Genomic DNA, 57,671 nt, shown 5'->3' with positions numbered 1-57,671 from the left:
GCCGGTAGCGCAGGCGCAGCCGCCGGTCGGAGAAGACCGCGTCCTGCAGTACGTCGAGATCGACGGTGACCGCATCCGATCCGCGGGGCCCCGGCATCCAGCGCGCCGAGTCGACGAGGATGCGGCGGCTCGTCAGTTCGGCGGCGGGGCGGTGCGGCGCGGGCAGCGCCGCCATGACCTTGCGCAGTGCGGAGCCGAGCGCCGCGTCGAGCCCGAGCGCGGCGTGCGCGCCTCGCGCGGCCAGGATGAACAGCGCCCGCGACTCGTCCGCCGTGAGCCCCGTGACGTCCGTACGGAAACCGGGCAGGAGCGCGATGCCCCCGTGCCGCCCGCGCTCGGCGTACACCGGGACGCCTGAGGCGGAGAGCGCGTCGATGTCGCGGTAGATGGTGCGCACCGAGACTTCGAGGCGGTCGGCCAGTTCATGGGCGGGGACCTGCCCACGGGTCTGGAGCAGCAGCAGGATCGAGAGCAGCCGGTCGGATTTCACGCGGTCAAGGATGGCCTGTTCCCCACAGCCAGGGACGGCCTGTCGGCCCTCTCCGGATCATGTTTATGATTCAGGCGTGTTCGATTCCCGGCACATCAGGTCATTCCATGAAGTGGTCCGGACCGGCTCGTACTCCGCCGCCGCCCGCTCCCTCGGCTATACGCAGCCCGCGATCACCCAGCAGATGAAGGCGCTCGAACGGTCCGTCGGCACGGTCCTGTTCACCCGCGTCGGCCGCAGGATGCGCCTCACCGAGGCGGGCGAGGCACTGTCCCGGCACGCGGGGATCATCCTCGGCAACATCGACGCCGCCCAGCAGCAGATGAACGCCATCACGGGCCTGCGCACCGGACGCGTCCGCATCTGCGCCTTCCCCAGCGCCAACGCCACCCTCATCCCCGAGGCACTGTCCCGGCTGGCGGCGAGCCACCCCGGCGTACGCGTCGAACTCCAGGAGAACGAACCGCCCGAGTCGCTCCAGCGCCTGGTGGACGGCGACTGCGACGTCACGCTGGCCTTCCACTACCCAGGCCTGCACGAGGACGTTCCGGACGAAGTCGTCGAAATCCCCCTGATGGAGGACCAGTTGACGGTCCTCATGCCGTCCCGGCATCCGCTGGCCCGGCGCCGTTCCGTCAGGCTCGCCGACCTCTCGGAAGAGCGCTGGATCGCGGGCTGTCTGCGCTGTCGCGCCAACTTCCTGCACGAATGCGCCGAGCAGGGCTTCACGCCCGACATCGCCTTCACCACGGACGACAACCTCGTCATCCAGAGCCTGGTCGCCGAGGGTCTCGGCATCGCGATGATGCCCGGGCTCGTCCTCAACTTCCTGCGCCACCGCGAGGTGACGGGACGGGCACTCGATCCGGCGTCACGGCGGCAGGTCTCGGCGTACGCACTGCGGGAGCATCTGCGGATTCCCGCGACGGCGCTGGTACTTGAGGAACTGAAGTCGGTCGCCGCGAACCGGATGGGCTGCTGAGGCGCGCGGCCTCCGCCCGGCTGCCCCACCACGCCTCCATCCATAAGCGGGATTTGGAGAACGGCTTAGAAACTGTCGTTGGACGTGATGGAACGGCGGCGAGACGCTGCCTCTATGAGTGCCTCCACCACCGCGTACCGCGCGTCCCGCACCACCGAGCGCCTCGACGCCCTCGTCTCCGGGGTCCGCGAGGCCGTCGGCCGGGGCCTTCCGCCGGATCTGACGGCGTACCTGGTCGGCGAACGGCTCGCGCCGCATCTGGGCGCGGCCGACCTCCTCACCGACGAGCAGCGCGAGGGGGATCCCGAGCGCTACCGGCAGCATCTGCTGCACGCCGAGCACGACGGCAGCTTCTCGGTGGTCGGCATCGTCTGGCTGCCGGGCCAGCGGACGCCGGTCCACGACCACGTGTCCTGGTGCGTCGCGGGCGTCCACGAGGGCGCGGAGCACGAGCGGCGCTACCGGCTGATACCCGCGTCCTCCGGCGCCCCGGCCCGGCTCGTCGCCACCGAGGACCTGGTCAGCCGGCAGGGCACGGTGTGCGGTTTCGCGCCGCCCGGCGATATCCACCGGGTCTGGAACGGCGGTACGGAGCGGGCGATCTCGCTCCACGTGTACGGCGCGGACATCTCCCGCCTCGGCACCAGCGTGCGCCGGGTGTACGAGCTGCCGGCCGACCGCTGATGGCGCTCCTGGGGCAGCGTCAGCAGATCTCTCCGGTGTCGCCTCCCGGCCGCCCCCGCCCGCTGCCGGGGCTCGCACTCGCGGCCCTCGGTGTCGCGGTGGCCTGGGCGACACACGCCCTGATCCCGGCCGTGCCGATGCTGACGGCGGCGGTCGTGCTCGGGCTCGCGGCGGCGCATGTGCCGGGGATACGCGCTGTCGTACGAGGCCGGGGCAAGGCAGGGCTCTCCCTCGCCGGGAAGCGGCTGATGCGGCTCGGCATCGTCCTGCTCGGCCTGAAGCTGAGCCTGGACGACGTCCTCGGCCTGGGCTGGGCGACGGTGGTGATGGTGCTCGGGGTGGTCGCGGCGACGTTCTTCGGGACGTGGTGGCTCGGCCGCCGCATGGGACTGCCCGGCGACCAGCCGCTCCTGATCGCCACCGGCTACTCGATCTGCGGGGCGTCCGCGATCGGCGCGGTCAGTGAGGTGACCGAGAGCGAGGAGCGTGACGCGGCGGTATCGGTGGCGCTCGTGACGCTGTGCGGGACGCTCGCCATTGCCGTACTTCCGCTGTTGCAGGGGCCGTTGGGGCTGAGCGACGCGGAGTTCGGGCGGTGGGCCGGGGCCAGTGTCCACGACGTGGGGCAGGTGGTGGCCACCGCGCAGGCCGCGGGGGCGGGGGCGCTGGGGGATGCGGTTCTGGTGAAGCTGATGCGGGTGGCGGTGCTTGCGCCGCTGGTGGCGGCGGTGGGTCTTTCGCTGCGGGCCCGCGGGGCCGCTGCGCGCGGGGCGGGGGCGAAGCGGAGGCCGCCGGTGGTTCCGCTGTTCGTGGCGGGGTTCATCGGGATGGTGGCGGTGCGGAGTACTGGGTGGGTGCCGGGTGCTGCGCTGGACGTGGCGGGTCATGTCCAGGAACTGCTGCTGGCGGCGGCGTTGTTCGGCCTCGGCTCGGCGGTGGACTTGCCCTCCCTCACCCGAACGGGTGGGCGGGTGGCGGCGCTTGGGCTGTGTGCGTGGGTGGTGGTGGCGGGGGTTTCGTATGGGGGCGTGCTGTTGGTGGGGTAGGGGATTTTCCCCAACCCCGCCCCTTCCCGAAAACCCGCTGGCGCGGGGGCCTTGGTTGCCGTCATCACCGGCTCCGCCGAGTTCGTCCTCAAACGCCGGACGGGCTAAAGGAATTCAGCCGCGGGGTAATCGGGTGGGTGGGCGGGAAAGATCCGCCGCGAAGCGGCGGTTCAGGGGTCAGCCCAGACGGACCCGCGCCAGTTGTCGCGACTGGGCCACCAGGCGGTCCTCGCTGTCCCAGACCTCCGCGTCCTCCTCCAGGAAACCCCCCGCCAGGTTCCGCGTGGTGATCGAGACGCGGAGAGGGCCCGGCGCGGGACGCGCCCGGACGTGGACCGTCAGTTCCACCGTCGGCACCCAGCCGGAAAGCCCCAGCTCGAACGCCGTCGGCGGCAACGCGTCCACCGCAAGGAGCAGCGACAGCGGATCCGCGTCACGCCCGTCCGCGAGGCCGAACCAGGCCCGCATCTCCCCCTTGCCGGAGGGCTCGCCGAGGGCCCACCCCAGGGTGGCCGGGTCCAGCTTCAGGAAGAGGCGGTCACTGATCGCCGAACTGCCGGGCACAGGACGGTGGTCCGGAGCGTCCTGCGGCCCGAAGCACTGCTCGATCGGCGGCAGCCCCGGCGGCTTGGCCGTCGTACGGACGTCGTCGGGAAGCCCCGCCAGATCCCCGTACGAGGCGAGCACACGGATCCGCTCGACCTCGCGCCCCTCCTCGTCGTACTGGAAGAGCGAGGCCTGCCCGGTCGACAGGGTCCGCCCGGCGCGTGCCGTGGCCGTGCGGATCACGGCGGGCCCGGGGTGGGACGCCGTCAGGTAGTGCGCGGAGACCGTGAAGGGGTCCGCGTGCGGCAGGGCGTCGGCGAGCGCGCGGCCGAGGACCGCGAGGAGATAGCCGCCGTTGACGGCGTTGATGATCGTCCACCCCGCGGAGAGGTCGATGTCATAGACACCGGGCTCCCGCCGGGTGACCGCGGTGTCGCGGTCGAACTCGCTGTCGCCGATGCTCGCGGGCACCGCTGCCGGTATGGATGCTGCCTCTGCCATGCCAGCAACGTACAACATGAAATTACTGAGCGGTAGCTTTTTCTGCCGGGCCGGGTCCGCACGAGCCTCGCCTACGCCGCGACGTCCTCCACCTCCACCGCCGTCGACCGCCGGTGCCAGGCCCGCGGCGCGCGCCAGTGGTAGCGCAGCGCGAGCAGCCGCAGGACGAAGGTCGTGATCACGGCGAGGGTGCTGGTGAAGGCGTTCACCATGTCGTAGTTGATGCAGAGCGCGACCATCGCGGAGCCGACGATCGCGGGCACGGCGTACAGGTCGCGGTCCCAGCGCACCAGCGAGGGCACTTCGTTGGCGATGATGTCGCGCAGCACGCCGCCGCCCACCGCGGTCGCGAGCCCCAGGGCCGCCGACGCGGTGAGGCCGAGGCCGTAGTCGTACGCCTTGGTCGTGCCGGTGACACAGAAGAGGCCGAGGCCCGCGGCGTCGAAGACGTTCACCGCGAGCTGCGTGCGCTCCACCTCCGGGTGCAGGAAGAACACCAGGGCGGCGGCGAACAGCGGCGTGATGAAGTAGCCGAGGTCGACGAAGGCGGCGGGCGGCACCGCCCCGATGACCACGTCACGGAAGATCCCCCCGCCCAGCGCGGTGACCTCGGCGAGCACGACGATCCCGAAGACGTCGAAGTTCTTGCGTACGGCGAGCAGGGCGCCGGAGATCGCGAAGACGAAGATCCCGACGATGTCGAGCGCGTGCTGGACGGAGGGACTGAACAGATCCTGGATCACGCGACATTCTTACCTGCCCGCCGCCGCGGGCCTCACCGGGGCAGCGCTGCCGTGGCCTCACCAGGGCGGCAGTGCGGGACGGCTACAGGGCGGGCTTGCCCTTCGTGAACAGCCACGTCTCGAACAGCGCGTCGAGCTGCTTGCCCGAGATCTTCTCGGCGAGCCGGATGAAGTCGGCGGTCTCGGCGTTCCCGTACCGCTGCTGCTTGGCCCAGGCCGGGAGCAGCTTGAAGAACGCCTTGTCACCGATGCGCTCGCGCAGGACCTGGAGCGTCATCGCGCCGCGCTGGTAGACGGCGGAGGCGAACATGGTGTCGCGCTGCGGATCGCCGACGACCGTCTGCCAGAAGGGCGCGTCGGCGGGGCGTGAGTTGTAGGCCGCGAGGAAGGCGGCGCGGGCGGTCTGGGTGCCCTTGTGCTCGCTCCACAGCCACTGGGAGTAGGTCGCGAAGCCTTCGTTGAGCCAGATGTCGTTCCACTTCTCGGGTGTGACGGAGTCGCCGAACCACTGGTGGGCGACCTCGTGGGCGATGGTCGACTCGCTGCGGATCGCGGAGTAGACCGGCTTGGTCTGGGTCTCCAGGGAGAAGCCCGCCTGCGGCATGTCGTCGACGATCGCGCCGGTCTCCTCGAAGGGGTACGGGCCGAAGACCTTGGACCAGTAGTCGGTGACCTCGGCCGTGACGCCGTACACGTCGACGTTGTTGCTGTTCTCCAGGACCGGGTCGATGGCGACGTAGATCGGCGTGCCCCCGGGGGTCGTGCCGGTCTTCACGTCGAACTTCCCGATGGTCGCGGTCGCGAGATAGGTCGCCATGGGCTTGGACTCGCGCCAGTGGGCGACGGTCTGCCCGCCCTTGTCGTACGTGTCCACGAGCCGGCCGTTGGAGACCCCGGTCAGGCCCTTGGAGGCCTTGATGCGGATGTCGAAGGCGGCCTTGTCGGAGGGGTGGTCGCTGGAGGGGAACCAGGTCGACGCGGCGTTGGGCTCGCAGGCGACGAAGACGCCGTCGGTGGTCTTCATCCAGCCGTAGTCGGAGCCGAAGACGATGGGGCCGCTCAGCGGCTCGGGCACGCCGCCGTAGGTGACCGTCACGGTGAACGTCTTGTGCTTGCGCAGGTGGTCGCGCGGGCTGATCCGGATCTCGTCGCCGTCGCGGGTGAACTTCGCCCGTCTGCCGTTCACCTCGATGCTCGTCACCTGAAGCTTCTGGAGGTCGAGGTCGAAGGAGGAGAGGTTCTGGGTGGCGCGCGCGGTGATCGTGGTCCGGCCGTCGAGGCGGTCGGTGTCGGGGTTGTACGCCACGTCGAGGCCGTAGTGGCGTACGTCGAATCCGCCGTTGCCGAGCAGCGGGAAGTACGGGTCGCCGACGCCGGGCGAGCCGGGGTGCGGTGCGGGTGCGGCGGCGATCAAGCAGAAGGAGGCGGCGGCTGTGGCCAGCGCCCCCAGACGTGCCGAACGGGAGAGTGCCATGAGTCATCCCTTCGCGCGTGTTCCGATGAAACGGACACGCAGACTCTGCACTCTCCCGTATGGGCGTGTACATGACCTGGTGACTGATTTTTACCAAGTCATCAGGAGCTACTTGTCAGTTGACGCCTGACCCTTGGCCTCCGCTTCAGGAGCGCCCTTCGCGGCCTCGTCCTTCGCGGCCTCGCCCTTCGCGACCGTCTTCTTCGGAGCCGCGGCCTCCTCGGCCGTCTCCTCCGCCTTGCTCACCACCGACACCACGTCGATCGCCTCCCTGGCGACCTGTAGCAGCTTGGTGTCGCCCGGCTGCTGGTCCTCGGCGTTCTCCGGGTGGTGGCACGCCACCTGGTGGCCGGAGGCGAGCGGGATCAGCGGCGGCTCGGTCTTCGCGCAGACCTCCGTCGCCTTCCAGCAGCGCGTGTGGAAACGGCAGCCGGTGGGCGGGTCGATCGGCGAGGGGACGTCACCGCGCAGCAGGATGCGCTCGCTCTTGACGCCGCGCCGCTTGGGGTCGGGCACGGGCACGGCGGAGAGCAGCGCCTTGGTGTACGGGTGCATCGGCGTGGAGTAGAGGTCCTTGCGGTCCGCGAGCTCCACGATCTTGCCGAGGTACATCACCGCGATGCGGTCCGAGACGTGCCGGATGACCGAGAGGTCGTGCGCGATGATCACGTACGTGAGACCGAGCTCGTCCTGAAGGTCGTCCAGGAGATTGACCACCTGTGCCTGGATGGAGACGTCCAGGGCGGAGACGGGCTCGTCGGCCACGACCAGCTTGGGCCGCAGGGCGAGGGCGCGCGCGATGCCGATGCGCTGGCGCTGACCGCCGGAGAACTCGTGCGGGTAGCGGTTGTAGTGCTCGGGGCTGAGCCCCACCCGCTCCAGCATCTCCTGCACGTGCTTCTTCAGGCCGCCCTCGGGCTTGACGCCCTGCAGCTTGAACGGCGCACCGACGATCGTGCCGATGGTGTGCCGCGGGTTCAGCGACGAGTACGGATCCTGGAAGATCATCTGCACGTCACGGCGCAGCGGCCGCATCTTGCCGGTGTTCAGGTGCGTGATGTCCACGCCCTCGAACTCCACGCGCCCCGCGGTCGGTTCGAGCAGGCGGGTGATCAGACGGCCCATCGTCGACTTGCCGCAGCCCGACTCGCCGACGACGCCGAGCGTCTCACCGGGACGTACGTCGAAGGTGAGACCGTCGACCGCCTGCACGGCCGCCACCTGGCGCTGCAACAGCCCCTTCTTGATGGGGAAGTGCTTCACCAGGCCGTCGACCTTGAGCAGCGGCTCGCCGGACGCGGGAGGAGCGCCCTTCGTCTGCGCCGGGATCGTCATCTCCTGGCCCTTCGCCTGGTCTTTCTTGTCGTCTTTCACAGCTTCGGCGCAATCTCTTCGGTCCAGATCCGGGTGCGCTCGTCCTGCGACATGTGGCAGGCGGAGAAGTGGCCCGAGGCGACCTGGCGCAGCTCGGGACGCTCGCGGCGGGTGATCTGGTCCTTGGGGATGTCGGCGTAGGGGCAGCGCGGGTTGAAGGCGCAGCCCTCGGGCAGGTTGATCAGGCTGGGCGGGGAGCCCTTGACCGGTACGAGACGGTCGGTCTCCTCGCGGTCGATGCGCGGCATCGAGCCCAACAGGCCCCAGGTGTAGGGGTGCTGGGGCTCGTAGAAGACCTTCTCCGCGGTGCCGCGCTCGACGCAGCGCCCGCCGTACATCACGAGCAGCTCGTCCGCCATCTCGGCGACCACGCCCAGGTCGTGCGTGATCATGATGACGGCGGAGCCGAACTCCTTCTGGAGATCCCGGATGAGGTCGAGGATCTGCGCCTGGACGGTGACGTCCAGGGCGGTCGTCGGCTCGTCCGCGATCAGCAGTTCGGGGTTGTTCACCAGGGCCATCGCGATCATCGCGCGCTGGCGCATGCCGCCGGAGAACTCGTGCGGGTAGCTGTCGACCCGCTTGTCCGGCTGGGGGATGCCCACCCGGTCGAGCATCTCGATGGCGCGCTTGCGGGCGGCCTTCTTGTCCACGTCGTGGTGGACCCGGTACGCCTCCATGATCTGCTTGCCGATGGAGTAGTACGGGTGCAGCGCGGACAGCGGGTCCTGGAAGATCATCGCCATGTCGCGGCCGCGCAGCTTGCGCACCTGGTTCGGGTCCGCGGTGAGCAGCTCCGTGCCGTTCAGCCAGATCTCGCCGGAGAGGCGCGGCTTGCGGCTGCCGTACTGCCCTGCGGTGTGCAGGCCGAGGATGCCGAGCGAGGTGACCGACTTGCCGGATCCTGACTCGCCGACGATACCGAGGGTCTTGCCCTTCTCCAGCTGGAAGCTGAGCCCGTCGACGGACTTGACCAGGCCGTCGTCGGTCGGGAAGTGCACCTTGAGATCGCGTACTTCGAGGAATGCGGTGGGAGCGACCGAATCGGCGACGGGTTCTCCGACCGCCGCTCCGGTCTTGTGCAGTTCGGTCATCCCAGCCTCACTCGCGGGTCGATGACGGCGTACAGAAGGTCGACGACGAGGTTGGCCAGGGCGATCGCGAGCGACGCGCACAAGGTGACGCCGAGGATCACCGGCAGGTCCTTGTTGCTGATGGCCTTGACCGCCTCCAGGCCGAGTCCCGGCAGGTTGAAGGTGGATTCGGTGAGGACGGCGCCGCCCATGAGCACGCCGAGGTCCAGACCGAAGACGGTGAGGATCGGCGTCATGGCGGAGCGCAGCGCGTGCCGCCTGATGACGACGGCCTCGCCGAGTCCCTTGGCGCGCGCGGTGCGGATGTAGTCCTCACCGAGCACTTCCAGCATGGTGGCGCGGGTGAGACGCGCGTACATGGCGGCGTTGAGGAACGCGAGCACGATCCAGGGAAGGATCAGGGTCTCAAACCAGATGTTGATCGGATCGTCCGTGGTGAGGGTGTCCTCGATCTTCACCCAGCCGAGCGTGTGGACGAAGAGCCCCATCGCGATCATGCCGGTGAAGAAGACCGGCAGGGAGACACCGCCGAGGGCGGTGATCATCGCGGAACGGTCCCAGATGGTGCCGCGCTTGAGCGCGGAGAGCACGCCGGTGGCGACACCGGCGACCAGCCACAGCACACAGGCACCGGCGGCGAGCGCCGCGGTGACGGGCAGGGCGTCCTTGAGGGTCTCCCAGACGGGCGCCTCGGTACGGAAGGAGTACCCGAAGCAGGGGGCCGGGCAGTGGGTCACGTCGGCCCCGTTGGCGTAGTCACGCCCCATCGGGATGCCCTTGACGAAGTCCCAGAACTGGACGAGCAGAGGGTCGTCCAGACCCAGTTTGACCCGGATGCCCGCGAGCTGCTCGGCACCGGAGGACTTGCCGGCGAAGAGGACGGCGATGTCCTGTCCCGCCCACTTGGGCAACATGAAGAAGACGGTGAAGGTCGCGAGCAGTACGACCAGCACCATGACGACAACGGCGATCAGGCGCCGGATGAGATAAGCAAGCACTGTGCGCGGCCCGGCGGTGGCCGGGAGCCCCTTGTGAGGGATCCCGGCCACCGCCCGGGGCCATCACCTGCCCTTCGGACTGGCGGGATTCGGCGGTGGGACTGCCTTACTAGGACTGCTACTTACTACTTCGCGTCGTTGACACCGAGCGAGACGTAGTCGTAACGACCGCTGTAAGCGGCGGACGAGTAGACGTTGGTCACCCGCGAGGAACGCCAGCTGACGTTCTTCTCGTAGATGAACGGCATCCAGTACGCCTTGTCGATGATCTCGTGGGCCATGTCGGTGTAGATCTCACCGGCCTTGTTGGGGTCGACCGTGCCGATCGCGTCGTCGAAGTACTTGTCGATCTTCGGGTCGTCGATCTGCGACTCGTTGTAGTTGCCGTTCTCGTTGATGAAACGGCTGTCGAACAGCGGCTGGGCGTAGCCCTGGCCGGTCGGGAAGTCAGGGCCCCAGCCCGCCATCGTCATGCCGATGCCGCGCTTCTTCACGACCGAGGGAGAGCCCGTGATGCTGGAGGAGTCGGCGCCGTCGATCTGGTCGACCTGGGCGTCGATGTTGACCTTCTTCAGCTGCTCCTGGAGCGCCGTGGCGGCGTCCACCTCGCCCGGCTGGTTGGTGCGGGCCGAGATCTTGGTCGAGAAGCCACCGGGCTTCCCGCACTTCTTGAGCTCTGCCTTCGCCTTGGTCAACGACTCGGCGTCAGCCTTCTTCTTGGCGTCTCCCTTGAGAGCACTGCGCTTCAGGACGCCGTACGGGTCGTAGTCGTCGTGTCCCTTGATGGACTTCGGGAAGACGCTGTTGGCCACGTCGCCGGCAGCGACCGGCCCACCACGGGTCTTCTGCAGGCCGGCGAAGTCGGTCGCGTAGAAGACGGCCTTGCGGCAGGCCTCGTTGTCGAACGGCTTCGTCTTGGTCACCAGGGCGACGTAACGGACGAAGTCCGTCTGCATGTTGTCGACGTTGCCCTTGTGGTCCTGAATGGCGGTGGTACGACCCGACTGGGTCATGCCCGTGCCATTCATGTCGATGTCGTAGTCGCCCTCCATCAGGCGCTTGTCGTTCTCTTCGAGGTTCGCCGAGATGGTGACCGTGATCTTGTCCGGCAGCGCGGGACGGACCGGGTCGGACGACTTCTTCCAGTTCTTGTTGCGGACCAGCGTGATGCTCTTGCCGGAGCTGTAGTTCTGGAACTTGTACGGCCCGGAGGAGAAGGGGCGCTGGGTGTACTTGGCGCCGGTGTCCTCGGACTGCTTGACCGGGGTGCCCGACGGCATCGCGAGCATCTGCTCGAAGTCGCCGTTCTTCTTGGGCAGCTTGAAGATGATCGTCTGGTCGTCCGGCGTCTCGATCGCCTTCAGGCCCAGCTTGTCCTTCGACTTGTCCTCGTAGGGGCCCTTGTACTCGCCCTTGGGGTCAAGCGTCGACTTCAGGTAGCCGGGACCACCGGTGATGACCTTGGTCGCCCAGATGCGCTCGATGCCGTACTTGATGTCCTTGGAGGTCAGCTTCGAGCCGTCCTCCCAGGTGAGGCCGTCACGCAGCTTGTACGTGTAGGTCTTGCCGTCGTCGCTGATCTTCGCCGTGGACTCGGCGAGGTCGGGGACGAGCTTGTTGGACGCGGCACCCGGCTTGGTGTCGTACGTGATCAGCGTGCGGGTGTAGTACCGCATGAAGTCCCACGCAAAGCCGTAGTAGGCGCGCTGCGGGTCGGCCGAGTCGAGGTCCTGCTTGGCGACGAACTTGAGGGTTCCGCCCTTCTTCGCCGACTGGTTCGCGACCTTGCCGATGGCCGCGTTGTAGCCGGCGCCCTTGCTGTCTTCGTCGTCGCTGCCGCCGCCGCACGCCGTGGTGGTCACCAGCGCCGCTACGACGAGGGCCGCGCCTGCGGTCAACCGTCGTTTAGAGGAACCTGTGGGCATTTCTCGCATCCTCCGAGATTCGCGGTCCTTGGCATTGACTGCCTTGAGAACCATGGGAAGAGCCACCTGACGCTGCGGCAGGGGCAAGCCAGTTGGAGCTGTTTAACGAGTTCCCTTGGGGTCCAGGGCGTCGCGCAGCCCGTCACCGAAGAGGTTGAAGGCAAGCACGGTCACGAAGATCGCCAGGCCGGGGAAGACCATGAACATCGGATCGTGCTCGTACGTCGCCAGCGCGTCCCGGAGCATGCCGCCCCAGGAGGCGGTCGGCGGCCGTACACCCGCGCCGAGGAAGCTGAGCGCCGCTTCGGTGAGGATGTTGGTGGGGATCATGAGCGTCGCGTACACGGTGATCGGTGCGACCAGGTTCGGCAGCAACTCACGGAAGAGGATGTGCCGTTGACCGCCGCCGAGGCTGCGGGCCGCTTCCACGTACTCGCGTTCGCGCAGGCTGAGGGTCTGGCCTCGGACGATGCGCCCGACGTAGGGCCAGCCGAAGAAGCCGATCACCAGGATCAGTACGGCGATGCGGACGCCGCTGCCGGTGAGCCCGAGCAGGTCGTCGGGGAGTACCGAGACCAGGGAGATCACGAAGAGCAGCTGCGGGAAGGCGAGCAGCACGTCCATGACCCGGCTGATCGTCGCGTCGATCCAGCCGCCGAAGTAACCGGCGATGATGCCGAAGAAGGTGCCGAGCACCACGGCCACCACCGCGGCGAGGAACGCCACGAGCAGTGAGATCCGGGCGCCGTAGACGATCCGGCTGAAGACGTCGCGGCCCTTGTTCGGCTCCACTCCGAAGAGGAAGTCCGAACTCATGCCGCCGAACGCGCCCTTGGGCAGGTTCGTCAGGTCTTCCAGCTCGTCCTGATGGAACTCGTTGGGCGGGTGGCCCAGCAGGGAGACGATCAGGGGCGCGAAGACGGCGACAAGGACCAGGACGAGCACGGTGATGCCGCCGGCCAGGGCGACCTTGTCCCGCTTCAGGCGGTTCCAGGCGATCTGCTTGAGGGACCGCCCCTCGACCTTCTTCACCCCTGCACCATCTGCGGGAGCGACGTCCGCTGTCGGGTCCGCGTCCGCAGGTGTGTCATGCAATGGTGCCGTCATCGTGGCAGGGACCCCTCTCAACCGGTGGTGACCGGCCCGCACTTGCCGCTGTAGCGACGTGATCAGTCCGTCGTACACAGGGGCGAAGCGCCCCTGGTGCGGGAGTCTTCATCGGGGTCGCGATCTGTTACCAGCCTTGTCGGGGAATGGATGCGCAACCGTGATGCTGATCGAGGTGTTCCGTTATCCGGACGGAGGTGAACGAGGGGCGAACACGGGGCAGTTGGGTCGCAAGGTGCCACGGGAGCCCATAGGGCCCCTCTGCCATCAGAACGGGCATCATGGCGGTCAGGGCAGGTTGAGCGCTGTTCAGTACTGCTTCAGTACTGCGCGGGGTAGCCGTATCCGCCCGCGGGGGCCGGGGCCGGCTGGGCCTCGCGGTCGTAGAACGGGCGCGCGTTGGCGTGCAGCCACATGGCTACCGGGTCGTATCCGTCGGACATCGCGACGGTCGACACGGGCAGGCCGTCGGGGACGGCGGCGATCGACTGCTGCATCATCGTGCGCACCCCGTCGACCGAGGCAGGCGCGGTGTCGTACACATCGAGGCCGATGGCCAGATACGGGGCGCCGAGCGCCGGCTGCACCCAGGCGCGGCGCAGCGAGCGGACCGCGGGGGTGCGGTGGGCGTTCTGCGTGAGCAGGGCGTAGAACTGGGGGATCTCGATGGCGGGTTCGGTGAGCCTGAGCGGTCCCGCGGGCAGCAGGTCCAGGCCCGACGCGATGCGCCGCAGGTCGAGCCAGGGGATGCCGACGCCGCCGCCGGGGGCGTGGGGGTTGAGCCAGAGGCCGTAGTGGTCGGGGTAGAGGGTGCGGGAGATGTCGACTCCGCTGACCACTTCGTACGAGCGGTTCCAGCCACTGGCCGAGAGCTCCTGGGCGGAGGTCACGCATGGCGCGTAACCGAGGCCCTCGACCTCCATGTTCCCGTACTGGGCGTCGGGGGATCCGGCCTGGCCGTGCCAGAGCAGCATCCACACCTGGTCGGCGGCGAGCGCCCGCAGGAGCGCCTCGTAGGCGTCATAGCGCCCTGGTGTCACCTGGCGCAGCATGTGCTCGACCTGCCCGGCCGCAGCCGTGCCCGACGCACTCACCCTTAACCGCCCCTTCGCGATGACCCGATGACCCGCTGACCCGGTGGACCCGGGTCATGAAACCAGCTTAAGCGGCGATCCTGACACCGACTTGACGTACGGCACCCTCACACACGTACCTGCACATGTCCTTACACATGTCCGTGCTCGTGCCCCGGGCCCTGGCCGAGGCCCGGGCTCCGGCCGAAGAAGGGCCGCACCCGCTCGCGCATCCAGTCACCGACCGGGTCCTGGGCGACGTCGAGCAGCACCAGGTTCACCGGCCAGGCCACCGGGGCGTGGCCGAGGGCACGGCCCACGGCCTCCATCGGCAGCTCGCGCGCGTTGCCCTCCCAGGAGGTCAGTTCGACGCCGACGAACAGGGACGGCGACTCGCCCTCGACGCTCGCCAGGCAGCGGCGGGCGCTCAGGACGACGCCGATGGCCTCGAACTCGCGGGCGGCGGCGGACAGGAAGTCCACCGGGTCCTCCTGCCAGTCGGGTTCGAAGAGGCGTACGCGGCCGCCGCTCGCGGGGCCGTCCAGCGGGGTGCGTCCCGACCGGCAGAGCTCGGCGACGGCGGGCGGCGGTAGCGGCACACCGACCGTGCCGTCCGGGTTGACCGCGATGCCCAGCTGCGGGGGGAGGCCGCGCGCGAACTCCACGGCGGGCGCCACGGTGCAGCCCATCCGGCCGCCGGTGACGTGCTGGAACTGCTGCTGCGAGCTGAAGACGGGGACGTATGCCTGGCCGTCGATCTCCAGCGTGGGCAGGTCCAGGGTGCCGCTGTCCGGTGCCCCGCCGTTCGGCAGCGGGACCCAGACGTGGCTACGGCCGAGCACCTCGACGATGCGGGCCCCCGCGGATGTGTGGGGTGCGCCGGGCGTGGCGAGGGATGCCGCGAGCACCTCTTCGAGTTCGTTGCCCGGCCATCCTCCGTAGGGATGGGCGTGTGCCTGCGCCGGAATGTCCATCTTCTTCTAACCCCTGCTCGGTCCCGCTCTGCCTGCGGCACGACCCTAACGTGGCGGCCCATGGCAGGCGGCCCACGGCGGGCGTCTCAGTCCCCGAAGCCGATCCCCCGCAGCACCCCGGCCGCCGTCCTGTCGAGGAGCACGGCCGAGCCGCAGCCGCGCGGCAGGTCGCCCCGCTCGGCGGCCCCGACGAGCCGGCCGACCGTCCTGCGATGCCGGGCGAAGGCGTACCGCGACACGCCGCGACCGCGCGAGAGCTGGCCCTCTATGGCGGTGTCCGGCGGTACGTCGAGCAGCAGCAGGTGCAGCGTCGTGCCGCGCCGCGCGGCCTCGCGGGCCAGCCAGCGGCGCACCCAGGCCTGGGTTCCGCAGTCGTGCACCACGACGCCCTCGCCGGAGCGCAGGGCTCTGCGCAGGCCCGCGTAGTGCGCGAGGCGGACCAAGGGGCGGTACACCGCGTACGGCAGCAGGCTCGGCATGCGCCGGGCCCAGCGGTCGCGGGTGTCCTGCGAGTCGATGCGCGGGCCCGCGACGGCTCTGCGCATCAGCGTGGACTTGCCGCTGCCCGGCAGCCCGGAGACGACGATCAGGTCGCCCTCGCCGAACGTGAGGCGGTGCGGGCTGTGACCGGTCCGCTGCCGCAGGTCGCGGACGACGGCCGCCGGCAGAAGGCCACAGCTCTCCCTGGTGGGGGCGGCGGCCTGTTTGGGCAGGGCCACCCCTGTGTTGGTCGCGTAGACACTCGTCCTGCGCACCGTGATCGGCCTCCCCATAGCGGTCACGTACCTGCTTACCGCAGCTTCCCCGGCAAGTGTAAAGAGAAGGTAATGCGGCACAAGCGCATTACGGGACTGGCACCGCACTGGCACTGCCCTGTGACGGAGGCGCGTGCAATGATGTGCGCGCAAACTCCATACAGGCCGTTTGAATCCGCGCGGGAGAGTTCCCGGACGCCGTCGTACGACGCGCTGGGGCGCCGAAGGAGCAAGTCCCTCCCTTGAATCTCTCAGGCCCCGTACCGCGCGGGCGAGGCACATCTGAAAAGCGGGCCGCCTGCGCGGCTCCACCCAAGGTGCAAGTCATGACCCCATATACGGACGGGTCGTGGTGAACCTCTCAGGTTCCGATGACAGATGGGGAGGATCGACCTCGCCCGTCATGCCCTGGGAGTTCCACGAATGAGTACCGCTTCCCGTCTGACCGCACTCGATGCCGTGCATCGCGCCCTCGGCGCGACCATGACCGACTTCGCGGGCTGGGACATGCCGCTCCGCTACGGCAGCGAGCGCGACGAGCACGTCGCCGTCCGCACCAAGGCCGGTCTCTTCGACCTCTCCCACATGGGCGAGATCACCGTCACAGGCCCCGAGGCCGTGGACCTGCTGAACTTCGCGCTGGTCGGCAACATCGGCTCCGTAGGTGTCGGCCGCGCCCGCTACACGATGATCTGCGCCGAGGACGGCGGCATCCTGGACGACCTGATCGTCTACCGCCTCGGCGAGACCGAGTACATGGTCGTCGCCAACGCGTCGAACGCGCAGGTCGTGCTCGACGCGCTCACCGCGCGGGCCGACGGCTTCGACGCCGAGGTCCGCGACGACCGCGACGCGTACGCCCTGCTCGCCGTCCAGGGCCCCGAGTCCCCCGGCATCCTGAAGTCACTCACGGACGCGGACCTGGACTGTCTGAAGTACTACGCGGGCCTGCCCGGCACGGTCGCGGGTGTGCCCGCGCTGATCGCCCGCACGGGCTACACCGGCGAGGACGGCTTCGAGCTCTTCGTCGCGCCCGGCGACGCCGAGAAGCTGTGGAACGCGCTGATGGAGGCCGGTAAGCCGGTCGGCATGGTGCCCGCGGGCCTCTCCTGCCGCGACACGCTCCGCCTGGAGGCGGGCATGCCGCTGTACGGGCACGAGCTGACCGCGGAGCTGACGCCCTTCGACGCGGGCCTCGGCCGGGTCGTGAAGTTCGAGAAGACCTCGCAGTCCGACACCTTCGTGGGGCGCGCGGCGCTCGCGGCCGCCGCCGAGCGCGCCGAGACCGCTCCCCCGCGCAAGCTGGTCGGCCTGATCGCGGCGGGCCGCCGCATCCCGCGCGCGGGCTTCTCCGTGGTCGCCGAAGGCAAGATCATCGGCGAGGTCACCTCCGGCGCCCCGTCCCCGACGCTCGGCAAGCCGATCGCCATCGCGTACGTCGACGCGGCGCACGCGGCCCCCGGCACCGAGGGCGTGGGCGTGGACATCCGCGGCACGCACGAGCCGTACGAGGTCGTGGCTCTGCCGTTCTACAAGCGCCAGAAGTGACACTGCCGCTTCCGTGGTAACCCGGAAGTGACCCCACGCACATCTTCCCCGTTCCGCAGCACCCACCCGCGTACAGGAGAATTCAGGTCATGAGCAACCCCCAGCAGCTGCGTTACAGCAAGGAGCACGAGTGGCTCTCGGCCGCCGAGGACGGTGTGGCGACGGTCGGGATCACGGAGCACGCGGCCAACGCGCTCGGTGACGTCGTCTACGCCGACCTTCCCGAGGCCGGCGCCGCGGTGACCGCGGGTGAGACCTGCGGCGAGCTCGAGTCGACGAAGTCGGTCAGCGACCTGTACTCCCCGGTGACCGGTGAGGTCGTCGAGTCGAACCAGGACGTCGTGGACGACCCGTCGAAGGTCAACTCCGCCCCGTTCGAGGGTGGTTGGCTCTTCAAGGTACGGATCACGGAGGAGCCGAAGGACCTGCTCTCCGCGGACGAGTACACCGAGTTCTCCGGCAGCTGAAGCCCCCCGAAGACCCCTAGGGACCACCTGATGTCGCTTCTCAACACCCCTCTCCACGAGCTGGACCCGGACGTCGCCGCCGCCGTCGACGCCGAGCTCCACCGCCAGCAGTCCACCCTGGAAATGATCGCCTCGGAGAACTTCGCTCCGGTCGCCGTCATGGAGGCCCAGGGCACGGTCCTCACCAACAAGTACGCCGAGGGCTACCCCGGCCGCCGCTACTACGGCGGCTGCGAGCACGTCGACGTCACCGAGCAGATCGCGATCGACCGGATCAAGGATCTGTTCGACGCCGAGTACGCCAACGTCCAGCCGCACTCCGGCGCCTCCGCCAACCAGGCCGCCCTGTTCGCGATCGCCAAGCCCGGCGACACGATCCTCGGCCTTGACCTGGCGCACGGCGGCCACCTCACCCACGGCATGCGCCTGAACTTCTCCGGCAAGCAGTTCAACGTGGTCGCGTACCACGTCGACGAGGCCGGTCTGGTGGACATGGCCGAGGTCGAGCGCCTGGCCAAGGAGAACAACCCGAAGGTGATCATCGCGGGCTGGTCCGCCTACCCGCGCCAGCTGGACTTCGCGGAGTTCCGCCGGATCGCCGACGAGGTCGGCGCGTACCTGTGGGTCGACATGGCGCACTTCGCCGGGCTCGTCGCCGCAGGGCTGCACCCGAACCCGGTGCCGTACGCGGACGTGGTGACCTCCACCACGCACAAGACGCTCGGCGGCCCGCGCGGCGGCGTCATCCTGGCCCGCAGCAAGGAATTCGCGAAGAAGCTGAACTCCGCGGTCTTCCCCGGCTTCCAGGGCGGCCCCCTGGAGCACGTGATCGCGGCCAAGGCGGTGTCCTTCAAGGTCGCGGCCTCGGAGGAGTTCAAGGAGCGCCAGCAGCGCACCCTGGACGGCGCCCGCATCCTGGCCGAGCGCCTCGTCCAGGACGACTCGAAGGCCGTCGGCGTCGACGTCCTGTCGGGCGGCACGGACGTGCACCTGGTCCTGGTCGACCTGCGTAACAGTGAGCTGGACGGCCAGCAGGCCGAGGACCGTCTCCACGAGGTCGGCATCACGGTCAACCGCAACGCGGTCCCGAACGACCCGCGCCCCCCGATGGTCACATCGGGCCTGCGGATCGGTACGCCCGCGCTCGCGACCCGTGGCTTCCAGGAGGACGACTTCCGTGAGGTCGCCGACGTCATCGCCGAGGCGCTGAAGCCGGGCTTCGACGCGGAGTCGCTCAAGGCCCGCGTGTCGGCCTTGGCAGCCAAGCACCCGCTGTACCCCAACCTGTAGCGGTTTCGTACGCTTTCCTTCGTACGATTCTTCGGGGCACCGCGCACACTGGACAGTGAAGACAGTGAGTGCGGTGCCCCGGCTCATGCCCCGCTCTCGTAAATATTTCCCGCAGGTCTTTTCGTAGTTCTCTGCACCACCCCGGCAGACAACGGCGTCTACCAACCACCATTGGAGTTTCTCGTGGCCCTCTCGGTCTTCGACCTGTTCTCGATCGGCATCGGCCCGTCCAGCTCCCACACGGTCGGCCCCATGCGCGCGGCCCGCATCTTCGCGAGCCGCCTCAAGAACGAGGGCCTGATGGCCCACACCACCGCGATACGGGCCGAGCTCTACGGCTCCCTCGGCGCGACCGGCCACGGCCACGGCACCCCGAAGGCGGTCCTGCTCGGCCTGGAGGGCGAGTCCCCGCGCTCGGTCGACGTCGAGTTCGCCGACGACCGCGTCGAGCAGATCAAGAGCACCGGCCGTATCAACCTCCTCGGCATGCACGAGATCGGCTTCGACTTCGACGAGGACCTGGTCCTGCACCGCCGCAAGGCCCTGCCGTACCACGCCAACGGCATGACGATCTTCGCGTACGACCACGAGGGCGGCCTCGTCCTGGAGAAGACGTACTACTCCGTGGGCGGCGGCTTCGTGGTCGACGACGACGCCGTGGCCGGCGAGAACCCGATCGTGCCGGACGACACGGTCCTCAAGCACCCCTTCCGCACCGGCGACGAGCTCCTGCGCCTGGCACAGGAGACGGGCCTGTCCATCTCCGCGCTGATGCTGGAGAACGAGAAGGCCTGGCGCACCGAGGAGGAGATCCGCTCGGGTCTGCTCGACATCTGGGGCGTCATGCAGTCCTGCGTCTCGCGCGGCATGTCCCGCGAGGGCATCCTGCCGGGCGGCCTCAAGGTCCGCCGCCGGGCCGCGAACTCCGCACGGCAGCTGCGCGCCGAGGGCGATCCGCTGGCCCGCTCCATGGAGTGGATCACCCTCTACGCGATGGCGGTGAACGAGGAGAACGCCGCGGGCGGCCGCGTCGTGACCGCCCCGACGAACGGCGCCGCGGGCATCATCCCGGCGGTCCTGCACTACTACATGAACTTCATCCCCGGCGCCGACGAGGAGGGCGTGGTCCGCTTCCTGCTCTCCGCGGGCGCGATCGGCATGCTCTTCAAGGAGAACGCCTCGATCTCCGGCGCCGAGGTCGGCTGCCAGGGCGAGGTCGGCTCCGCCTGCTCGATGGCGGCGGGCGCACTCGCCGAGGTCCTCGGCGGCTCCCCCGAGCAGGTCGAGAACGCGGCCGAGATCGGCATGGAGCACAACCTCGGCCTGACCTGCGACCCGGTCGGCGGCCTCGTCCAGATCCCGTGCATCGAGCGCAACGGCATGGCGGCCGTGAAGGCCGTGACGGCGGCGAAGATGGCGATGCGCGGCGACGGCAGCCACAAGGTGTCCCTCGACAAGGTCATCAAGACCATGAAGGAGACCGGGGCGGACATGAGCGTGAAGTACAAGGAGACGGCGCGGGGCGGGCTCGCGGTGAACATCATCGAGTGCTGAACCGCGGCCTCCGGCCTCCGGCCACCGGCAGCCCTCACCGCGCCACGAACAACGCCTCCGCGCCCACGGGCCGGTACCCCGCGGCCTGAAACGCCCGCACGCTGCGGGCGTTGCCCGGGGACTGCTGCGCCCACACGTGGGACGCCCCGGGCACAAGGTGCCGGGCGGCGAGGGCGAGCGCCCGGCCGAGGCCCCGATGGCGTACGTCCTCGTCGACCTCTATGGCCGCCTCCCAGCGCCCGGCGAGCCCGCGCCCGAGCACCAGCACCCCACCGCTCTCGGACGCCCACACCCGCACGTCGTCGCGGCGCTTGCGGGCACGGGCCACCCGGGGGTGGTCAGGGTCGTCGAGCTCACGGAGGCCGAGGGCGGGGTCGGGGGCGCCCGGACGGGCGTCGGCCACGGTCAGGAGGTCGGTAGTGTCCGTCGCGCGTCCCGTCCGCTCCAGGAAGGCGGCGAGGAACAGGGGGTTCATCGTGGCGGCCAGCGGATCGCAGTCGAGCGCGGCGAGGGTGGCGTACACCCACTCCGGGTCCTCGTCCGTGAAGACCACCGAGTGCGCGGTGAAGGCGATGACGCCCGCGTCGCGGTGGCAGGGCTGCGGCACGACGGTGGTGGCGCCGTCGGGCGGCGGGAACTGCCCGTGGGCCGCCGCGTCGAGGATCGCACCGAGCGTGGCAGGGGTCCTGGCCATGGGCGTACTCCTTGTGATCGCGTCCCCGGACGGCCGATACCCTAACCCCCGTCAGTAGTGCACCAAGAAGGGGTGGATCCGGTGGCGGACATCGAGGAAGCGCGCAAGACGTTCGAGCAGTTCGACGCGGACGGCGACGGCTTCATCACGGCGGCCGAGTGGAAGTCGGCCATGGCGAAGATGGGGGACTTCTACGTCACCGAGACGGTGGCCGAAGCCGTGATAGGCACGAAGGACGCCGACAAGGACAAGCGCCTCTCCTTCGACGAGTTCTGGGCGAGCCTGAACAAGTAGCGGGAACGCGACGCGGAAGGGGCCCGGCACGCGAGTGCGCCGGGCCCCTTCCGCGTACCCCCGGGCTAGGCTCCGGCCCGGCCCCCCGCTCCCGCGCCGGGCCCCTCGCGCCTCCCGCCGTCGCCCCCGTACAACCGCGCCGACGCGTCCACATGTGCAAGGCGTCGCATCGCGTTGAACACCGCCTCCCCCAGCACCGTGCCGATCACCACGCTCTCCACCAGGTCCTCGACGGACGCCCGCCGGTCCACGTAGCCGAGGTCGGCGCGGGCGACCAGTTCGGCGGCGTCGGCGTACTCGTCGAGCAGTTCCGTGAACGCGCCGTGGCCGACACGGCCCATGGCGGCAAGGGCCCGTGACAGGTCGGTGGCCGCGGGGTTCGACTCGTGGGTGTGCCAGCCGCGGCGCGCGATCAGTTCCTCGACCGCCGTCCGCGCGGTCGCCGCCTCGGCGTCGTCGTCCGCGTCCCCCGCCGAACCGAGCCGGTCCGCCGCGGCACCGAGCACCTTGTGCAGCGGGCGCTCGGGGTCGTCGACCGCGCCGAGCACCTCCGCGATCGCCGCCACCTTCAGGCCGCCCACGTCCAGCAGCGCGCGGATGAGACGCAGCCTGCGCTCGTGCGCATCGCCGTACTGCGCCTGGTTCGGGCTGCTCAACTCGCCCGGCGGCAGCAGCCCTTCACGGACGTAGTACTTGATCGTCGGCACCGGCACACCGGTCCTGCGGCTCAACTCGCCAATACGCACGGCCTACCCACTCCCCTGCCCACTGTTCTCCTGCCCACTGACCTGTTCGCGCTCCCGCTCGCCACTCTGCCACCAGCTGCGCTCTTGCCATCCCTCACCCCATCATAGATAGTGGCGCTATCGGATAGCAGACAGCACCACTATCCATTACTGGGGGATTTCATGTCTTTATGGCGTTCGTGGCACCGGCCACTCGTTGCCTTCTCCGCGTCCATGGCCGTCCTTGCCCTCATCTCCGGCATCGGCCTCGTCGTCGACGACCGCGTACTGACGGGGGCCCGGATCTGGTTCAAGCCGTTCAAGTTCTCGGTCTCGTTCGTCGCGTACGGGCTCTCGCTCGCCTGGATGCTGTCGCTCCTCGACCGCGGCCGGAGAGCGGGCTGGTGGGCGGGCACGGTCGTCGCCGCGTCGAGCCTCGTCGAGATGGTGATCATCACCGGGCAGGTGGTGCGCGGGAAGCGCAGCCACTTCAACCACCAAACCCCCTTCGACGAGGCCCTGTTCAACGCGATGGCCATCACCGTCGTCATCCTCTGGCTCGGCACCCTGCTCATCGCCGTCCTGTTGCTGCGCGCCCGGATCGCCGACCGCGCGTCGGCCTGGGCGATGCGCTGCGGGATCACGCTCGCGCTCGCCGGAGCGGCCATCGGGTTCCTGATGACCCAGCCGGCGCCCGGTCAGGAGCGGGGCTCCTCCCCGATCGTCGGCGCCCACAGCGTCGGCGTACCGGACGGCGGTCCCTCCATGCCGCTCACCGGCTGGTCGACCACCGGCGGCGACCTGCGCATCCCGCACTTCGTCGGCATGCACGCACTGCAGCTGCTTCCCCTGCTCCTCATGGCCCTGACAGCCATCGCAACGCGCCCCCGCTTCGGCCTGCTGGCCGACGGACGAGTGCGCCTGCGGCTCGTGCTCGTCGCATCGGGCGCGTACGCCGCCGCCTTCGCCCTCGTCACCTGGCAGGCCCTGCGCGGCCAGCCGCTCATCCACCCGGACGGCGCGACGCTCACGGCGGCGGGACTGATCCTCGCGGCCACGGCCGTCAGCACGTACGGAGCCCTCCGAGCCCCAACAGCCCGCCCCGCAAGCGCAGTTGACGGGACCGGAAGCAAGGCAACCGACGACGACAAGGAGCTCGTGGCATGACCGGATTCCTCTTCGAACTCTCCTTCTGGCTGGCCGCCCCGGTCTGGCTGCTCATGATCTTCGCGCCGGGGTGGCGGACGACCGCCCGCGTCGCCGCCTCGCCCCTCACCGTCGTACCGATACTCGCCGTCTACGTGGCGATGGCGCTGCCCGTCCTGCCGGAACTCTGGGCCGCCGTCAGCAGCCCGGACATCGACGGATTTCGCGAACTGCTCGTCCTCGCCAACGGAGCGGGCGCCATCTGGGCCCAAGTCATCGCCTGGGACCTGCTGATCGGACAGTGGATGTACCGCGAGGCACGGCGCATCGGCATCCACCCCCTCCTGATGGGACCGCTCCTGGTCCTGACGATCCTCCTCTCACCCTTCGGGCTGCTGCTCTTCCTGCTGCTGCGGGCGATGCGGACAGGGCAGGCGGTGCGGGCGGATCGCGCTCAGCCGCGGCCGGTGGTGGACTCCGGTTCCATGCCGCGCTGATCGACGACGGCGCGCTCCAGGACGGCGCTGCTGCCGTAGAGGACCTCGGGGTTGCCCGCCTTGCCCGGCTTGCCGCCCGGCTTGTGGTTCTTGGTCATGTAGCCGCGCGAACCGAGGTACGTGAAGGTCTTCTTGTCGAAGATCCATTCGCCGCGGGTCGCGAACGCCGACTCCTCGATGGTGATGCCGATCCCGTGACGGCCCGCCGCGTCCACCGCGTCGGGCACCACGACCACTCCGGGGAGCTTGGCGGCCGCCTTGTAGAAGGCGGCGGCGTTCTCCGGCGGCATCACCGACCCGCCGACCAGATCGCCGATCCGGTCGAAGACGGCCTGCGCCTTCGTCTCCACCCCCTCGATCACCCGCGTCTCGGCGTACAGCTTCTTCAGCAGGGCGTCGGGGTCGGTGGGCAGCGAGGCCAGCCAGTCGTACGTCGGCCGGTCGGGCCCCTCCGGTATGGCACCGGAGTCATCGGAACCGTCCACCGCGGACGCCTCGATGGGCAGGTCCTGCCCGGCCATCGGCGCACCCTTGCCGCTCGCGCGGCTCATGCCGATGTCCGTGACGGGGGCGGGGTTCTGGTTCAGCCAGACCTCCTCCGTGTACGGGGTGCCGAGCTTCACCGGGCCGTCGAGTTTGCCCTCGTTGCCCTGGACGAGGCTGCGCGTGTAGACGAACTGGCTGTCCTTCACCGGCTTCGTGCCGGACTTCAGGGACGCGTTCGCGATCCGGTCGAGGGTGACGGCCGCGCCAGGGGTGGCAACCCGGCCGGCACCCATGTCGCGTACGCCGTCGCCGTCGCCGTCACCGTCACCGGAGGGAAGCGTGGCGGCCAGGATGCCCGCCACCGCGAGCGCGGCCGCGGCCGGCATCAGCACCGCGGGGCGCAGGAGCGCGCGGCGGGGCGGTGCGGGGGCGGGGGCCGGGGCCTGCTGTGCGTCGGCGGTGTCTCGGTCGATCTGCTGCATCAGGACGTCCTTGTGGTGAAGGTGACGCCCCGGCGGAAGTGCCCATTCGTCTTCGCCCGACTCCGGCAGCAGGCGGGCCAGTTCAGCAGCCTCGACCTCTCCCCGGGACGGGGTGGCGGCGTTCATCGGAATTCCTCCCGCAGGGGCAGGGCCGCGAACGCGGCCTCACTCTCTACCTCTCCGCGGCCACGGAGAGGTTCCGTCACGTTCTTCACTTCCGCCATACCAGCCCCGTCCTCGCTCAGTCGCCGAAGCCGCGCACGAGCCCGCGACAGCCGTGACCGCACCGTGCCGACCGGAACGCCGAGCGCCTCGGCGGCCTGCGCGTAGTCGAGCCCGGACCACACGCACAGCACGAGCACCTCACGCTCCGGCCGGCGCAGCCGCCGCAACGCGCCGTGCACCGCCGCGAGCCGCCGCGCGTCGTCCATCCGCCCCGCCGACTCCTCCGCGAAGTCCGCCACTTGGGGCGGCGAAGGCTGACGGGACAGAAAGGCGAGCCGTCTGCGCAGGCCGCGGTTGGCGTTCTGCGCCTTGTGCGTCGCGATGCCGAGCAGCCACGGCTTGAGCGAACCGCCGTCCGGTTCGAGCCGGTCGCGGGTGCGCCAGGCCGCGAGGAAGGTCTCGGACATGACCTCCTCGGCGGTCGACCAGTCGCCGGTCAGCCGGAGGGCGTGGTTGTAGACCGTCCGCGCGTACGCCTCGTACAACTCACCGAACGCCTCCCGCTCGCCTGCCCGGATACGTGCATGGATGCCATCTCCCAGTTCACTAGGCCTCACACCACGTATCTCTCCGCACTCCCCGACGAGTTCCTGTGCCCCTCGTCACACCCGCGCCTTCCTCACCACGCCCCTCCGGTACTGCCCTGGCGCCACCCCGAACTCCCGCTTGAACGCCTTGGAGAAGGCGAACTCCGAGGTGTAGCCCGCCCGTTCGGCGACCTGCCGCAGCGGCAGGTCCTCCTCGCACAGCAGCCGCCCGGCCGTCGTCATCCGCCACCACGTCAGATACGCGAGCGGGGGCGACCCCACGGTCGCCGCGAACCGGCGGGCGAAGGGGGCGCGCGACAGGCCCGCGAGCGCGCCGAGTTCCTCCACCGTCCAGGGATACGCCGGGTCACCATGGACGGCCCGCAGCGCGGCCGCCACCGCCGGGTCGGCGAGCGCGGCGGACCAGCCGATCGGGTGCCCGGAGCCGTGGCACTCCCCGAGCCACCACGCCCGCAGGATGTAGAGCAGCATCGTGTCGAGCAGCGCGGAGACGATGATGTCGGCGCCGGGCTGCGGCTCCTCCAGCTCGGCACCGAGCAGTTCGACGGCAGCCCGCAGCGAGGGGTGCGCGCCGACCCTGGCGGGCAGATGGACCACCTCGGGCAGCTCCGAGAGAAGCGGGTGCGTGCGGGCCCGGTCGAGCCGGTAGGCCCCGCAGAGCAGCACGGTGGCGGGGCCTTCGCCCGTGACGGAACCCCGCTCCGGCGGCGCGGGCCAGGAGCCGTCGGGCTCCAGCTCGAACCGCTCCAGCGGCGCACCCGGATCGCTGGCCAACGCGTGGCCGTATCCGTGCGCGAGGAAGACCACGTCGCCAGGGCCGAGCCGGACGGGTTCGGCGCCGTCCCGGTCCGGGAGCAGCCAGGCCGAGCCCTGCAGCACCACATGGAACCCGGCACCTCCGTGCGAACCGAAGTGGACGCCCCAAGGGGCGTAGTTGTCCCGGAGGCTGGAGTGCGGGCGCCCCGTCCGCATCGCCGCTATCGCGTCGCTGAGTACGTCCATGCCCGCACAGTAGCGCCACGCTTGAGCAGCGAGACGTACGGACAGAAAACCGAGATCAGCAAGCATGGATCGTCTCGCACGGCCAACATAGCGTTCTCGGCATGACAAAGCCCCGCGCATCAACCACCGTTCGCACCGTCCTCTTCCACGAGATCGGCGGCCCCGAGGTCCTGAAGATCCACGAGGTGGAACTCGCCACCACCCCCGGCCCCGGTGAACTCCTCGTCCGCGTCGAAGCGTTGGGCCTCAACCGCGCCGAAGCCCTCTTCCGCTCCGGCGGTTACTACTACCAGCCCACCCTCCCCGGCTCCCGACTCGGCTACGAAGCCGCCGGCACCGTCGAGCAGGTCGGCGAGGGAGTCACCGAATTCACCGTGGGCGACACGGTGTTCACCGGCCCCGGCATCGAGATGAGCGCGCAGGGCGTGTACGCCGAGCGCGTCGTCCTGCCCGAGTCGGCCCTGGTACCGCGCCCCGCCGAGGTGGACGCGGTCACCGGCGCCGCGGCCTGGCTCACCTACACCACGGCGTACGGCGGCATGATCGAGACCGGTGGACTGCGCCCCGGCGACCACGTCCTGATTACCGGCGCGTCCAGCGGGGTGGGGACGGCAGCCATCCAAGTGGCCCGACGCGTCGGAGCCCTCCCCATCGCCACGACGCGCACCGAGGCGAAGAGGCAGCAGCTCCTGGACCTCGGCGCGGCGCATGTCGTCGTCACGGACGGCGGGAACGTCGAGGACACAGTGAAGGAGACCAAGCGGTTCACCGGCGGGCGCGGCGTCGAGCTCATCTTCGACGCGATCGGCGGCCCCGGCTTCCGCACCCTGGCCGAGGCGCTCACGCCGGAGGGCGGCACGGTCGTCGCCTACGGCTGGCTCGACCCACGCCCCGCCGAGCTCCCGTGGATCGCCGACCTCAAGATCCACTTCTTCGCCAACTCCACCCTGACGACCACGCCGGAAGGCCGCCGTCGCTCCACGGCCTTCCTGAACCAGGGCCTGCGTGACGGCGCCTTCCGACCGCCGATCGCCGAGGTCTTCGAGGGCCTCGACCGCATCCAGGACGCGCACCGCCTGATGGAGTCCAATACGCACATCGGCAAGATCGTGGTGAAACTCTGAGGCAGGCCGATCCAGTCTGAGGCAGGCCCGATCCAGCCGGCCGGAATACCTCAGCCGTTCCGGAGGTTGGCTCCGCTACGACACCGTCGCACCAACCCCGGAAGGGTCAGTCATGAAGATCGGCATCATCGGCGCGGGCAACATCGGCGGCAACCTCACCCGCCGCCTCACGGCCATCGGCCACGACGTGTCCGTGGCGAACTCCCGCGGCCCGCACACGCTCACCGCCCTCGCCGAAGAGACCGGCGCGACGCCGGTGACGGTCGAGGAGGCAGCCCGCGGCGCGGAGGTGGTGGTCGTCACGATCCCCCTGAAGGCGGTACCGAACTTGCCGTCGGACTTCCTCGCCGAGGCGGCCGAGAACGTCGCCGTCATCGACACCGGCAACTACTACCCCCAGCAGCGCGACGGGAAGATCGCCGAGATCGAGGAGGGCCTGACCGAGAGCCGCTGGACCGAGCGCCAGATCGGCCACCCGGTGATCAAGGCCTTCAACGGCACATACGCCCAGGACATCCTCGACAAGCCCCAGCCCAAGGGCACCCCCGGCCGCGTCGCCCTCCCGGTGTCCGGCGACGACGAGGCCGCCAAGAAGGTCGTACGCGACCTCATCGACGAGATCGGCTTCGACACCGTCGACACGGGCGGCCAGGACGAATCCTGGCGCCAGCAGCCGGGCACCCCGGTCTACGGCCTGGCGGCGGACACGGAAGCAATCCGCAAGGCACTGGACTCGGCGTCCCAGGAGCGGACGGCGGAGTGGCGCGCCTGATCGAACACCTGCGCCACAACAATGCGCAGTAAAAGCACCGAGGTGACTCGCGCCCACTCGATTCGTTGACCGATCCATGCGTATCTGTTCGGCCAAAGGAAACGGGTGGGCGTGCGACCGCACGTCCGACAAGTACGCCTTCACGAAAGGAATGTGCCGGGCCCACAACACACAGCTTCGAAGAGGCAAGGCGCTCTCACGCATCCAACGCACCTCCACGGCTGGCGGCAGTCACGACGGCTGCCGGTTCGACGGTTGCCAGAGGGGCGTCCTGGCCAGGGGCCTGTGCAATGGCCACTATCAACAGGATTTGTCGGGAAGGCCGTTGATCCCCCTACGGAGAAAGAGGGACAACGCGACCTACCAGGCGATGGTCAAGAGCGGATTGGTCGAATGCCTCGAATGCGGCAAGAGCAAGCCAACATCGGAGTATTCAACAGGACGTCAGAAGGATGCCCTGCGACCCTACTGCAAGCCGTGCAACGCCGAACGCGTCCGGCTCAGCCACTACAACGTGACGAAGACCTTCATCGTCCAGCTCTGGAAGTACCAGGGCGAGCGCTGCGCAATATGCGGATCCATCGAGGCGGGAAAAAAGCGGGCCCCTGACATTGATCACGATCACGCCTGCTGCAGGGGCGGCAGGAGCTGCGGCACCTGTGTCCGTGGCCTCATCTGCTCGAACTGCAACGCCTACGGGCTTGCCTGGTACGAAGCTCTCCCAGCTCACCTGCGCACATTTGACCTGTTGAACGACTACATCGCCCATCCGCCCGCGAAGCGGCTCCGGAAGGAACCGCTCACGATAGACAGGGCGTAGGCCTACGGTCAGACCGTGGCCCAGTCCCGCATCGCCTGCTTGCTCTCGAAGTCCGCCACGTTCTTGTCCAGCGGCGTCGACGTGTACTGGTGGATCCGCCACTTCGCCTGGATGCGGGGCTTGCCCGCCGAGACATAGTCGGCGATCCACAGACCGTCACCCGCAAAGGACGTGCTGTCCCGGGTGGTCCAAAAATCGCGATTGCAGTAGAGCAAACACCTGTGCGAGGGCCGCAACCGCTTCACCTCCCGGATGAAGCGGTCCTTCTCGGCGTTCGACGCGGCCGTCCGGTCTCCCGTCCACTCCCAGTCCACCGCCAGCAAGTCCCCTGACTTCTCAGGGGACTTGCTCACGAAGTACTCCGCCTGCGCCGTGATGTTCCCCGGCCACAGGAAGTGGTAGAAGCCCACCACGCAGCCGCCGTCCCGTGCTCGCTTCGTCTGGGACGTCAGGCGTGGGTTCACGTACGAGCGGCCCTCCGTCGCTTTTATGATCACGAAAGAGATGCCGTCCGTGTCGAACGTGGACTGGTACGAGCTGACGTCGATGCCTTTGAGCACGGGCGACCTCCTGAGCGGCAGGGGGGTGGGGGGTAGGTGGATCTACCCTTTTTGTGCCCGGTGGCCGCTGTGGTCAACCGTTGAACAGCTCAGCGGAAGATCCCGGTGTGGCCGAGTGAGTAGCGGCCAGGTTGCGGGTAGACCGCGAGGCCGTGCGGGCCGCCGCCCACGGGGATGCGGGCGGTCTGGACTCCGGTGCGGGTGTCGATGGCGTACACCTCGGAGTCGTAACGCCCGGAGAGCCAGAGGGTGTTGCCGTCCGCCGACACTCCGCCCATGTCGGGGCTGCCGCCCTGGGGGAGCTTCCACTTCTTGGTGAGCTTGTTCTTGGGGAAGTCGAAAACGGAGACCGTGCCCTCGCCGCGGTTGGACACGTACATCTCGCGTGAGTCCCTGCTGACGTACAGGCCATGGGTGCCCTTGCCGGTCGGCAGGAGCTTCGGTTTCCCGAACTTCTCGCCGTTCAGGACCCACATGCCGTCGGCCATCATGTCCGCGACGTAGAAGGTCTTGCCGTCGGGCGAGATCTTCACGTCCTGCGGCATGGCGCCCTTGAAGGGCAGCTTCTGCTGGCCGATGACCTTCATCTTCTCCGTGTCGACCTTGAGGAGTTCGCCGGAGAACTCGCAGGAGACGATGAAGTAGCGTCCGTCGGCCGAGAAGTCGGCGTGGTTGACGCCGTAGCAGCTGACCGGTTCGGTCTTGACCTTCTTCATGGTGTGCGGGTCGCGGAAGACGAGCTCGCGGTCCATCGACGCCATGACGATGGCGTACTTGCCGTTGGGCGTGAAGTAGAGGTTGTACGGATCGTGGACCTCGACCGGCTTGCCCGCCTTGCCGGTCTTGGGGTTGATGGGGGTGAGCGTGTGACCCCGGTTGTTGTTGACCCAGAGCGTCTTCATGTCCCAGGAGGGGACGACGTGCTGGGGCTGGATGCCGACGTCGATCGTGTCGATCACTTCGTACGACTTGGGGTCGATGACCGAGACGGTGTTGGAGTTGGTGTTGGGGACGTAGATCCGGGAGGGGAAGTCCTTGACCACCGGGGAGAGTTTGTTCGGGCGGTCGGCCGCGTAGACGTCCTTCGGGTCGAGGACGGGCGGCATGCCCGGGAGGCCGGGATCCACCTTGGGTTTGGCGGGTTTGGGGACGCCCTTGGTGCCGTGGGCTTCGTTCGTGCGCGTGTCGGTGCCGCAGCCGGCGAGCGCGGCGGCGACGACGGCCCCGGCGGCGATGACCGCTCCGGTGCGCTGGGTGAGGTTCAGGTGCAGGGTCATCAGGTCAGCAACTCCGTGGTCGTCACCGCGCGCAGGTCGCGGCGCTCCAGTTCTTCCAGGACGGCGGGGAGCGCGGCGACCGTGTCCGCGTACCCGAAGTGCAGGCTCACGACGGAGCCGGGGCGCACCTCTGAGGCGATCTTGCGGGTGACGGCCGGGGCGCCCGGCGAGGTGAAGTCGAGGGAGTCGACGTCGTACGAGAGGACGTGCGGGTAGCCGGCGCGGCGGGCGAGGCGGGCGACGAGGGGGGTCGCGGTCTCGGCGCGCGAGGGGCGGAACCAGGTGCCGATGGAGCCGGTGAGGCGGCGCAGGCGGTCGGCGCAGCCGGTGATCTCGGCGTAGGCGTCGGCCTCGGGCAGGTCGTTGATGGTGCGGTGGTGGTGGGTGTGGTTGCCGAGGTCGTGGCCGCCGTCGAGGATGCGGCGGGCGAGTTCGGGGTGTTCGTCGAGCCAGCTGCCGACGGCGAGGACGGTGATCTTCGCGTCGGCCTTCTCGGCGATGGCGAGCAGGGACCGCGCGGTGGCGGGGTCGCCCTGGCCGTGGAAGGTGAGGGCGACCTGGGGCCGGCCGCGGGGGCTGTGCGTGATCTGGTCGGGGAGGCCGGGGAAGCGGCGGGGTGCGGGGGCGGCGCGGGGTGTTTTCGCAGCGGGGTGCCGGGCGGCGGGAGCGGCCTGGTCCGCGGGGGCGGCTCCGAAGGAGGAGCAGCCTGCGGTGAGCGCGCCCGCGACGGCCAGTGCGGCGCCCGCGCGCAGGGCTCCACGGCGGTCGGTCTCGGTCACGCGACCATTTAATGGGCAAAGTGGTCAAAAGCTGCTTATTGCCTGCGCACGAAACCCTGCGGGTCGGGGCTGCGGGGCCTGCGGCCACCCTGCCGCCTCTTGCGGATCACCTGCCACAGCTGGAACTTAACCAGCGTTTACCAGGCAGGTGTCCCAGCTCACCAAGGATTCACTTTCAGACTGCCATGCTTTGCGTGCATATGCCCGGATAGGGACTTTTGGATCGCTGGCCCCCGTCTGCCATAGTCGGACCTACGACCCCCATTGACCCGGGCTCGGTCGTCATCAGCGTCCGTGGACCACACCCCTTTGTCCACGGCGCTCCGCGAAGGCCCCCGCAGCGCCGCACGTCGGCAACCGGGGGCTTTCGCGTTCTCAGCGGTCCGCCACCCGCATCTCGAACCACGTCGTCTTGCCGCGGGGCAGCAGATCCACGCCCCACCGGTCGGAGAGCTTGTCGACCAGGAAGAGGCCCCGGCCACTGAGGTCGAGTTCGTGGACGGGCATCAGACAGGGCAGTCCGCGCGAGGGGTCGCGCACCTCGATCCTGATCCAGCCGCGCCGCCGCATCATCCGCAGCCCGAAGACGCGGGCGCCGGTGTGCCGCACGGCGTTGCCGACGAGTTCGGAGGTGAGGAGCACCGCGTCCTCGGTCAGCTTCGGGGAGAGCCCCCAGTGCCGGAGTACGACGACCTGGGCGAGCCGGCGCGCGATGGCGGCGGACTCCGGGCGCGACGGCAGCGGAACCTCCGCGTCCGTCGGATTGCCGAACAACTCGAGCGCCTTGAGCGCGTGTTCGTCCTCAACCGCCGGCGACCAGCGCGCCGCGGTCGCACTCCCGTGTCGCCGCGGCTGTTCGATACCCTCCAGCCCCGCCATGCCCCCCATCATGGCCGCACAGAGCGTGTTCCGGGGCCGTTCCGACGGAATAAGCCCCCCGGAACCATCCATTCCGGGGGGCTTGTTAGGCATATGCCAGTGGCAGTCAGGCCCCTGCGACACCCCTGCTGACCTGCGATGACCACCCGCTTACGAGTGATCACTTACAGGCGCGGAGCAGGCAGACTTAAGGTTCTCTTAAGCCGCGCATAATCCGCTCCTTCGGGGGACACTTTGGCTGACGTGCCCTCAACTGCGCGCTTCCTGGCGGGACTTCACGCGTCGCTTCAGAGGAACTTCGCCTTGCCGGGGCCCTCCTCGACGAAGCTGCGCATGCCCCGCTCGCGGTCCTCGGTGGCGAACAGGCCCGCGAACCAGGTGCGTTCAATCGCGAGCCCGGTGTCGATGTCCGTCTCCAGGCCCGCGTCCACGGACTCCTTGGCGGCGCGCAGCGCGAGCGCGGGCCCCTGGGCGAGCCGCGCGGCCCACTGGTGCGCCTGCTCGTACACCTCGGCGGCGGGCACGACCCGGTCCACCAGGCCAATGGTGAGCGCCTCGTCGGCCTTGACCATGCGGCCGGTGAAGATGAGGTCCTTGGCCTTGGACGGGCCGACCAGACGGGACAGGCGCTGGGTGCCGCCCGCGCCGGGGATCAGGCCGAGCAGGATCTCCGGCTGCCCGAGCTTGGCGTTGTCGGCGGCGATGCGGAAGTCGGCGCAGAGGGCCAGTTCGCAGCCGCCGCCGAGGGCGTAGCCGGTGACGGCGGCGACGACGGGCTTGGGGATACGGGCGACCGCGGTGAAGGAGTCCTGCAAGGCCCTGGAGCGCGCGACCATCGCCGCGTGGTCCATGGCCTGCATCTCCTTGATGTCCGCGCCCGCCGCGAACACCTTCTCGCCGCCGTAGATGATCACGGCGCGTACGTCGTCGCGCCGGGTCGCCTCTTCGGCGAGCTCTTTGAGCCGGTCCTGGAGGGCGATGTCGAGCGCGTTCATCGGGGGGCGGTCGAGGCGGATCGTGCCGACGCCTTCGGCGACTTCGAGATGCACAGATGTCATGCGAGGCACGTTAGCCGTGCCTCGCACGCGTCTGCCGACCGGTCAGGCCTTCCACTTCTCCCAGGACATGTTCCAGCCGTTGTAGCCGTTCTCGGGCTGGATCGTCTTGTCCGCGGAGTTCTTCACGACCACGAGGTCCCCGATGAGGGAGTTGTCGAAGAACCATCCGGCGGGCGTCTTCTTGCTGTAGCCGCCGCGCACGTCGCTCAGGCCTATGCAGCCGTGGCTGGCGTTCGTGTTGCCGAAGGCGCCGCCCGACCAGTAGTTGCCGTGGATGAACGTGCCCGATGTGGACAGGCGCATCGCGTGCGGGACGTCCTTGATGTCGTACTCGCCGCCGAAGCCGACGGTCTCGCCGTTCATGCGCGTGACCTGGAGCTTCTCGCTGATGACCATCTGGCCGTTGTACGTCGTCGTGCCGGGGGCGCCCGCGGTGATCGGGATCTTCTTGATCTGCTTGCCGTCCCGGACGACCTTCATCTGGTGCGACTTGGCGTCGACGGTGGAGATCTGGCTGCGGCCGATCGTGAACTTCAGGGTCTTGGCCTGCTCGCCGTAGACCCCGGGCCTGCCCTCGACGCCGTCGAGGTTGAGGTTGACGGTGACCTTCGTGCCCGCCTTCCAGTACTTCTCGGGGCGGAAGTCGATGCGGTCGTTGCCGAACCAGTGCGGCTCGACGTCGACGGCGGGCTCGGTCTTGATCTCGATGGCCTTCTCGACGTCCTCGGGAGCGGTGATCCCCCGGTTGAAGTGGACCGAGAACGGCATTCCGACGCCGACCTTCGAGCCGTCCTCCGGCGTGAACTGCCCGATGAAGGTGTTCTTCGGGGTCAGCGTCGTGAACGACGTGTCCTTGGCGGACTCACGTCCCTCGGAGTCCTTGGCTATCGCGTGGACCTTGTACTTCGTGGAGGCGGCGAGGTGGTGCGCCGGCGTCCACGTGGCACCGCCCGAGGTGATCTTGCCCGGGACCGGATTGCCCTTGCTGTCCTCGACCTTGACCTGGGACAGCTTGCCCTTGTCTGCGGCTATCTTCAGGGCGCCGCTGGTGGCGACCGCCTCGGCGCCGTCCTTCGGGGCTATGGTCACCACCGCCGTCGACGGCGCGTTCTTGTCGGCTGCCTTGTCGCCGGACTTGCCGTCCTTGCCCGAGTCCGAGCCGCCCCCGCCGCATGCCGTGACCAACAGCAGCGTCACACCCGATGCCACCGCAAAGAGGCCCTTGGTCCCCCGTCGTCGTGCGCTCCCCCGCGCACGAACCGACGTCCCCGATATCGGTCGCCCGTTCAAGATGTGTCTCCCCTCGCACGGCCTGGTCAGGCCCGCACCCCAGTGCCTCAGCGCGCACAGACACGCGCCTGCGCTAGATAACCACACGGCCCTGACCGATGACTCCCCGCCAATGTCACCGTTCAGTCCCAACTGCGCAGGTGGTGCGGGCCTTGCCTCAGCGACCGTCCGCAGGCTTGGCCTGCGGCCCGGAGCCGGGCGGCGCCGTCCACTCCTTCCACCCCATGTTCCAGCCACCGAGCCCGTTGTCAGGAGCGACTTTCTTGTCATCGCTGTTGACAACTTCCACCACATCACCGATCAGGGTCCGGTCGAAGAACCACCCCGCCGGTGTCTGTGAGCTGCCGCCCTTCACATCACGCAGCCCCACACAGCCGTGGCTGACATTCGTGTTGCCCGGCGCGTCCGGGGCCCAGTAGTTGCCGTGCAGGAAGGTGCCGGACGTCGTCAGGCGCATCGCGTGCGGCACGTCGGGGATGTTGTACTCGCCGCCGAAGCCGACGGTGCGGCTGTTCATCCGGGTCACCTCCAGCATCTCCGTGACCACCATTTTCCCGTTGTACGTGGGGGTCTTGGGGGCCCCGGCGGTGATCGGCACCGTGGAGATGAGCTCGCCGTCACGGCGTACTTCCATCGTGCGCTCGGCGGCGTCGACCAGGGAGGTCTGGCTGCGGCCGACCGTGAACGAGAAGCTCTTGTCCTGGAGGCCGTAGACGCCGGGGGCGGCTTCGACGTCGCGCAGGCGCAGGCCGACGGTGACCTTCGTGCCGGGCTTCCAGTACTTCTCGGGGCGGAAGTCCACGCGGGTCTTGCCGAACCAGTGCGGCCGTACGTCGACTTCCGGGTTCGCCGTGACGCTGATGGCGCGCTGGACGGCCTCGCGGTTCTCGATCTCCTCGTTGAACTCCAGGGAGACGATCATGCCGGTGCCGACGGTGGAGCGGTTCTCCGGTGACACGTAGGCGATGAACCGCTCGTCGGGGACGGCCGTCGTGAACGTCGTGTGCCGGGCCGAGCGGCGGCCGTGGCCGTCGAGGGCGACGGCGTCCACCGAGTACTTCGCGGCGAGCGCGAGGCCGCCTTCGTCCAGTGGCTTCCAGGTCATGCCGTCCTCCTGGATGCGGCCGGGCACCGGAGCCTCCTGCGCGTCCTGCACCCGGACGACCTTCACCGATTCGAGGCGTCCGTCGGGGACCTCGACCTGGAGCTGTTCGTCTCCCCCGACTCCCTTGCTGCCGTCGTCGGGCGTCACCCGGATCACGTCGGCGGGCGAGCGCGGCTTGCCCATCAGCTGGTCGATGCCACCGCCGTCACCGCTGCACCCCGCGGCCCCGGCAAGCAGTCCTGCCCATGTCATTACGGCGGCCAGCGCGGCCCCTGCGCGCCGAGCGCGCCTCGCTACCTGTCTCACGTCCGTCCCAACGACCGTCCCCCTCCTGGGGAAACGTGAGTGCGACGCACGCGCTGGGCAGAACAGTGGGGAGGACGGCACCGGGCCGGCGGGTCCACACGTGCCGTCCGGTCAGGTACGCCCCGCCGCCGGGACGCGTCAGGGGTCGAGCCGCAGGAGGCGAATGGGTGTCCAGCGCAGCCGAACAGGAAGCACTCCGGGGTGGGCGGCGCGGGACGGGCGCGGCCGCGGGGAACGGGAAGGCCGCCGCCGTGAACGGGACGTCCACGGAGGCGCGCGCCGCGCCGCGGGCCGCGTCTGCCGCGCAGGGGCCGCCCGCGTGGCCGGGGGCGCCGACGCCGCTCGGCGCACGGTTCAGGGTGGGGCCCGACGGGGTCGCCGGCACCAACTTCGCGCTGTGGGCGGGGGGTGCGGAGGCCGTCGAGCTCTGCCTGTTCGACGACAGGGGCGTCGAGACGCGTACGTCGCTGACCGAGCTGACGCACGAGATATGGCACGGCTTCCTGCCGGGCGTCCGTCCGGGGCAGCGTTACGGCTACCGCGTGCACGGCCGCTGGGACCCGTGGACGGGCGCACGCTGGAACCCGGCGAAGCTGCTCCTCGACCCGTACGCGCGCGCGGTGGATGGCGACTTCGGCGCGCAGGGCCTGGCGCCCGAGGTGTACGGGCACGTGCGGGACTGGCCCCAGCAGCAGGTGGCCGACACGGTGCGGGACGACAGGGACTCGGCGCCGTACGTCCCCAAGGGTGTGGTCGTGCACGACGACGCCCCGGACGACGAGTGGGCCGACGACCGGCGCCCGAAGACTCCGTGGGCGGACTCGGTCATCTACGAGGTCCACGTACGCGGCTTCACGAAACTCCACCCGGGGATTCCGCGGGAGCTGCGGGGTACGTACGCGGGGCTCGCGCATCCCGCGGCGATCGGCCATCTCGTACGGCTCGGGGTGACGGCGGTGGAACTGCTCCCCGTGCACCAGTTCGCCCATGAGGACCATCTCCTGCGCCGGGGCCTGAAGAACTACTGGGGCTACAACTCGATCGGTTACTTCGCGCCGCACGCGGCGTACGCGGCGTCGGGGACGACGGGCGGGCAGGTCGGCGAGTTCAGGCGGATGGTGCGGGCGCTGCACGAGGCCGGGATCGAGGTGATCCTGGACGTGGTCTACAACCACACGGCGGAGGCGGGCGAGCTGGGCCCGATGCTCTCGCTCAAGGGCATAGACAACCGCGGCTACTACCGTCTTCAGCCGTCGGACGCGCGGCGGTACGCGGACTACACGGGCTGCGGGAACACGCTCCAGGTGGTGCAGCCGCATGTGCTGCGGCTGATCACGGATTCCTTGCGCTACTGGGTGACCGAGATGGGGGTGGACGGTTTCCGCTTCGATCTCGCGGCGGCCCTTGCCCGCTCGTTCCACGACGTCGACATGCTGTCACCCTTCCTCGCGGTGATCGCGCAGGATCCGGTCCTGCGGCGGGTGAAGCTGATCGCCGAGCCGTGGGACGTGGGTTCCGGGGGTTATCAGGTCGGGGCCTTCCCTCCGCTGTGGACGGAGTGGAACGACCGCTACCGGGGCGCGGTGCGGGACTTCTGGCGGGGCGCGCTGCCCGATGTGCGGGATCTGGGCTACCGGCTCTCCGGGTCGAGCGATCTGTACGCGTGGGGCGGGCGGCGTCCGTACGCGTCGGTGAACTTCGTGACGGCGCACGACGGGTTCACGCTGCGGGACCTGGTGACGTACGAGCGGAAGCACAACGAGGCCAACGGGGAGGGGAACAGGGACGGTTCGGACGACAACCGGTCCTGGAACTGTGGTGTGGAGGGCGAGACGGCGGACGCGGGGGTGGCTCAGCTGCGGCGGCGGCAGCTGCGCAATCTCCTGACGACACTGCTGCTCTCGACGGGGGTGCCGATGCTGGTCGCCGGGGACGAGATGGGGCGTACGCAGGGGGGCAGCAACAACGCGTACTGCCAGGACAACGAGGTCAGCTGGGTGGACTGGGGGCTGCTCGACGATCCGGGGTGGCGGGCGCTCTTCGACCTGACGTCCCGTCTGATCACCTTGCGCCACCGGCATCCCGTACTCCGTCGGCGGGCGTTCTTCTCCGGGCGTGCGCATTCGGCGGACGGGCTTCGGGATCTGGCGTGGTTCACGGCGCGCGGGACGGAGATGACGGAGGGCGACTGGTACGCGCCGGCCGCGACGCTGGGCATGTATCTGTCCGGCCGCGACATCCCCGGACGTGACGCCCGGGGTGCGCCGGTCGTCGACGACAGCTTCCTGGCGATCCTGCACGCGGCGGACCGCGCGGGGAGCTTCGTGCTGCCGGGGGCGCCGTGGGCGCGGGAGTACGAGGTGGTGGTGGACACGTCCCTGGAGGAGCAGGGGGAGGCGCCCGGCACGGTACTGCGCGCCGACGCGACGGTCACGGTGGCCGCGCGGTCGGTGCTGCTGCTGCGGGTGCGGGACGACGTGGCGGGGGGCGGGGGCTGAGGGTGCCAGGCGGTGGTCCGCATTGGTCCGTACCTGCCCATTGCCGCGCTCCCCGGCACGGGTCAAGCTCGGGCCATGGACCTGGAGTTGAGGCACCTGAAGACGATCCGGGCGATCGCCGACGCGGGCAGCCTGACCAAGGCCGCCACCGCGCTCGGGCTCGCGCAGCCCGCCCTGAGCGCGCAGCTGAAGCGGATCGAGCGCGCCTTGGGAGGGGAGCTGTTCGAGCGGGGGCGGCATGGGGTGCGGGCGACCGCGCTGGGGGAGTTCGTGCTGGCCCGTGCGCGGGTGGTGCTGCCCGCGGTGACCGGCCTGCGGGAGGAGGCGCTGCGGTTCGGCCGGGACTGGGCGGGCGGTGCGGGGTTCCGGCTCGGCGCGACGCACGGGCCGCTGCTCGGGGCCTTGGTGGACCGGCTCGCCGCCGCGTATCCGGGGGTGCCGGTGACGACGCACACCTCCTGGTCGGAGCGGGAGATCGCGTCCCGCACGGCTGACGGGCGCCTCGACTTCGCGCTGGTGGGGACGTGCGGGGCGAGCGCACCGCCGGAGAACGAGCTCCTGGTGTGGCGTGAGGTCGCCCGTGACCCGGTGTTCGTCATGCTGCCCACGGACCACCCGCTGGCCGACCGCCAGGAGATCGACCTGGCGGCCCTCGCGGAGGAGTCGTGGACGGATGTGCCGGGCGACGGCTGCTTCGCGGACTGCTTCACCGCGGCGTGCGCCAGAGCAGGCTTCACTCCGTCGTCGGTGTACGAGACGGACGTGGCGTCCTGCGTGCACTTGGTGCAGGTGGGGCGGGCGGTGGGCCTGTGCAGGGCGACGTTCCCGCCGACGCCGGGCCTGGTGACCAGACCCCTCTCCGGGGCACCGCTGTACTGGCGGCACCTGCTCGGCTGGCACCCGGCGGCCCCGGCCCACGACACAGCACCGGCAGTCTTCGCCCAGGCCCGCACGGCCCACGCGGAAGCAGCGGCCCGCAGCGAAAGCTACACGGCGTGGCTCGCAACCCCGCCCCCACACCAGCTCTGACGGAACAGCACTTCATCACCCCTGACTTCGCTGCACCTACGCGACGGGACCGCGCCGCACTGCCCCTGACCTCGCCGCGCCCTCGCCCGCACCTTCCACGACCGGACCGCGCCGCGCCGCACCACCCCTGCCCGCGCCGCACCTACCGCGACCGGACCGCGCCGCACCACCCCTGACCTCGCCACGCCCTCGCCCCCACCTTCCGCGACCGGCCCGCACCTGCCGGAACCGGACCGCACCCTCGCCTCACCTACCGCGGCCGGACCGCGCACCCCTCACGGCAACCTCCCCCCGACGAGACCGCGCCACGTCACGACACCTTCCCCGAGCCCGCCTTGCCTCATCGCTACGGCTCCCAACACCTCGCCGCGTGACCGGCCCGCACCCCCGTAACCCACTCCCTCACCACACCTCCCTCGACGAGACCGCGCCCCCCTCACGCACCTCCCCCGAGCCCGCCATGCCTCCTCGCCGCACCTCCCATCACCTCACCGCACCCGCACCCCGCGCCTTCCATAACGCCAGGCACGGGGGTCGACTGGTAGCTGATGGTGGGCTGTTGAGGGTTTTACGGTGTGGGCGATCCGCTGGCCGGGCCCTCGCCGGTCCGCTCCCCCCTCGCAATCGAGGAGATGTCCCCATGCCTCCCATCCACCACAGACGCGCCGCCGCGGCCTGTGCCGCGCTTGGTGCTGCCGGTGCCCTGGTTCTCGCGGGTCTGTCCGGCACCGCTCAGGCCCAGGCCGATCCCGCCGCGCCCCCTTCGCCCTCCCCCGCCGAGACCGCCGCCGTCGACAGGACATCGCCCGAGGTCCTGAAGGCCATGCAGCGGGACCTCGGCCTCACGGCGGCGCAGGCCGAGGCTCGTTTGGTCAACGAGGCCGAGGCCGGCGCCGTCGCGGGAGCCCTGCGGGCCGCGCTCGGACGTGACTTCGCGGGTGCCTGGGTGCACGGCGCCACCTCGGCCCGGCTCACCGTGGCCACCACCGATGCCTCCGATGTGCGGAAGATCGAGGCCCGGGGTGCGCGGGCCGAGGTCGTGCCGCATTCCATCCGCCAACTTGACGCTGCCAAAGCGCGGTTGGACCGCGCCGCGGACAAGGCCGCCACTCGCGACGCTCCCGTCTGGTACGTCGACGTGCGGTCCAACTCCCTCGTCGTGCGTGCCCTGAAGACGGGCGCCGCCCACTCCCTCGTCTCCGCCGCCGGCGTCGCTCCCTCCCTCGTACGCGTGGAGGAGACCCGGGAACGGCCGCGCCCGTTCTACGACCTCGTGGGCGGCGACGCCTACTACATGGGCGGCCGGTGTTCCATCGGCTTCCCGATCACCAAGGGCACCCAGCAGGGCTTCGCCACGGCGGGCCACTGCGGGCGGGCCGGTACCGCGACCAGCGGCTACAACCAGGTGGCTCAGGGCACGTTCCAGGCGTCCATCTTCCCCGGCAGGGACATGGCCTGGGTCGCCACCAACTCCCAGTGGACCGCCACCCCGTACGTGAAGGGCCAGGGCGGGCAGCGGGTCGGCGTCGGGGGCTCCACGCAGTCCCCGGTGGGTGCGTCGATCTGCCGCTCCGGCTCCACCACGGGGTGGCACTGCGGCACGATCCAGCAGCACAACACCAGCGTCACCTACCCCGAGGGCACCATCAGCGGCGTGACGCGTACGTCGGTCTGCGCGGAGCCCGGCGACTCGGGCGGCTCCTACATATCCGGGAGCCAGGCGCAGGGCGTCACATCCGGCGGCTCGGGCAACTGCCGCAGCGGCGGCACGACCTTCCACCAGCCGATCAATCCGCTCCTTCAGCAGTTCGGCCTGACGCTGAGGACCACGGGCGGCGGCGACCCGGGCCCCGGTGACCCCGACCCGGGCGGCACGTGGGCCGCGGGCAAGGTCTACGCCGCGGGTGACACGGTCACTTACGGCGGGTCCACCTACCGGTGCTTGCAGGGGCATCAGGCTCAGCCCGGCTGGGAGCCGCCGAGCACCCCTGCCCTCTGGCAGCGCGCCTGACCTCCGGAGTCAGCTCAGAATGCCGCGGCCGTACGCCATCGCGACGGCCGCGGCACGGTCCTTGACGCCCAACTTGCCGTAGTGCGGCCTGGTCGTAGGACCAGCGGACGAGCGGGGGCAGGTCAAAACTCGGTGGGCTCTGTCAGTCGCCATCCGTAGGCTCGCTCCTGATGCCGAAACCAGATGCACCGACCAAGGAACCTGACCGGGGAGGGTCCGCGGCGCGGACGCTGCTGAGGCTGTGGCCGTACGTCCGCCCCGTCCGAACTCGCCTGTTCAGCGCGGCATTTGTCGCCATCATCGCCTCCTGTACGGGGCTGGTCTTCCCCCTCGTACTGAAGTGGCTCGTGGACGGACCGGTGGCGGACCGGGATCTCGGCGGGGTGTGGATCGGGGCCCTGCTGCTGCTTCTGCTCGGTGTCGCGGAGGCACTGCTCTTCGGTCTTCGGCGGTGGCTGGTGGCGCGGCCGCTCGCCTCGGTCGAGGCGGCGATGCGGGCGGATCTCTACCGCCATTTGCAGCGGCTTCCCGTGGCCTTCCACGACCGGTGGGCCTCGGGCCAGTTGCTGTCGCGCGGCACGACGGATCTGATGCTGCTGCGGATGTTCCTCGCCTTCCCGCTGACGTTCCTGGTCGTGAACGGGACGACGATCGTGGTCGGCATGGCGATCCTGCTGGCGCAGGACTGGGTACTCGGGCTCGTGCTGCTGTCCCCGCTGGTGCCTCTGGTGATCGTCTGCGCGTACGTCGAGGGCCGGTACATGGCCGTGGCGCGGCGGGCGCAGGACCAGGTCGGCGATCTGACGACGGTCGTCGAGGAGAGCGTGCTCGGCATCCGCATCATCAAGGGCTTCGGCCGCCACCGCAGCCAGGCACGGGCGTTCCGCGAGCTCTCGCACACATTGCGGGGTACGGAGCTGGCCAAGGCGCGGCTGCTCGCGGCGATCAACGCGGTGATCATGGCACTGCCGGAGGTCGCGATCGGTGCGGCGCTGGTGCTCGGGACGGTGCAGGTGGCGGACGGGGACCTGTCGACGGGCACGCTGGTCGCGTTCCTCTCCACGGCGCTGGCGCTGCGCTGGCCGGTGGAGTCGATCGGGTTCCTGCTCGCGATGAGCCAGGAGTCGGCGACGGCCACGGAGCGGTACTTCGAGGTGATGGACGCGCAGCCGGAAGCCGACACGGAGGCCGCCACGGAGGTCGCGTCCCCCGGTGAGGGCTCCGCGGCGGCCGGACTCCGCTTCCACGGCGTGGAGTTCCGCTACCCGGACGCGCCTGCCGGTGCGCCACCGGCCCTCGACCGGATCGACCTGCACATACGCCCCGGCGAGACCCTCGCCCTTGTCGGCGCGACGGGCAGCGGCAAGACGACGCTGACGGCGCTGGTGCCCCGGCTGCACGAGGTGAGCGGGGGCCGCATCACGCTGGACGGCGAGGACATCGCGGAGATGGACCGCGAGCGGCTGCGCACGCTGGTGGCGGTCGCCTTCGAGGAGCCGACGCTGTTCTCCGCGACGGTGGGCGAGAACGTACTCATGGGCGCCGAAGAGGCCGCGGGGGCACCGGAGTTGGAGCGCGCCCTTGAGGTGGCCCAGGCGGACTTCGCCCACGCGCTCCCGCAGGGCACGGCCACGCAGGTCGGCGAGCAGGGCCTGAGCCTCTCCGGCGGCCAGCGCCAACGCCTCGCGCTGGCCCGCGCGGTGGTGGGCCGCCCGCGCTTCCTGGTCCTGGACGACCCGCTCTCGGCGCTGGACGTCCACACGGAGGCCCTGGTGGAGGCGGCCCTGCGCCGCGTCCTCAGGGACACAACGGCCCTGGTGGTGGCCCACCGCCCCTCCACGGTCCAACTCGCCGACCGGGTCGCCCTGCTCTCCAAAGGCAGAATCACCGCGGTGGGCACCCACCAGGAACTGCTGCGGGGGAACGCGGAGTATGCGTGGCTGATGTCGGGGGCGGGGGTCGCTCCCGCGACAGGGGAGGCGGATCCGGGGCTCGCACCCACACCCCCAACACCCCCAACACCCCTACAGACAGGATCGGACCCCGCGTCCGCGGAAGGTGAGGTCACACGATGACCGCGTCGACACCCGCCTCACGGACCACGGGGCCCGACGAGGAGGACCGGCCCGGCCTTCCCGACCGTGAGGTCACCGGCGGCTCTCTGGACCTCACCGAGTCGCCGACGGCAGAGGCGGAGGGGACAGGGCCGACCCAACTCCCCTCGAACGCGGAGGACTTCGACAAGGACACCCTCCCCGCACCCCCCGGCGCCACCGCCGCCCTGCTCCGTTCGCTGCTCTCGCCGCTGCGCACGCGCGTCGTCATCGCGACCGTGCTGCTTCTCTTGCAGCAGGCGGCCGTGCAGGGCGGACCACTCCTCGTCGCGTACGCCATCGACCGGGGCGTGCCTGCCGTCCGGGCCGACGACTACGGGCCCCTCATCGCCATCGGCGTCGGCTATCTGCTCTGCGCTGCCGCGTCCGGCGCGTTCCAGTACGCGTTCATCGTCGCCTCCGCCCGCGTCAACCAGGACGTCCTGCTCGATCTGCGCGGGCGGATCTTCCGGCACGCGCAGGCACTCAGCGTGGACTTCCACGAGCGGTACACCTCGGGGCGGCTCATCTCCCGGTCCACCACCGACGTGGAATCCCTGCGGGAGCTCCTCAGCGAGGGGCTGCAGGAGCTGATCACCGTCATCCTGTCCTTCGTCTACATCTCGGCGATGCTGCTCTGGCTCGACCTGAGCCTCGGCGCCGCGGCCGTGGCGTCGTTCGTGCCGCTCTATCTCCTCGTACGCCGCTATCAGCGCCGCGCGGGCCCCCTCTTCGGGAAGCGGTCGACGGCGATCGCCTCCGTCATCGTGAAGTTCGCCGAGACGATGAACGGCATCCGCCCCGTCCGCGCCTTCCGGCGCGAGCGCGCCAACGAGGCCGAGTTCGGCGTCCTCAACCGTCACCATGAGCGGGCCAACGGCGACGCCATGCTGGAGATGGCCCGTTACGTGGTCGGCTCCCGGCTCGTCGCCAACACCGCTGTCGCGGGCATCGTCCTGTGGGGCGCCTACCGCGTCACCGACGGCACCCTCGCGCTCGGCGTACTCGCCGCGGCCGTGCTGTATCTGCGGCGCCTGTACGACCCGATCGACCGGCTCGGGATGTTCCTCAACTCGTATCAGTCGGCCTCCGCTTCCCTGGAGAAGGTCGCCGGGCTGCTCGCCCAGACCCCCTCCGTGCCCGAGCCCCACCCGGACCGCGCCCGCCCGCTGCCCGCACTCGCCTCCGAACACCGGGGCCGCGAGGTCGAGTTCGACGGCGTCCGGTTCGCCTACCGGACCGGCGGCGAGGTCCTGCCCCGCTTCGACCTGACGCTGCCCGCCGGGCAGACCGTCGCCGTGGTCGGCTCCACCGGCGCGGGCAAGTCGACGCTCGCCAAGCTGCTCGCCCGCTTCTACGACCCGACGGAGGGCCGGGTCCTGCTCGACGGGGTCGACCTGCGGGACCTCGGGAACGCGGAGCTCCGGCGCGGTGTCGTCATGGTGACCCAGGAGGCCTTCCTCTTCTCCGGGACCGTCGCCGAGAACATCGCCATCGGCCGCCCCGACGCCACCCACGAGGACATCGAACGGGCGGCGCGGGCGATCGGCGCGCATGACTTCATCACGTCGCTGCCCGACGGCTACGACACCGACGTACGCAAGAGGGGCGGCCGTATCTCCGCCGGTCAGCGGCAGCTCGTCGCCTTCGCGCGGGCGCTGCTCGCCGACCCGGCGGTGCTGATCCTCGACGAGGCGACCAGCTCGCTCGACATCCCCGGCGAGCGTGCCGTGCAGCGCGCCATGCACACGGTGCTGCGCGGGCGGACCGCCGTGGTGATCGCCCACCGGCTCTCCACGGTGGAGATCGCCGACCGGGTGCTCGTGATGGAGCACGGGCGCGTCGTGGAGGACGGGCCCCCGGCCGAACTCATCTCGGGGAGCGGGTCGTTCGCGGACCTGCACCGGGCGTGGCGGGACAGCGTGGTGGGGTAGCGGCGCGTTAGCGGGACGACAGCCAGGCGTGAGCGGAACGCCAGCGGGGGTGGCCACAGTGGTGTCAACGGCGGGAACGACCAGCAGGTCCCGCATCCACCACCGCACGGGGGAACCTCAGCATGCGTACGACCCGGATCCGCGCCACCGTCCTCGCCGCCACCACCGCCGCGCTCGCCCTGTCCCTGACCGCCTGCGGCGGCTCCGGCAACGGCTCCAAGGCCGCCGGGAGCAAGAGCGTCGCCACCACGGTCGGCGCGCAGAGCCCCGAGGAGACGACGACGGAGACCACTGAGACGGTGGAGACGACGGAGACGTCCGGCTCCAGCGCGGGCAAGGCCGCCCCCGCCCACGTCGCCACGGTCCAGGCGTGCAAGGGCGACGAGATCTCGTACTCCGTGCTGCACCGCTTCCCCGCTGAGCAGGGCGAGCACCTCCTGATCACCGCGACGAACGCCGACTCCAAGCCCTGCTGGGTCACTTCCTTCCCGTCGGTGATGCTCGGCAGCACCTCAGACGTCCTGCCCCACTCGTCCAAGGACGCCCCCGGCGGCACCACCCGGATCACGGTCAAGCCCGGCGGCACGATCTACTCCGCCGTGTCGCTCTTCGCCGGCGACGACAGGACCCACACGTCGACGGACCTCTCCATCGCCCTGCGCGACCGGACCGGCGACACCGGCCCCGGCGCCGGGACGGGCGCGTTCGACGCCAAGGGCGCCCCGTCGGAGTTCACCTGGTCCGAGGCCGAGGTCACCAACTGGAACACCACGAAGCCCTACGACTTCTGATCAGCGGCCCCTCCCCCAAGTACCGGCCTGGAGCGACGCAGCGCTCCAGGCCGGCTTTCGCGTGCCCGGCCGGGGTGCGGAATCAGCCACGCCGCTCCGGCCACCCCGCGCCGGGCCCCGTCGAACAATGGCGAGGCCTTCACCTTGCGCGACCCCTCCGTATATCGAACGTGGCCCACCGGGCAGCGGACCATTTCCGGCCAACTCTTGACGCACTCCTGACAAACAGAGCGCACCGGTGCCACTCTTCCCCTCGATTCCCAGCTCCACGTTCTGCCTTGCTCCACGTTCTGCCTTGTTCTGCCCGGACGGCACGACCGCGCCGACCGTTCCCCCTGGCCGCGTACCCCGCGGCCGCGCAGAAGGAGTCCGTGTTGAGAAGCACCTCTCACAGACCTGCCTCCCACAGACGCGCCACCGCCGCGGGCGCCCTGACCGCCGTCGCCGCCCTCATCGCGGTGGCCTTCCAGACGGGCCCGGCATCCGCCGACGACCCCGCGATATCCAAGGCCAAGACCCCGGCCGCCGCGAAAATAGGCAAGGCCGACCCCGGTTCCCTGCCCGTGAAGCTCACCCCCGCCCAGCGTGCGGCGCTCCTCAAGGACGCCAACGCCACCAAGGCGGACACGGCCAAGGACCTGGGGCTCGGCGCCAAGGAGAAGCTCGTCGTCCGTGACGTCACCAAGGACGGCGACGGCACGACGCACACCCGTTACGAGCGCACGTACGACGGCCTGCCCGTCCTCGGCGGCGACCTGGTGGTCGACGAGGCGAAGTCGGGGAAGACCGAGGGCGTCACCAAGGCCGCGAAGGCGGAGCTCAAGGGTGTCGACACCAGCGCCGAGGTGAAGGCGGCGACCGCCGAGAAGCAGGCGCTCGGCGCGGCGAAGGCCGAGGGGTCGAAGAAGACCGACGCGGACCGGGAGCCGCGCAAGGTCGTCTGGATGGCCAAGGGCGAGCCGACTCTCGCGTACGAGACGGTGGTCGGCGGTCTTCAGCACGACGGCACCCCGAACGAGCTGCACGTCATCACGGACGCGGCGACCGGCAAGAAGCTCTTCCAGTGGCAGGGCATCGAGAACGGCACGGGCAACACCCAGTACAGCGGTCAAGTCACGCTCGGCACCGCCCAGTCGGGGTCCAACTACACCCTGACCGACACCGCTCGCGGCAACCACAAGACGTACAACCTCAACCGCGCCACGTCCGGCACCGGCACGCTCTTCTCGGGCCCGGACGACGTGTGGGGCAACGGGCTGCCCTCCAACCTGGAGACGGCAGGCGCGGACGCCCACTACGGGGCCGCGCTGACCTGGGACTACTACAAGAACGTGCACGGCCGTTCCGGCATCCGGGGTGACGGCGTCGGCGCGTCCTCACGGGTCCACTACGGCAACAACTACGTCAACGCGTTCTGGTCCGACGCCTGCTTCTGCATGACGTACGGCGACGGCGCGAACAACGCCAAGCCGCTGACGTCCATCGACGTGGCGGCCCACGAGATGACGCACGGCGTGACGGCGGCCACCGGCAACATGACGTACAGCGGCGAGTCCGGCGGCCTGAACGAGGCGACGTCCGACATCTTCGCGGCGGCCGTCGAGTTCCACGCCAACAACGCGCAGGACGTGGGCGACTACAACGTCGGCGAGAAGATCGACATCCGCGGCAACGGCACCCCGCTGCGCTACATGGACAAGCCGAGCAAGGACGGCTCGTCCAAGGACTCCTGGTACTCGGGCATCGGCAACATCGACGTCCACTACTCCTCGGGTGTCGCGAACCACTTCTACTACCTGCTGAGCGAGGGCAGCGGCGCCAAGGTGATCAACGGCGTCTCGTACGACTCGCCCACCTCGGACGGTCTGCCCGTGACCGGAATTGGTCGTGACAAGGCGTCGCTCATCTGGTTCAAGGCGCTGACGACGAAGTTCACCACGACCACCAACTACGCGGCGGCGCGCACCGGGACCCTCGCGGTGGCCGGTGAGCTGTACGGCACCACCAGCGCCGAGTACAAGGCGGTGGCCCACGCCTGGGCCGGCGTCAACGTCGGCGCGCGGCCCGGCGACGGCGGCGGCACGGACTTCGAGAACACCACCGACGTCGCCATCCCGGACAACGGAGCGGCCGTCACCTCGTCGGTCAACGTCACCGGCCGTACGGGCAACGCGCCCGCCGCCCTGAAGGTCGGCGTCGACATCATCCACACCTGGCGCGGTGACCTGGTCGTCGACCTGGTGGCCCCGGACGGCTCGACGTACCGCCTGAAGAACTCCAGTTCGTCGGACTCGGCGGACAACATCCAGGCGACCTACACGGTCAACGCCTCGTCCGAGGTGGCCAACGGCACCTGGAAGCTGAAGGTCCAGGACGTGGCCGCGCAGGACGTCGGCCGCATCAACAGCTGGAAGCTGACGTTCCCGTAGGCCCTGACCGGGCTTGACGAGAGCACGTGCAGACTGCGCCGCTCCGGGTGGATCCACTCCCCGGAGCGGCGCACCCATGTGTGCCGTCGCGCGTGCCGCCAACCGCGTAACTCCCCGTTCGCATTGCGTACATGGACCATCGCTCAACGGACGATTTCCGGCCAACCTGCGGTCAGGTACCTGACATGAACCTGGCTCAACTGACACTCTTCCCTCGCACGACACAACAGAACATCTGTACACCCGCACCGCATCTTTCAGCCCGGACAGTCCCCCATGCCGTCCGGGCCCCCCACAGAAGGAGCATGCGTGACCCCCCACATATCCCGGAAGCGCTCAACGCTGGCCATAGCCACCGCTGTTGCCGCCGGAGCCCTGCTCGCCGCCGGTCTGACCACCGGAGCCTCCGCGCAGCCCGACCGGGCCGCCGCACCCTCCGGGGCACCGATCGCACTCTCCTCCACGGCCCGCGCCGGCCTGCTTCAGGACGCGAACGCGGACAAAGCCGCGACCGCCGAGAAGATCGGCCTCGGCGCCAAGGAGAAGCTCGTCGTACGCGACGTCGTCAAGGACCGCGACGGCACCACGCACACCCGCTACGAGCGCACGTACGACGGCCTGCCCGTCCTCGGCGGCGACCTCGTCGTGCACGCCGCGAAGAGCGGCAAGGTCAAGAGCGTGACCAAGGCGGCCAAGGCCACCATCAAGGTCGCGTCGACTTCCGCGAAGATCGCGACGAAGTCGGTAGCGACGAAGGCCGAGTCGACCGCCGCGAAGTCCGGCGACACCAAGAAGGCGGACGCGCAGGCTCCGCGCAAGGTCGTCTGGGCCGCGTCCGGCAAGCCGGTCCTCGCCCACGAGACGGTCGTCACCGGCGTGCAGAAGGACGGCACGCCCAGCAAGCTGCACGTCATCACCGACGCGGCCACGGGCAAGAAGCTCTTCCAGTACCAGGCCATCGAGAACGGCGCGGGCCACAGTCAGTACAGCGGCGACGTCGAGGTCGGCTCCAAGAAGGGGACCAGCGGCTTCGACCTGACCGACGACGCGCGCGGCGGCCACTCGACGTACGACCTGGCGCACGGCCAGAGCGGCGAGGGCAAGCTCGTCACCGACGACGACGACACGTGGGGCACCGGAAAGCCGGAGGACGCCCAGACCGCCGCCGTCGACGCCGCCTACGGCGCGCAGTTGACCTGGGACTACTACAAGGCCGTGCACGGCCGTGAGGGCATCAAGGGCGACGGCAAGGGCGCGACATCGCGGGTCCACTACGGCAACGCGTACGTCAACGCCTTCTGGGACGACAGCTGCTTCTGCATGACGTACGGCGACGGCGAGGGCGACAAGAAGCCGCTCACGTCGATGGACGTCGCGGCGCACGAGATGACGCACGGCGTCACGGCGGCGACCGCCAACATGGAGTACAGCGGTGAGTCGGGCGGTCTGAACGAGGCCACCTCCGACATCTTCGCGGCGGCGGTCGAGTTCAACGCCAAGAACGCCGAGGACGTCCCCGACTACATGGTCGGCGAGAAGATCGACATCAACGGCGACGGTTCGCCGCTCCGCTACATGGACAAGCCCTCCAAGGACGGCAACTCCCTGGACAACTGGAGCGCGGAGGCGGGCAACGTAGACGTCCACTACTCCTCGGGCATCGCCAACCACTTCTTCTACCTCCTCTCGGAGGGCAGCGGCGCGAAGGAGATCAACGGCGTCAAGTACGACTCCCCGACGGCCGACGGCTCCAAGGTCGAGGGCATCGGCCGCGACAAGGCCGAGAAGATCTGGTTCAAGGCCCTGACGTCGTACTTCACGACGACGACGGACTACAAGGCGGCCCGCGAGGGCACCTTGAAGGCGGCAACCGACCTGTACGGCGCGGACTCCGCCGAGGCCAAGGGCGTGGCGGCGGCCTGGACGGGCGTCAACGTCAAGTAGTTCCCCGCACCACTGGACGGGCCGGAATCCTCCGGCCCGTCCGGCGTTTCCCGCAGGGACAGGTCCCTACCGCAACAGCACCCCCGCAGCCTCCCCCGTCCCCTCCGACGGCACCGCCACCAAGCCCAACTCCGCCCCGCTGGCCAGCAGTCGGTGGGACGGCAGGATCCGGACCGTGTAGCCGAACGGCCCCGTGCGGTCCAGGGCCAGCGGGCCCTCGTACAAGCGGCGGCCCTCCGCGTCCGGGCCGCCCACCGGTTTCAGTGGGACCGGGATCGCGTCGGCGATGACGTCCTCGGGGTCTACGCGGCCCGCGATCGCCTGGACCTCCACGTCGTCCGGGGTCAGTTCGCCCAGGTGCACGCGGACCCGCAGCGAGAGCGTGGCGCCCAGTTCGGCCGTGGCGCCCGTCGCCGACGCCTCCACGTGGTCGACGGCGACCCGCGGCCAGGCGGCGCGCACCCGCGCCTTCCAGGAGGCGAGCTCCCCCGCGGCATCCGGGCCCAGCGTGCGATGCGCCCGCGCGGCGGGGACGTACAGCTGCTCCACGTAGTCACGCACCATCCGGCCCGCGAGCACCTTCGGACCGAGACGGGTCAGCGTCCGGCGCACCATCTCGATCCACCGGTCGGGCAGGCCACCGGGACCCTGCTCGTAGAAGCGGGGCGTGATCCTGCGTTCGAGCAGGTCGTACAGCGCCGCGGCCTCCAGGTCGTCCCGGCGGTCGTCGTCCGTCGCCGCCCCGTCCGCCGTGGGGATCGCCCATCCGAAGTCCGGTTCGAACCACTCGTCCCACCAGCCGTCCAGGACCGACAGGTTGAGGCAGCCGTTCAGCGCCGCCTTCATCCCGCTCGTCCCGCACGCCTCCAGCGGACGGAGAGGGTTGTTCAGCCAGACGTCGCAGCCGGGGTACAGCTTCTGGGCCATCGCCATGCCGTAGTCCGGCAGGAACACGATCCGGTTGCGCACCCGCGGATCGTCCGTGAAGCGCACCAGCTCCTGGATGAGCCGCTTGCCCCCGTCGTCCGCCGGGTGCGCCTTGCCCGCCACCACGATCTGGATCGGCCTTTCCGGGTGCGTGAGCAGTTCCATCAGCCGGTCGCGGTCCCGCAGCATCAGCGTCAGGCGCTTGTACGAGGGGACGCGGCGCGCGAAGCCGATCGTCAGGACGTCCGGGTCCAGCACGTCGTCGATCCAGCCCAACTCCGCGCTCGCCGCGCCTCGTTGACGCCACGACGCGTAGAGCCGCCGCCTGACCTCCGTCACCAGCTGGCCCCGCAGCTCACGCCGCAGCTCCCAGATGTCCGCGTCCTGGATCTCGGCGACAGCGTCCCACCGGTCGGAGCCGCCCACCGACAGCGCGTCCTCGGTCCTCTGCGCGCCGATCTGCCGAGCGCCGAGGCGGAAGACCTCGGGGGCGACCCACGTCGGGGCGTGCACGCCGTTCGTGACGGAGGCGATCGGCACTTCCTCGGCGTCGAATCCCGGCCACAGGCCCGAGAACATCTCCCGGCTCACCTTGCCGTGCAGGGTCGATACGCCGTTGGCGCGGCGCCCGAGCCGCAGGCCCATCACCGCCATGTTGAAGAGGTTGGGCTCGCCGCCGGGATACGTCTCCATGCCGAGCCGCAGTATCCGCTCGACGTCGATGCGGGGCAGCTCGGCGTCCGGGCCGAAGTGCCGGGCGACCAGCTCACGGTCGAAGCGGTCGATCCCGGCGGGTACGGGGGTGTGGGTGGTGAAGACGGTCCCGGCCCGCACCGCTTCGAGCGAGGCGTCGAACTCCACGCCCTCGCGCGCGAGTTCATGAATCCGCTCCAGACCGAGGAAGCCCGCGTGGCCTTCGTTCGTGTGGAAGACCTCGGGCTCCGGGTGCCCGCTCAGCCGGCAGTACGTCCTGATGGCGCGCACCCCGCCGATGCCGAGCAGCATCTCCTGGAGCAGCCGGTGCTCGCTGCCGCCGCCGTAGAGCCGGTCGGTCACCTCGCGGGCGCCGGGGTCGTTCTCCTCGACGTCCGAGTCGAGCATCAGCAGCGGTACGCGTCCGACGCCGGCCTGCCAGACGTGGGCCCGCAGCGATCGCCCGCCGGGCAGCGCGATCGACACCAGGCTCGGGGTGCCGTCCGCCTCGCGCAGGAGGGAGAGGGGCAGCTCGTTCGGGTCGAGCACCGGGTAGGTCTCCTGCTGCCAGCCGTCGCGGGACAGGGACTGGTGGAAGTAGCCGTGCCGGTAGAGCAGCCCGACCCCGATGAGCGGAAGCCCGAGGTCGCTCGCCGCCTTCAGGTGGTCGCCCGCGAGGATGCCGAGCCCGCCCGAGTACTGCGGAAGGGCGGCGGTGATGCCGAACTCGGGCGAGAAGTAGGCGACCGCGCACGGCAGTTCGCCGCCACGCTCGGCGGCCTGCTCCTGGTACCAGCGCGCCCCGGTGACGTACTCCCGGAGCCCGTCCGAGGCCTCGGCGAGCCGCCGCAGGAAGGGACCGTCCCCCGCCAGCTGGGCGAGCCGGTCGGGCGTCACGCTGCCGAGCAGCCGCACGGGGTCACAGCCCGATGCGGCCCACTGCTCGGGGTCGATGGTCTTGAACAGGTCACGGGTGTCCGCATGCCAGGACCAGCGCAGATTGCGCGCCAGCTCCGACAGCGGGGTGAGGGGTTCGGGAAGGGCGGGACGTACGGTGAATCGACGGATGGCCTTCATCACGTGTGCACCTCTGCCGGAGCGTCTGACGGGGCGTATGCCGGGGCTTTCGTACCTCGCGTATCGCCGTACCGCACCGACGTTAGCGGTGCGCCGCTCCTGTCACCACGGCGCACAGGGAGCACGGCCCTCAGGGACGTGCCATCGCCGCCACGATCGTCGCCGTGTCCCAGTAGAACGGCCGCACCTCCGTGATCCGCCCGTCCCGCACGGTGATCGTCTGCAGTACGGGGAAGGCGAGTTCACGCCCCGTGGCACGTGCCACCGCGCGGACCTGGGTGTGGACGACCACCGTCTCGCCCGCGGCCAGGAACTCCTGCTCGCCGATCTCGAAGGACTCCCACGCCTCGGCCATGGCGAGGAAGAAGCGGGTCATTCCGTCGTGGCCGCGCCAGGTGCCGCCGTATGGGAGTGCCCGCGCCTGGTGCAGCACGACATCGGGGGCGAAATAGGGGGCGAGCAGGTCGAACGACGCTTTGCCGGGGCCGCCGGCCGCCAGGTAGCGGGACTCCGCCTCGTACATGCCGGTGAGGACGGAGAGGGAGTCCGGCGCGGGTGCTTCGTGCGTGCTGGTCATTTCGTGTGTGCTGGTCATGCCGTCAGCGTGACGGCGCGGGCACTGCTCCGCTGGCGGGAAACGGACGTCGACGTACCGACGGTCACCCCGTGGCCCCGCACCTATCGCAGGCATCCTGAATCCGTCCGGAAATCGGCGCAACCCTCACAGCACCCCCACGGGCGGTATGGCCGATTCCCCCACGCCGTGTGGTCTTGTAGGGCCTCACGCCACACGAGAGGCTGCCAAGTGGCGCTCGTGGAGGATACGGGGAATCCGGCACAGACCGCTCCAACTCCACGGGTTGCACGTCAAGTTGGGGAGGGAAACCAGCGTATGACTCTGACGCGAACGAAGCGTTTGCGGTGGGCGGGAGCCGTCACCGCCGCCACCACGGCGACGGTGCTTTCGGCCATCACGCTGCCCGCACACGCCGCTCCCGCCGATGCCCCGCTGGGGAAGATACTCGGCGCCGGGGAGCCCGGTTCCATCAGCGGAAGTTACATCGTCACGCTCAAGGGCGGCACCGAGGCCCCGTCGGACGCGGGCAAGGGCCTCGCCGCGAAGTACGGGGCGGAAATACGTCACACCTACAGCACCGCGCTCAACGGATATGCGGTGCGGGTCAGTTCGGATCAGGCCAAGAAGCTCGCGGGTGACTCGAAGGTCGCCTCCGTCGTCCAGGACAGCACCGTGTCCCTGGACAACACCCAGCAGAATCCGCCCTCCTGGGGACTCGACCGGATCGACCAGAAGAACCTGCCGCTCGACAAGTCCTACACCTCGCCCGAGTCTTCGGGGCAGGGCGTGACGACGTACGTCATCGACACCGGCATCCGCACGTCGCACCAGGACTTCGGCGGCCGTGCGAGCAGCGGCTGGGACTTCATCGACAACGACGCCACGGCGCAGGACGGCAACGGACACGGCACGCATGTCTCCGCGACCGTCGCGGGCACGAGCCACGGCGTCGCCAAGAAGGCGAACGTCGTGGGCGTCCGCGTGCTCGACGACGCGGGGTCGGGGTCGACCGCGCAGGTCATCGCCGGCATCGACTGGGTGACGAAGAACGCGAAGAAGCCCGCAGTCGCCAACCTCAGCCTGGGCGGCTCGGCCAACGCCCAGCTGGACGCGGCCGTACGCAACTCCATCGCGTCCGGGGTCACTTACACGGTCGCGGCGGGCAACGACGGGCTTCCCGCGTTCCTGTTCTCGCCGGCCCGCGTGAAGGAAGCGGTCACGGTCGGCGCGACCGACGCCAAGGACGCAAGGGCGAGCTTCTCCAACTGGGGCAGCAGCCTCGACCTGTTCGCGCCGGGCGTCGGCATCACCTCCGCGTGGAACACGAACGACGCGGCCACGAACACCATCTCGGGTACGTCGATGGCCTCGCCGCACGTGGCGGGCGCGGCGGCGCTCTACCTCGCCGATCACCCGTCGGCCGCACCGGCCGAGGTGAGCAAGGCGCTGTCCGACGGGGCGGTGCCGGGCAAGGTGACGGGCGCCGGCCTCGGCTCCCCGAACAAGTTGCTGCAGGTCAACAACCCGTAGCGCACGACGCATCACGGAACCGGCCCCGCCGCACACGGCGGGGCCGGTTCTGCGTGCGCGGCTGCGGCCTTGCCTCAGGCGCCAACCCGAAGCACCCTCGATAGGACGCCGGTGTTGTTATGAGGCCTTACGCACCAGTAGTGCTGCACGCCCCGGGGGATGACCCCCGGACCCCCAGCCGGAAAGACGGGGCCGGCTCCCCCGGTCTTGTATGAGGCCTTACGCACCAGTAGTTAACAAAGCGCCGGATTGCCCACCCGAAGTTGGTGGGAAGGCTCCCCCGGTACGCACACGGCTCAGTACGGTCAGTCACGGCTCAGTACGGCCCCACAAGCGCGGCACGCAGTCGCTGAACCCCTCCACACCCCCGTATCCGCCCCACTTATGTAACGCGGACAGGAGCGGTCATGCCCTCAACTCGCCCGTCGGCGACGCCCTCGGGAAAGGCCCCCACAAGGGTGCCCACATCCCCGGCACCACAGCAGGACCCGCAGCACCCGCAGCACCCGCAGGACCCGCGGGATGCACGGGATCCGCAGGACCCACCCCCGCGCCCCGCCCGGCCGGGCACCCTCACCGGCCGCATCCCCGTCTTCGACATCGCGCCCCTCGTCCACGGCGGGCGGCGGCCCGCCAAGGCCGTGGTGGGCGAGACCTTCCAGGTCACCGCCACCGTGTTCCGCGAAGGGCACGAGGCGGTCGCCGCCAATGTCGTGCTGCGCGATCCTGAAGGACGCCCCGGGCCATGGACCCCCATGCGCGAGCTGGCCCCCGGCACCGACCGGTGGGGCGCGGACGTCACCCCGGACGCGGAGGGGAACTGGACGTACTCCGTCGAGGCGTGGGGCGACCCCGTCACCCAGTGGCGGCACCACGCGCACATCAAGATACCGGCGGGCATCGACACCGAACTCGTCCTGGAGGAAGGCGCCCGCCTGCACGAACGCGCCGCGGCCGACGCCCCCGCGAGCAAGGGCCGCCGCGCCACCCTCCGCGCCGCCGCCGAGGCCCTGCGCGACGCGGAGCGCCCGGTCGCGGCCCGTCTGGCGGCCGCTCTCACCCCGGAGGTGGACGCGGTCCTCGCCGAGCATCCGCTGCGTGAACTCGTCACGGAGTCGGAGCGGTTGCCGCTGGTCGTGGAGCGGGAGCGGGCGCTGTTCGGGTCCTGGTACGAGTTCTTCCCGCGCTCGGAAGGTGCCGTCGTGCGCGAGGGGAAGCCCCCGAAGTCGGGCACGTTCCGCACCGCCGCCGAGCGGCTGCCGGCCATTGCCGCGATGGGCTTCGACGTCGTCTACCTGCCGCCCATCCACCCCATCGGGACCACCTTTCGCAAAGGGCCGAACAACTCCCTGTCCCCCGGCCCGCACGACGTGGGCGTGCCCTGGGCGATCGGCTCCCCCGAGGGCGGCCACGACGCCATCCACCCCGACCTGGGCACCCTGGA

Annotated in this window: 49 protein-coding genes and 2 riboswitches (1 of these 51 running past the window's edge); of the genes, 23 read left to right on the top strand and 26 right to left on the bottom strand. The window is 70.0% G+C overall.

Annotation, left to right across the window (positions count from 1 at the left end; genetic code table 11):
* Positions 1–490: the 5' end (the start) of a helix-turn-helix transcriptional regulator gene (locus ACWGI2_RS35025; protein ID WP_453699881.1), read on the bottom strand. It extends 500 nt beyond the left edge of the window; only the first 490 of its 990 coding nucleotides appear in the window; its start codon is at positions 488–490; its stop codon lies off the left edge, out of view.
* 76 nt (positions 491–566) lie between these two features.
* Between ACWGI2_RS35025 and ACWGI2_RS35020 the strand changes: the two genes are divergently transcribed.
* The 3 genes from ACWGI2_RS35020 (at position 567) to ACWGI2_RS35010 (ending at position 3,202) form a co-directional block, all read left to right on the top strand.
* Positions 567–1,472: a LysR substrate-binding domain-containing protein gene (locus ACWGI2_RS35020; RefSeq protein ID WP_453699879.1), complete on the top strand. Its 906-nt coding sequence runs from the start codon at positions 567–569 to the stop codon at positions 1,470–1,472.
* Between the two features lie 114 nt (positions 1,473–1,586).
* Positions 1,587–2,156, top strand: coding sequence for a cysteine dioxygenase (locus tag ACWGI2_RS35015; RefSeq protein ID WP_453699878.1), 570 nt, complete (start codon positions 1,587–1,589; stop codon positions 2,154–2,156).
* Positions 2,156–3,202: a YeiH family protein gene (locus ACWGI2_RS35010; protein ID WP_453699876.1), complete on the top strand. Its 1,047-nt coding sequence runs from the start codon at positions 2,156–2,158 to the stop codon at positions 3,200–3,202. The genes ACWGI2_RS35015 and ACWGI2_RS35010 overlap by 1 nt, the downstream gene beginning before the upstream one ends.
* A 177-nt stretch (positions 3,203–3,379) precedes the next feature.
* Here the strand turns inward: ACWGI2_RS35010 and ACWGI2_RS35005 are convergent, their stop codons facing one another.
* The 11 genes from ACWGI2_RS35005 to ACWGI2_RS34955 all read right to left on the bottom strand — a co-directional run bounded on the left by ACWGI2_RS35005 (position 3,380) and on the right by ACWGI2_RS34955 (position 15,784).
* Positions 3,380–4,249 (bottom strand): thioesterase family protein, encoded by an 870-nt coding sequence (locus tag ACWGI2_RS35005; RefSeq protein ID WP_453699875.1) that lies wholly within the window; start codon positions 4,247–4,249, stop codon positions 3,380–3,382.
* A gap of 71 nt (positions 4,250–4,320) precedes the next feature.
* Complete coding sequence (locus ACWGI2_RS35000; RefSeq protein WP_453398049.1) at positions 4,321–4,992, bottom strand: trimeric intracellular cation channel family protein; 672 nt, start codon at positions 4,990–4,992, stop codon at positions 4,321–4,323.
* An 82-nt stretch (positions 4,993–5,074) separates the two neighbouring features.
* Positions 5,075–6,466 (bottom strand): M1 family metallopeptidase, encoded by a 1,392-nt coding sequence (locus tag ACWGI2_RS34995; RefSeq protein ID WP_453699874.1) that lies wholly within the window; start codon positions 6,464–6,466, stop codon positions 5,075–5,077.
* A 108-nt stretch (positions 6,467–6,574) separates the two neighbouring features.
* A complete protein-coding gene (locus ACWGI2_RS34990) occupies positions 6,575–7,801 on the bottom strand; it encodes an ABC transporter ATP-binding protein (protein WP_453700110.1) in 1,227 nt (408 codons plus the stop codon).
* Between the two features lie 35 nt (positions 7,802–7,836).
* Positions 7,837–8,934, bottom strand: a complete 1,098-nt coding sequence (locus ACWGI2_RS34985) for an ABC transporter ATP-binding protein (RefSeq protein ID WP_453398047.1) — start codon at positions 8,932–8,934, stop codon at positions 7,837–7,839.
* Positions 8,931–9,932: an ABC transporter permease gene (locus tag ACWGI2_RS34980; protein WP_453398126.1), complete on the bottom strand. Its 1,002-nt coding sequence runs from the start codon at positions 9,930–9,932 to the stop codon at positions 8,931–8,933. Before ACWGI2_RS34980 ends, ACWGI2_RS34985 begins: the two co-directional genes overlap by 4 nt.
* Positions 9,933–10,057: 125 nt before the next feature.
* Positions 10,058–11,857: an ABC transporter substrate-binding protein gene (locus ACWGI2_RS34975; protein ID WP_453398046.1), complete on the bottom strand. Its 1,800-nt coding sequence runs from the start codon at positions 11,855–11,857 to the stop codon at positions 10,058–10,060.
* Positions 11,858–11,959: 102 nt separating this feature from the next.
* Positions 11,960–12,964 (bottom strand): ABC transporter permease, encoded by a 1,005-nt coding sequence (locus ACWGI2_RS34970; protein WP_160507339.1) that lies wholly within the window; start codon positions 12,962–12,964, stop codon positions 11,960–11,962.
* A gap of 320 nt (positions 12,965–13,284) precedes the next feature.
* A complete protein-coding gene (locus ACWGI2_RS34965) occupies positions 13,285–14,058 on the bottom strand; it encodes an enhanced serine sensitivity protein SseB C-terminal domain-containing protein (RefSeq protein WP_453699872.1) in 774 nt (257 codons plus the stop codon).
* 131 nt (positions 14,059–14,189) lie between these two features.
* A complete protein-coding gene (locus ACWGI2_RS34960) occupies positions 14,190–15,011 on the bottom strand; it encodes an enhanced serine sensitivity protein SseB (RefSeq protein ID WP_453699871.1) in 822 nt (273 codons plus the stop codon).
* An 86-nt stretch (positions 15,012–15,097) separates the two neighbouring features.
* Positions 15,098–15,784 carry an AAA family ATPase gene (locus tag ACWGI2_RS34955; RefSeq protein WP_453699870.1) on the bottom strand — a complete coding sequence of 229 codons (687 nt, stop codon included), beginning with the start codon at positions 15,782–15,784 and terminating at the stop codon, positions 15,098–15,100.
* 152 nt (positions 15,785–15,936) lie between these two features.
* Positions 15,937–16,042, top strand: a riboswitch (glycine riboswitch).
* A riboswitch (glycine riboswitch) is annotated at positions 16,043–16,154 on the top strand.
* A gap of 35 nt (positions 16,155–16,189) precedes the next feature.
* On the opposite strand from ACWGI2_RS34955, the gene gcvT reads away from it, so the two are divergent.
* The 4 genes from gcvT to ACWGI2_RS34935 all read left to right on the top strand — a co-directional run bounded on the left by gcvT (position 16,190) and on the right by ACWGI2_RS34935 (position 20,625).
* Positions 16,190–17,314: a glycine cleavage system aminomethyltransferase GcvT gene (gene gcvT / locus ACWGI2_RS34950; RefSeq protein WP_453699868.1), complete on the top strand. Its 1,125-nt coding sequence runs from the start codon at positions 16,190–16,192 to the stop codon at positions 17,312–17,314.
* An 89-nt stretch (positions 17,315–17,403) separates the two neighbouring features.
* Positions 17,404–17,781, top strand: coding sequence for a glycine cleavage system protein GcvH (gcvH, locus tag ACWGI2_RS34945; protein ID WP_453398041.1), 378 nt, complete (start codon positions 17,404–17,406; stop codon positions 17,779–17,781).
* A 30-nt stretch (positions 17,782–17,811) separates the two neighbouring features.
* A complete protein-coding gene (gene glyA / locus ACWGI2_RS34940; protein WP_453699866.1) occupies positions 17,812–19,071 on the top strand; it encodes a serine hydroxymethyltransferase in 1,260 nt (419 codons plus the stop codon).
* A gap of 183 nt (positions 19,072–19,254) precedes the next feature.
* Positions 19,255–20,625 carry an L-serine ammonia-lyase gene (locus ACWGI2_RS34935; protein WP_453700109.1) on the top strand — a complete coding sequence of 457 codons (1,371 nt, stop codon included), beginning with the start codon at positions 19,255–19,257 and terminating at the stop codon, positions 20,623–20,625.
* Between the two features lie 34 nt (positions 20,626–20,659).
* Here the strand turns inward: ACWGI2_RS34935 and ACWGI2_RS34930 are convergent, their stop codons facing one another.
* Positions 20,660–21,319, bottom strand: a complete 660-nt coding sequence (locus ACWGI2_RS34930) for a GNAT family N-acetyltransferase (protein ID WP_453699865.1) — start codon at positions 21,317–21,319, stop codon at positions 20,660–20,662.
* 81 nt (positions 21,320–21,400) lie between these two features.
* Here ACWGI2_RS34930 and ACWGI2_RS34925 point away from each other — a divergent pair, with 81 nt between their 5' ends.
* Entirely contained in the window at positions 21,401–21,613 is a 213-nt protein-coding gene (locus ACWGI2_RS34925) for an EF-hand domain-containing protein (protein ID WP_190085007.1), read from the top strand.
* 65 nt (positions 21,614–21,678) lie between these two features.
* Here ACWGI2_RS34925 and ACWGI2_RS34920 read toward each other — a convergent pair whose 3' ends face one another.
* Positions 21,679–22,359, bottom strand: coding sequence for a MerR family transcriptional regulator (locus ACWGI2_RS34920; RefSeq protein WP_453699862.1), 681 nt, complete (start codon positions 22,357–22,359; stop codon positions 21,679–21,681).
* Positions 22,360–22,572: 213 nt separating this feature from the next.
* Here ACWGI2_RS34920 and ACWGI2_RS34915 point away from each other — a divergent pair, with 213 nt between their 5' ends.
* Complete coding sequence (locus ACWGI2_RS34915; protein ID WP_453699861.1) at positions 22,573–23,505, top strand: hypothetical protein; 933 nt, start codon at positions 22,573–22,575, stop codon at positions 23,503–23,505.
* Positions 23,502–23,981, top strand: coding sequence for an ABA4-like family protein (locus ACWGI2_RS34910; protein WP_453699859.1), 480 nt, complete (start codon positions 23,502–23,504; stop codon positions 23,979–23,981). The genes ACWGI2_RS34915 and ACWGI2_RS34910 overlap by 4 nt, the downstream gene beginning before the upstream one ends.
* Here ACWGI2_RS34910 and ACWGI2_RS34905 read toward each other — a convergent pair.
* Genes ACWGI2_RS34905 through ACWGI2_RS34895 form a run of 3 tightly spaced genes read right to left on the bottom strand, consistent with a single transcriptional unit; the run spans position 23,939 to position 26,724 of the window.
* Complete coding sequence (locus tag ACWGI2_RS34905; RefSeq protein WP_453699857.1) at positions 23,939–25,075, bottom strand: CU044_5270 family protein; 1,137 nt, start codon at positions 25,073–25,075, stop codon at positions 23,939–23,941. The genes ACWGI2_RS34910 and ACWGI2_RS34905 overlap by 43 nt on opposite strands.
* Entirely contained in the window at positions 25,072–25,731 is a 660-nt protein-coding gene (locus ACWGI2_RS34900; RefSeq protein ID WP_453699856.1) for an RNA polymerase sigma factor, read from the bottom strand. Before ACWGI2_RS34900 ends, ACWGI2_RS34905 begins: the two co-directional genes overlap by 4 nt.
* 45 nt (positions 25,732–25,776) lie before the next feature.
* Positions 25,777–26,724: an AraC family transcriptional regulator gene (locus ACWGI2_RS34895; protein ID WP_453699854.1), complete on the bottom strand. Its 948-nt coding sequence runs from the start codon at positions 26,722–26,724 to the stop codon at positions 25,777–25,779.
* Positions 26,725–26,825: 101 nt separating this feature from the next.
* Here ACWGI2_RS34895 and ACWGI2_RS34890 point away from each other — a divergent pair, with 101 nt between their 5' ends.
* The 3 genes from ACWGI2_RS34890 (at position 26,826) to ACWGI2_RS34880 (ending at position 29,440) form a co-directional block, all read left to right on the top strand.
* Entirely contained in the window at positions 26,826–27,848 is a 1,023-nt protein-coding gene (locus tag ACWGI2_RS34890; protein ID WP_453699852.1) for a zinc-dependent alcohol dehydrogenase family protein, read from the top strand.
* A gap of 16 nt (positions 27,849–27,864) precedes the next feature.
* The gene (locus ACWGI2_RS34885; protein WP_453700107.1) at positions 27,865–28,620 is read left to right on the top strand and encodes an NADPH-dependent F420 reductase; all 756 of its coding nucleotides are present in this window, start codon (positions 27,865–27,867) and stop codon (positions 28,618–28,620) included.
* 370 nt (positions 28,621–28,990) lie between these two features.
* On the top strand, positions 28,991–29,440 hold the full coding sequence (locus ACWGI2_RS34880) for an endonuclease domain-containing protein (protein WP_453699851.1): 450 nt from the start codon (positions 28,991–28,993) through the stop codon (positions 29,438–29,440).
* Positions 29,441–29,448: 8 nt separating this feature from the next.
* Here the strand turns inward: ACWGI2_RS34880 and ACWGI2_RS34875 are convergent, their stop codons facing one another.
* The 7 genes from ACWGI2_RS34875 to ACWGI2_RS34845 all read right to left on the bottom strand — a co-directional run bounded on the left by ACWGI2_RS34875 (position 29,449) and on the right by ACWGI2_RS34845 (position 36,640).
* Positions 29,449–30,000: a glycoside hydrolase family 25 protein gene (locus ACWGI2_RS34875; RefSeq protein WP_453699850.1), complete on the bottom strand. Its 552-nt coding sequence runs from the start codon at positions 29,998–30,000 to the stop codon at positions 29,449–29,451.
* A gap of 89 nt (positions 30,001–30,089) precedes the next feature.
* The gene (locus ACWGI2_RS34870) at positions 30,090–31,277 is read right to left on the bottom strand and encodes a YncE family protein (protein ID WP_453699848.1); all 1,188 of its coding nucleotides are present in this window, start codon (positions 31,275–31,277) and stop codon (positions 30,090–30,092) included.
* On the bottom strand, positions 31,277–32,056 hold the full coding sequence (locus ACWGI2_RS34865; protein WP_453699847.1) for a polysaccharide deacetylase family protein: 780 nt from the start codon (positions 32,054–32,056) through the stop codon (positions 31,277–31,279). Before ACWGI2_RS34865 ends, ACWGI2_RS34870 begins: the two co-directional genes overlap by 1 nt.
* 375 nt (positions 32,057–32,431) lie before the next feature.
* A complete protein-coding gene (locus ACWGI2_RS34860; RefSeq protein ID WP_160507327.1) occupies positions 32,432–32,935 on the bottom strand; it encodes an ATP-binding protein in 504 nt (167 codons plus the stop codon).
* A gap of 287 nt (positions 32,936–33,222) precedes the next feature.
* Entirely contained in the window at positions 33,223–33,993 is a 771-nt protein-coding gene (locus tag ACWGI2_RS34855) for an enoyl-CoA hydratase/isomerase family protein (RefSeq protein WP_453699845.1), read from the bottom strand.
* A 42-nt stretch (positions 33,994–34,035) separates the two neighbouring features.
* Entirely contained in the window at positions 34,036–35,283 is a 1,248-nt protein-coding gene (locus tag ACWGI2_RS34850; RefSeq protein ID WP_453398022.1) for a L,D-transpeptidase, read from the bottom strand.
* A gap of 157 nt (positions 35,284–35,440) precedes the next feature.
* Positions 35,441–36,640, bottom strand: a complete 1,200-nt coding sequence (locus ACWGI2_RS34845) for an Ig-like domain-containing protein (RefSeq protein WP_453699843.1) — start codon at positions 36,638–36,640, stop codon at positions 35,441–35,443.
* Positions 36,641–36,861: 221 nt separating this feature from the next.
* Between ACWGI2_RS34845 and glgX the strand changes: the two genes are divergently transcribed.
* The 8 genes from glgX (at position 36,862) to ACWGI2_RS34805 (ending at position 51,423) form a co-directional block, all read left to right on the top strand.
* Entirely contained in the window at positions 36,862–39,192 is a 2,331-nt protein-coding gene (gene glgX / locus ACWGI2_RS34840; RefSeq protein WP_453699842.1) for a glycogen debranching protein GlgX, read from the top strand.
* A gap of 75 nt (positions 39,193–39,267) precedes the next feature.
* Positions 39,268–40,221 carry a LysR substrate-binding domain-containing protein gene (locus ACWGI2_RS34835; protein ID WP_453699841.1) on the top strand — a complete coding sequence of 318 codons (954 nt, stop codon included), beginning with the start codon at positions 39,268–39,270 and terminating at the stop codon, positions 40,219–40,221.
* A 640-nt stretch (positions 40,222–40,861) separates the two neighbouring features.
* Complete coding sequence (locus ACWGI2_RS34830) at positions 40,862–42,232, top strand: carbohydrate-binding protein (protein ID WP_453699839.1); 1,371 nt, start codon at positions 40,862–40,864, stop codon at positions 42,230–42,232.
* 170 nt (positions 42,233–42,402) lie between these two features.
* On the top strand, positions 42,403–44,307 hold the full coding sequence (locus ACWGI2_RS34825) for an ABC transporter ATP-binding protein (RefSeq protein ID WP_453699837.1): 1,905 nt from the start codon (positions 42,403–42,405) through the stop codon (positions 44,305–44,307).
* The gene (locus ACWGI2_RS34820; RefSeq protein WP_453699835.1) at positions 44,304–46,259 is read left to right on the top strand and encodes an ABC transporter ATP-binding protein; all 1,956 of its coding nucleotides are present in this window, start codon (positions 44,304–44,306) and stop codon (positions 46,257–46,259) included. Before ACWGI2_RS34825 ends, ACWGI2_RS34820 begins: the two co-directional genes overlap by 4 nt.
* Positions 46,260–46,381: 122 nt before the next feature.
* Complete coding sequence (locus ACWGI2_RS34815) at positions 46,382–47,050, top strand: DUF4232 domain-containing protein (RefSeq protein WP_453699833.1); 669 nt, start codon at positions 46,382–46,384, stop codon at positions 47,048–47,050.
* A 374-nt stretch (positions 47,051–47,424) separates the two neighbouring features.
* Positions 47,425–49,479, top strand: a complete 2,055-nt coding sequence (locus ACWGI2_RS34810; RefSeq protein ID WP_453699831.1) for a M4 family metallopeptidase — start codon at positions 47,425–47,427, stop codon at positions 49,477–49,479.
* Positions 49,480–49,788: 309 nt separating this feature from the next.
* Complete coding sequence (locus ACWGI2_RS34805; protein ID WP_453398013.1) at positions 49,789–51,423, top strand: M4 family metallopeptidase; 1,635 nt, start codon at positions 49,789–49,791, stop codon at positions 51,421–51,423.
* A 66-nt stretch (positions 51,424–51,489) separates the two neighbouring features.
* On the opposite strand, the gene glgP is transcribed toward ACWGI2_RS34805, so the two are convergent.
* Together glgP and ACWGI2_RS34795 are read right to left on the bottom strand one after the other, a co-directional pair.
* Positions 51,490–54,120, bottom strand: a complete 2,631-nt coding sequence (gene glgP / locus ACWGI2_RS34800) for an alpha-glucan family phosphorylase (RefSeq protein ID WP_453699829.1) — start codon at positions 54,118–54,120, stop codon at positions 51,490–51,492.
* Between the two features lie 130 nt (positions 54,121–54,250).
* The gene (locus ACWGI2_RS34795; protein ID WP_453699827.1) at positions 54,251–54,715 is read right to left on the bottom strand and encodes a nuclear transport factor 2 family protein; all 465 of its coding nucleotides are present in this window, start codon (positions 54,713–54,715) and stop codon (positions 54,251–54,253) included.
* A 297-nt stretch (positions 54,716–55,012) separates the two neighbouring features.
* Between ACWGI2_RS34795 and ACWGI2_RS34790 the strand changes: the two genes are divergently transcribed.
* Entirely contained in the window at positions 55,013–56,227 is a 1,215-nt protein-coding gene (locus ACWGI2_RS34790; protein ID WP_453699826.1) for a S8 family peptidase, read from the top strand.
* A gap of 407 nt (positions 56,228–56,634) precedes the next feature.
* The coding region (locus tag ACWGI2_RS34785; protein WP_453699824.1) for a maltotransferase domain-containing protein at positions 56,635–57,671 on the top strand (1,037 nt) is incomplete at its 3' end.

The sequence above is a fragment of the Streptomyces sp. NPDC054866 genome, from assembly GCF_053610745.1.
The sequence above is the reverse complement of the archived record's forward strand: the minus strand, read 5'-3'. Positions and strand labels throughout refer to the sequence as shown.

What these genes read in the sequence shown, in the direction of transcription:
- ACWGI2_RS34790 (WP_453699826.1), top strand. Translation starts at nt 55,013, where the DNA reads ATGACTCTGACGCGAACGAAGCGTTTGCGGTGGGCGGGAGCCGTCACC.
- glyA (WP_453699866.1), top strand. Translation starts at nt 17,812, where the DNA reads ATGTCGCTTCTCAACACCCCTCTCCACGAGCTGGACCCGGACGTCGCC.
- ACWGI2_RS34910 (WP_453699859.1), top strand. Translation starts at nt 23,502, where the DNA reads ATGACCGGATTCCTCTTCGAACTCTCCTTCTGGCTGGCCGCCCCGGTC.
- ACWGI2_RS34880 (WP_453699851.1), top strand. Translation starts at nt 28,991, where the DNA reads ATGGTCAAGAGCGGATTGGTCGAATGCCTCGAATGCGGCAAGAGCAAG.
- glgP (WP_453699829.1), bottom strand. Translation starts at nt 54,120, where the DNA reads ATGAAGGCCATCCGTCGATTCACCGTACGTCCCGCCCTTCCCGAACCC.
- ACWGI2_RS34825 (WP_453699837.1), top strand. Translation starts at nt 42,403, where the DNA reads ATGCCGAAACCAGATGCACCGACCAAGGAACCTGACCGGGGAGGGTCC.
- ACWGI2_RS34975 (WP_453398046.1), bottom strand. Translation starts at nt 11,857, where the DNA reads ATGCCCACAGGTTCCTCTAAACGACGGTTGACCGCAGGCGCGGCCCTC.
- ACWGI2_RS34995 (WP_453699874.1), bottom strand. Translation starts at nt 6,466, where the DNA reads ATGGCACTCTCCCGTTCGGCACGTCTGGGGGCGCTGGCCACAGCCGCC.
- ACWGI2_RS35015 (WP_453699878.1), top strand. Translation starts at nt 1,587, where the DNA reads ATGAGTGCCTCCACCACCGCGTACCGCGCGTCCCGCACCACCGAGCGC.
- ACWGI2_RS34970 (WP_160507339.1), bottom strand. Translation starts at nt 12,964, where the DNA reads ATGACGGCACCATTGCATGACACACCTGCGGACGCGGACCCGACAGCG.
- ACWGI2_RS35005 (WP_453699875.1), bottom strand. Translation starts at nt 4,249, where the DNA reads ATGGCAGAGGCAGCATCCATACCGGCAGCGGTGCCCGCGAGCATCGGC.
- ACWGI2_RS34830 (WP_453699839.1), top strand. Translation starts at nt 40,862, where the DNA reads ATGCCTCCCATCCACCACAGACGCGCCGCCGCGGCCTGTGCCGCGCTT.
- gcvT (WP_453699868.1), top strand. Translation starts at nt 16,190, where the DNA reads ATGAGTACCGCTTCCCGTCTGACCGCACTCGATGCCGTGCATCGCGCC.
- ACWGI2_RS34855 (WP_453699845.1), bottom strand. Translation starts at nt 33,993, where the DNA reads ATGACATCTGTGCATCTCGAAGTCGCCGAAGGCGTCGGCACGATCCGC.
- ACWGI2_RS34990 (WP_453700110.1), bottom strand. Translation starts at nt 7,801, where the DNA reads ATGACGATCCCGGCGCAGACGAAGGGCGCTCCTCCCGCGTCCGGCGAG.
- ACWGI2_RS34820 (WP_453699835.1), top strand. Translation starts at nt 44,304, where the DNA reads ATGACCGCGTCGACACCCGCCTCACGGACCACGGGGCCCGACGAGGAG.
- gcvH (WP_453398041.1), top strand. Translation starts at nt 17,404, where the DNA reads ATGAGCAACCCCCAGCAGCTGCGTTACAGCAAGGAGCACGAGTGGCTC.
- ACWGI2_RS34815 (WP_453699833.1), top strand. Translation starts at nt 46,382, where the DNA reads ATGCGTACGACCCGGATCCGCGCCACCGTCCTCGCCGCCACCACCGCC.
- ACWGI2_RS34845 (WP_453699843.1), bottom strand. Translation starts at nt 36,640, where the DNA reads ATGACATGGGCAGGACTGCTTGCCGGGGCCGCGGGGTGCAGCGGTGAC.
- ACWGI2_RS34930 (WP_453699865.1), bottom strand. Translation starts at nt 21,319, where the DNA reads ATGGCCAGGACCCCTGCCACGCTCGGTGCGATCCTCGACGCGGCGGCC.
- ACWGI2_RS34985 (WP_453398047.1), bottom strand. Translation starts at nt 8,934, where the DNA reads ATGACCGAACTGCACAAGACCGGAGCGGCGGTCGGAGAACCCGTCGCC.
- ACWGI2_RS34795 (WP_453699827.1), bottom strand. Translation starts at nt 54,715, where the DNA reads ATGACCAGCACACACGAAATGACCAGCACGCACGAAGCACCCGCGCCG.
- ACWGI2_RS34895 (WP_453699854.1), bottom strand. Translation starts at nt 26,724, where the DNA reads ATGGACGTACTCAGCGACGCGATAGCGGCGATGCGGACGGGGCGCCCG.
- ACWGI2_RS34890 (WP_453699852.1), top strand. Translation starts at nt 26,826, where the DNA reads ATGACAAAGCCCCGCGCATCAACCACCGTTCGCACCGTCCTCTTCCAC.
- ACWGI2_RS35010 (WP_453699876.1), top strand. Translation starts at nt 2,156, where the DNA reads ATGGCGCTCCTGGGGCAGCGTCAGCAGATCTCTCCGGTGTCGCCTCCC.
- ACWGI2_RS34955 (WP_453699870.1), bottom strand. Translation starts at nt 15,784, where the DNA reads ATGGGGAGGCCGATCACGGTGCGCAGGACGAGTGTCTACGCGACCAAC.
- ACWGI2_RS34905 (WP_453699857.1), bottom strand. Translation starts at nt 25,075, where the DNA reads ATGAACGCCGCCACCCCGTCCCGGGGAGAGGTCGAGGCTGCTGAACTG.
- ACWGI2_RS34870 (WP_453699848.1), bottom strand. Translation starts at nt 31,277, where the DNA reads ATGACCCTGCACCTGAACCTCACCCAGCGCACCGGAGCGGTCATCGCC.
- ACWGI2_RS34915 (WP_453699861.1), top strand. Translation starts at nt 22,573, where the DNA reads ATGGCCGTCCTTGCCCTCATCTCCGGCATCGGCCTCGTCGTCGACGAC.
- ACWGI2_RS34860 (WP_160507327.1), bottom strand. Translation starts at nt 32,935, where the DNA reads ATGGCGGGGCTGGAGGGTATCGAACAGCCGCGGCGACACGGGAGTGCG.
- ACWGI2_RS34835 (WP_453699841.1), top strand. Translation starts at nt 39,268, where the DNA reads ATGGACCTGGAGTTGAGGCACCTGAAGACGATCCGGGCGATCGCCGAC.
- ACWGI2_RS34960 (WP_453699871.1), bottom strand. Translation starts at nt 15,011, where the DNA reads ATGGACATTCCGGCGCAGGCACACGCCCATCCCTACGGAGGATGGCCG.